Annotated in this window: 45 protein-coding genes; 17 read left to right on the top strand and 28 right to left on the bottom strand. The window is 59.7% G+C overall.

The annotated features are described in order from the left end of the window. Nucleotides 1–169: 169 nt before the first annotated feature. The 6 genes from AB8E48_RS04990 to AB8E48_RS04965 form a co-directional block, all read right to left on the bottom strand. Nucleotides 170–1,372: an LCP family protein gene (locus AB8E48_RS04990; RefSeq protein WP_368885959.1), complete on the bottom strand. Its 1,203-nt coding sequence runs from the start codon at nucleotides 1,370–1,372 to the stop codon at nucleotides 170–172. Nucleotides 1,373–1,699: 327 nt separating this feature from the next. Further along, nucleotides 1,700–1,954 carry a type B 50S ribosomal protein L31 gene (locus tag AB8E48_RS04985; RefSeq protein ID WP_005506069.1) on the bottom strand — a complete coding sequence of 85 codons (255 nt, stop codon included), beginning with the start codon at nucleotides 1,952–1,954 and terminating at the stop codon, nucleotides 1,700–1,702. A gap of 253 nt (nucleotides 1,955–2,207) precedes the next feature. Further along, nucleotides 2,208–3,086, bottom strand: a complete 879-nt coding sequence (locus tag AB8E48_RS04980; protein WP_368885958.1) for a TrmH family RNA methyltransferase — start codon at nucleotides 3,084–3,086, stop codon at nucleotides 2,208–2,210. Further along, complete coding sequence (locus tag AB8E48_RS04975) at nucleotides 3,083–3,871, bottom strand: ABC transporter ATP-binding protein (RefSeq protein WP_070666630.1); 789 nt, start codon at nucleotides 3,869–3,871, stop codon at nucleotides 3,083–3,085. Before AB8E48_RS04975 ends, AB8E48_RS04980 begins: the two co-directional genes overlap by 4 nt. Nucleotides 3,872–4,062: 191 nt before the next feature. Then, on the bottom strand, nucleotides 4,063–4,806 hold the full coding sequence (locus AB8E48_RS04970; protein ID WP_049353098.1) for an SDR family oxidoreductase: 744 nt from the start codon (nucleotides 4,804–4,806) through the stop codon (nucleotides 4,063–4,065). 72 nt (nucleotides 4,807–4,878) lie between these two features. Continuing rightward, nucleotides 4,879–5,595, bottom strand: a complete 717-nt coding sequence (locus AB8E48_RS04965) for a beta-ketoacyl-ACP reductase (RefSeq protein ID WP_005509097.1) — start codon at nucleotides 5,593–5,595, stop codon at nucleotides 4,879–4,881. A 286-nt stretch (nucleotides 5,596–5,881) separates the two neighbouring features. On the opposite strand from AB8E48_RS04965, the gene AB8E48_RS04960 reads away from it, so the two are divergent. Together AB8E48_RS04960 and AB8E48_RS04955 are read left to right on the top strand one after the other, a co-directional pair. After that, nucleotides 5,882–6,109, top strand: coding sequence for a hypothetical protein (locus AB8E48_RS04960; RefSeq protein ID WP_005506080.1), 228 nt, complete (start codon nucleotides 5,882–5,884; stop codon nucleotides 6,107–6,109). Nucleotides 6,110–6,296: 187 nt separating this feature from the next. After that, nucleotides 6,297–7,025: a metal-dependent hydrolase gene (locus AB8E48_RS04955; protein WP_368885957.1), complete on the top strand. Its 729-nt coding sequence runs from the start codon at nucleotides 6,297–6,299 to the stop codon at nucleotides 7,023–7,025. 786 nt (nucleotides 7,026–7,811) lie between these two features. On the opposite strand, the gene AB8E48_RS04950 is transcribed toward AB8E48_RS04955, so the two are convergent. Continuing rightward, the gene (locus AB8E48_RS04950) at nucleotides 7,812–9,410 is read right to left on the bottom strand and encodes an ABC-F family ATP-binding cassette domain-containing protein (RefSeq protein WP_368885956.1); all 1,599 of its coding nucleotides are present in this window, start codon (nucleotides 9,408–9,410) and stop codon (nucleotides 7,812–7,814) included. A gap of 307 nt (nucleotides 9,411–9,717) precedes the next feature. Between AB8E48_RS04950 and AB8E48_RS04945 the strand changes: the two genes are divergently transcribed. From AB8E48_RS04945 to AB8E48_RS04935, 3 genes are read left to right on the top strand one after another with little or no spacing between them, the layout of a single operon-like run. Next, a complete protein-coding gene (locus AB8E48_RS04945) occupies nucleotides 9,718–10,359 on the top strand; it encodes a biotin transporter BioY (protein ID WP_368885955.1) in 642 nt (213 codons plus the stop codon). 32 nt (nucleotides 10,360–10,391) lie between these two features. Continuing rightward, nucleotides 10,392–11,300 (top strand): energy-coupling factor ABC transporter ATP-binding protein, encoded by a 909-nt coding sequence (locus AB8E48_RS04940; RefSeq protein WP_368885954.1) that lies wholly within the window; start codon nucleotides 10,392–10,394, stop codon nucleotides 11,298–11,300. Further along, nucleotides 11,290–11,976: an energy-coupling factor transporter transmembrane protein EcfT gene (locus AB8E48_RS04935; RefSeq protein WP_368885953.1), complete on the top strand. Its 687-nt coding sequence runs from the start codon at nucleotides 11,290–11,292 to the stop codon at nucleotides 11,974–11,976. Before AB8E48_RS04940 ends, AB8E48_RS04935 begins: the two co-directional genes overlap by 11 nt. Nucleotides 11,977–12,054: 78 nt before the next feature. Here AB8E48_RS04935 and AB8E48_RS04930 read toward each other — a convergent pair whose 3' ends face one another. Then, nucleotides 12,055–12,909 carry a DUF4253 domain-containing protein gene (locus AB8E48_RS04930; protein WP_368885952.1) on the bottom strand — a complete coding sequence of 285 codons (855 nt, stop codon included), beginning with the start codon at nucleotides 12,907–12,909 and terminating at the stop codon, nucleotides 12,055–12,057. 554 nt (nucleotides 12,910–13,463) lie between these two features. On the opposite strand from AB8E48_RS04930, the gene AB8E48_RS04925 reads away from it, so the two are divergent. Beyond that, complete coding sequence (locus tag AB8E48_RS04925; RefSeq protein ID WP_313968966.1) at nucleotides 13,464–13,964, top strand: HD domain-containing protein; 501 nt, start codon at nucleotides 13,464–13,466, stop codon at nucleotides 13,962–13,964. A 79-nt stretch (nucleotides 13,965–14,043) separates the two neighbouring features. Here the strand turns inward: AB8E48_RS04925 and AB8E48_RS04920 are convergent, their stop codons facing one another. The 7 genes from AB8E48_RS04920 to AB8E48_RS04890 all read right to left on the bottom strand — a co-directional run bounded on the left by AB8E48_RS04920 (nucleotide 14,044) and on the right by AB8E48_RS04890 (nucleotide 22,511). Next, entirely contained in the window at nucleotides 14,044–16,242 is a 2,199-nt protein-coding gene (locus AB8E48_RS04920) for an Ltp family lipoprotein (protein WP_368885951.1), read from the bottom strand. 30 nt (nucleotides 16,243–16,272) lie between these two features. Next, complete coding sequence (locus tag AB8E48_RS04915; protein ID WP_368885950.1) at nucleotides 16,273–17,424, bottom strand: SIR2 family protein; 1,152 nt, start codon at nucleotides 17,422–17,424, stop codon at nucleotides 16,273–16,275. 155 nt (nucleotides 17,425–17,579) lie between these two features. After that, entirely contained in the window at nucleotides 17,580–17,909 is a 330-nt protein-coding gene (locus AB8E48_RS04910; RefSeq protein WP_060824818.1) for a metal-sulfur cluster assembly factor, read from the bottom strand. Nucleotides 17,910–17,948: 39 nt separating this feature from the next. Beyond that, nucleotides 17,949–18,707, bottom strand: coding sequence for a Fe-S cluster assembly ATPase SufC (gene sufC, locus AB8E48_RS04905; RefSeq protein WP_005509109.1), 759 nt, complete (start codon nucleotides 18,705–18,707; stop codon nucleotides 17,949–17,951). A 19-nt stretch (nucleotides 18,708–18,726) separates the two neighbouring features. Further along, nucleotides 18,727–20,001: a Fe-S cluster assembly protein SufD gene (gene sufD / locus AB8E48_RS04900; RefSeq protein WP_368885949.1), complete on the bottom strand. Its 1,275-nt coding sequence runs from the start codon at nucleotides 19,999–20,001 to the stop codon at nucleotides 18,727–18,729. After that, nucleotides 20,001–21,458, bottom strand: coding sequence for a Fe-S cluster assembly protein SufB (gene sufB / locus AB8E48_RS04895; RefSeq protein WP_070830766.1), 1,458 nt, complete (start codon nucleotides 21,456–21,458; stop codon nucleotides 20,001–20,003). The genes sufD and sufB overlap by 1 nt, the downstream gene beginning before the upstream one ends. Nucleotides 21,459–21,644: 186 nt before the next feature. Beyond that, entirely contained in the window at nucleotides 21,645–22,511 is an 867-nt protein-coding gene (locus AB8E48_RS04890) for a helix-turn-helix transcriptional regulator (protein WP_070830764.1), read from the bottom strand. Nucleotides 22,512–22,687: 176 nt separating this feature from the next. Here AB8E48_RS04890 and AB8E48_RS04885 point away from each other — a divergent pair, with 176 nt between their 5' ends. The 9 genes from AB8E48_RS04885 (at nucleotide 22,688) to AB8E48_RS04845 (ending at nucleotide 33,437) form a co-directional block, all read left to right on the top strand. Continuing rightward, the gene (locus AB8E48_RS04885; RefSeq protein ID WP_368885948.1) at nucleotides 22,688–23,821 is read left to right on the top strand and encodes an ABC transporter ATP-binding protein; all 1,134 of its coding nucleotides are present in this window, start codon (nucleotides 22,688–22,690) and stop codon (nucleotides 23,819–23,821) included. After that, a complete protein-coding gene (locus AB8E48_RS04880) occupies nucleotides 23,818–24,717 on the top strand; it encodes an ABC transporter permease (protein ID WP_368885947.1) in 900 nt (299 codons plus the stop codon). The genes AB8E48_RS04885 and AB8E48_RS04880 overlap by 4 nt, the downstream gene beginning before the upstream one ends. Before the next feature lie 697 nt (nucleotides 24,718–25,414). Beyond that, entirely contained in the window at nucleotides 25,415–27,517 is a 2,103-nt protein-coding gene (gene tkt, locus AB8E48_RS04875) for a transketolase (protein WP_368885946.1), read from the top strand. Nucleotides 27,518–27,717: 200 nt separating this feature from the next. Continuing rightward, nucleotides 27,718–28,818 carry a transaldolase gene (tal, locus tag AB8E48_RS04870; protein WP_070604268.1) on the top strand — a complete coding sequence of 367 codons (1,101 nt, stop codon included), beginning with the start codon at nucleotides 27,718–27,720 and terminating at the stop codon, nucleotides 28,816–28,818. A gap of 276 nt (nucleotides 28,819–29,094) precedes the next feature. Next, a complete protein-coding gene (gene zwf, locus AB8E48_RS04865) occupies nucleotides 29,095–30,642 on the top strand; it encodes a glucose-6-phosphate dehydrogenase (RefSeq protein ID WP_049347574.1) in 1,548 nt (515 codons plus the stop codon). After that, nucleotides 30,639–31,625 (top strand): glucose-6-phosphate dehydrogenase assembly protein OpcA, encoded by a 987-nt coding sequence (locus AB8E48_RS04860; RefSeq protein ID WP_049347008.1) that lies wholly within the window; start codon nucleotides 30,639–30,641, stop codon nucleotides 31,623–31,625. The genes zwf and AB8E48_RS04860 overlap by 4 nt, the downstream gene beginning before the upstream one ends. Continuing rightward, nucleotides 31,618–32,718, top strand: coding sequence for a 6-phosphogluconolactonase (locus AB8E48_RS04855; RefSeq protein ID WP_368885945.1), 1,101 nt, complete (start codon nucleotides 31,618–31,620; stop codon nucleotides 32,716–32,718). Before AB8E48_RS04860 ends, AB8E48_RS04855 begins: the two co-directional genes overlap by 8 nt. Before the next feature lie 130 nt (nucleotides 32,719–32,848). Further along, nucleotides 32,849–33,100 (top strand): toxin HicA, encoded by a 252-nt coding sequence (locus AB8E48_RS04850; RefSeq protein ID WP_049337750.1) that lies wholly within the window; start codon nucleotides 32,849–32,851, stop codon nucleotides 33,098–33,100. Then, the gene (locus tag AB8E48_RS04845) at nucleotides 33,093–33,437 is read left to right on the top strand and encodes a type II toxin-antitoxin system HicB family antitoxin (protein ID WP_070635253.1); all 345 of its coding nucleotides are present in this window, start codon (nucleotides 33,093–33,095) and stop codon (nucleotides 33,435–33,437) included. The genes AB8E48_RS04850 and AB8E48_RS04845 overlap by 8 nt, the downstream gene beginning before the upstream one ends. Before the next feature lie 113 nt (nucleotides 33,438–33,550). On the opposite strand, the gene AB8E48_RS04840 is transcribed toward AB8E48_RS04845, so the two are convergent. The 13 genes from AB8E48_RS04840 to leuS form a co-directional block, all read right to left on the bottom strand. Continuing rightward, on the bottom strand, nucleotides 33,551–36,184 hold the full coding sequence (locus AB8E48_RS04840; protein ID WP_368885944.1) for a hypothetical protein: 2,634 nt from the start codon (nucleotides 36,182–36,184) through the stop codon (nucleotides 33,551–33,553). A 420-nt stretch (nucleotides 36,185–36,604) separates the two neighbouring features. Beyond that, nucleotides 36,605–39,490, bottom strand: a complete 2,886-nt coding sequence (locus AB8E48_RS04835) for an endonuclease (protein ID WP_368885943.1) — start codon at nucleotides 39,488–39,490, stop codon at nucleotides 36,605–36,607. Nucleotides 39,491–39,569: 79 nt separating this feature from the next. Further along, the gene (locus tag AB8E48_RS04830; protein ID WP_368885942.1) at nucleotides 39,570–42,335 is read right to left on the bottom strand and encodes a DUF6493 family protein; all 2,766 of its coding nucleotides are present in this window, start codon (nucleotides 42,333–42,335) and stop codon (nucleotides 39,570–39,572) included. Nucleotides 42,336–42,404: 69 nt separating this feature from the next. Continuing rightward, a complete protein-coding gene (locus tag AB8E48_RS04825; RefSeq protein WP_368885941.1) occupies nucleotides 42,405–43,814 on the bottom strand; it encodes an SWIM zinc finger family protein in 1,410 nt (469 codons plus the stop codon). Nucleotides 43,815–44,015: 201 nt separating this feature from the next. After that, complete coding sequence (gene secG / locus AB8E48_RS04820) at nucleotides 44,016–44,273, bottom strand: preprotein translocase subunit SecG (protein ID WP_005506130.1); 258 nt, start codon at nucleotides 44,271–44,273, stop codon at nucleotides 44,016–44,018. A gap of 108 nt (nucleotides 44,274–44,381) precedes the next feature. Further along, nucleotides 44,382–44,846: a hypothetical protein gene (locus tag AB8E48_RS04815; RefSeq protein WP_368885940.1), complete on the bottom strand. Its 465-nt coding sequence runs from the start codon at nucleotides 44,844–44,846 to the stop codon at nucleotides 44,382–44,384. A gap of 210 nt (nucleotides 44,847–45,056) precedes the next feature. Continuing rightward, nucleotides 45,057–45,833 carry a triose-phosphate isomerase gene (gene tpiA / locus AB8E48_RS04810; RefSeq protein WP_200963071.1) on the bottom strand — a complete coding sequence of 259 codons (777 nt, stop codon included), beginning with the start codon at nucleotides 45,831–45,833 and terminating at the stop codon, nucleotides 45,057–45,059. A 258-nt stretch (nucleotides 45,834–46,091) separates the two neighbouring features. Next, nucleotides 46,092–46,880, bottom strand: coding sequence for a DUF6318 family protein (locus AB8E48_RS04805; RefSeq protein ID WP_368885939.1), 789 nt, complete (start codon nucleotides 46,878–46,880; stop codon nucleotides 46,092–46,094). A 79-nt stretch (nucleotides 46,881–46,959) separates the two neighbouring features. Beyond that, nucleotides 46,960–47,550 (bottom strand): DUF6318 family protein, encoded by a 591-nt coding sequence (locus tag AB8E48_RS04800; protein WP_368885938.1) that lies wholly within the window; start codon nucleotides 47,548–47,550, stop codon nucleotides 46,960–46,962. A gap of 420 nt (nucleotides 47,551–47,970) precedes the next feature. Further along, a complete protein-coding gene (locus AB8E48_RS04795; RefSeq protein ID WP_070830725.1) occupies nucleotides 47,971–49,194 on the bottom strand; it encodes a phosphoglycerate kinase in 1,224 nt (407 codons plus the stop codon). A gap of 345 nt (nucleotides 49,195–49,539) precedes the next feature. Then, complete coding sequence (gap, locus tag AB8E48_RS04790) at nucleotides 49,540–50,544, bottom strand: type I glyceraldehyde-3-phosphate dehydrogenase (RefSeq protein ID WP_313988055.1); 1,005 nt, start codon at nucleotides 50,542–50,544, stop codon at nucleotides 49,540–49,542. Between the two features lie 534 nt (nucleotides 50,545–51,078). Then, nucleotides 51,079–52,122, bottom strand: coding sequence for a DegV family protein (locus tag AB8E48_RS04785; protein WP_368885937.1), 1,044 nt, complete (start codon nucleotides 52,120–52,122; stop codon nucleotides 51,079–51,081). Nucleotides 52,123–52,299: 177 nt separating this feature from the next. Then, nucleotides 52,300–54,801: a leucine--tRNA ligase gene (leuS, locus tag AB8E48_RS04780; RefSeq protein ID WP_368885936.1), complete on the bottom strand. Its 2,502-nt coding sequence runs from the start codon at nucleotides 54,799–54,801 to the stop codon at nucleotides 52,300–52,302. A 217-nt stretch (nucleotides 54,802–55,018) separates the two neighbouring features. On the opposite strand from leuS, the gene AB8E48_RS04775 reads away from it, so the two are divergent. Together AB8E48_RS04775 and AB8E48_RS04770 are read left to right on the top strand one after the other, a co-directional pair. After that, a complete protein-coding gene (locus tag AB8E48_RS04775; protein WP_368885935.1) occupies nucleotides 55,019–56,089 on the top strand; it encodes an alpha/beta fold hydrolase in 1,071 nt (356 codons plus the stop codon). A gap of 9 nt (nucleotides 56,090–56,098) precedes the next feature. Next, nucleotides 56,099–57,226 carry a glycosyltransferase family 4 protein gene (locus tag AB8E48_RS04770; protein WP_368885934.1) on the top strand — a complete coding sequence of 376 codons (1,128 nt, stop codon included), beginning with the start codon at nucleotides 56,099–56,101 and terminating at the stop codon, nucleotides 57,224–57,226. Nucleotides 57,227–57,260: the final 34 nt, after the last annotated feature.

Raw genomic sequence — 57,260 nt, 5'->3', positions numbered from 1 at the left:
GTGAGGTAGCCGCCCCCTTTCGTGCGCCCCAGCAGGCTCTTATGAACGGCTCTCTACACGCTAATGAAAGGCCCCTCCGGGTGCCCGCATTCCGGGACTTTCTGGAATCGGTTAAAAACCAGCGGGGGTGAAAGCCTCATCAGCTTTCACCCCCGCAAGGAGTCAGACCTTAGTCCTGACCATAAGTTGCCATGAACTGATCCATGCTGTCATGCTGCAAAGCATAGGACAGGTTAGCGTTCGCAGCCTGGTTCACGATAACAATCGATTGGCCGTCGTAAGACCAACCCGGACCCGCGTTCGGCAGGGTGGTCATACGCATCGTGGTGTCACCACTGGTCAGCACCGGAGCCGCAATCTGAGCGATCTGCGCCGCATCCAGACCGGAGTCCACACGCATGTAACCTGCAATAGACTCAACAGCAGACTGGAACGAACCCACGTTGCTCAACGCGCCCTTCGCCTTCATCGTGTTGTACAGGCCGCGCAGGAACGCACGCTGGTTACGAACACGCTGGTAGTCACCATCAGCGAACTGGTAACGAGCACGCACGAACGCAAGTGCCGCGCCACCATCCATGTGCTGCATACCCTGCTTGAAGGACCAAATATTGATATCAAAGTTGAAGGGGACCTGAACGTCCACGCCACCAACGGAGTTCACCAGAGCCTTGAAGCCCTCGAACTCAATCTCAGCCACGTGATCAATCTTGATGCCCAGCAGGTTCTCAACGGTTGCCACCTGCAGAGAAATACCGCCATAGTTCAGCGCCGCGTTAATCTTTGCCGAACCGTAGCCGGGGATGTTCACCCAGGTATCACGCATAATCGAGACCAGGTACACGCCCTTGCCGTCAGCCGGGATGTGCATGAGCATAATGCTGTCCGCACGGGAGCCACTCACCTGAGCAGCTTCAGAACCGGAACGGGTGTCACTACCGAGCAGCAGAATGTTCTTACCGGGGCCCTTCACGACATCGTAGCTGTAACCGTCATCCAGGATGCCGTCGCCGTCCTTATCGTGCTCGCTGGCGTTTGCAGCGAGAGCCGCCGTAGCATCCGAACCGCCATCTGCGGAGCCGTTAGCGTTGGTGCCGTTCTTACCAGTATCCGAGTTAGTCACGGTCGGAGCCTTCAGCTCCGTCACGTTGAGCTTCTTAGCCTCGCCAAGCTGCTCCTTAATTTTGGCTTGATCTTCGTCCACCTTAGTGATGGAGTCAAACTTCTCGGTCTTGCTATCCCAGGTGTGGCCAGCACGCCAGATAAAGAAACCAATACCGAGGGTAATAACCAGCAGAAGAATCAGCAGGATCAGCAGAATACGCTTGACCCATTTCTTCTTCTGCGACGGTTCAGAGTGAGCGTCGCTCATTAAGTTGTCCTTTGTTTGAGGTGGTGATACGCGAGGTGCGCGGCGCATCCAGCGAAGTCTCTAGAGTGCAGAGAGCCGGAAAATAACCCGCCGATGTGGGGCGGTGCTGGAGGGCACAGAAAATGCACAGCTCGCAAAATACTTTCCCATTGTAACGCCGTCAGCGGGTCTACGCACCAGTGAACGAAAGGTTTTACATTACAACTTTCCTCACGTTCGCGCGAGCTATTCTGCGATGGTTCGCAGAACGCACAATGCCCCGCCTCCCTGAAAACCAAGGAGAACGGGGCATTGATTTCGCTAAAAAGCAAAACTGGGAAAGAAGATTTACTTCTTACCGAAGTTGCCGAAGCGTGCGTTGAAGCGCTCGACGCGACCTGCGGAGTCCATGATGCGCTGCTTACCGGTGTAGAACGGGTGCGACTCGGACGAGATTTCAACCTCGACGATCGGGTACTCGTTGCCGTCTTCCCACTTCTCGGTCTTGTCCGAGGTCATGGTGGAACGGGTCAGGAAGACCTTGCCGGATGCGAGGTCGCGGAACAGAACCAGGTTGTAGTCCGGGTGGATTTCTGCCTTCATTGATTACCTTCTTCTGCTACTGGATTTTGCCAGTAGCCCTTATATAGATGGAGTAGGTTTTTCGATGTGCAGCTATCGAGAAAATCTCAGAGCGCATCACCATTGTGCACGCATAGGGCGCGCACAACCCATTAAGGGTACCACCTTCACGGATTAAATCCCAGTACGTTCCCTCACAGGCACCAACCTAGCTGCCGCAAGAGCACCCGAAGAAGGCGCTCACGGGGGTTAAGAATCAAGCTAGGAACTCAGGTTATGAACGCGGGCGGGTCTCCCAGAACGCCACGGCACTCGCCGCCGCAACATTCAAAGAATCCACGCCGTGCGACATCGGAATCATCACCGTATCGTCACACGCAGCCAGGGTGCGGGGCGACAGTCCGTGCCCCTCCGTGCCCAGAATCAACGCCAGCTTCTCATCCTGACGAGCAGACAGCTCCTCCAGGGTCAGCGAATCCTCTTCCAGCGCGAGCGCGGCGCTCTTAAATCCCAGCTCGTGCAGGGTCTGCAGGTCGGCAGGCCACGACTCCAGACGAGCCCACGGCACCTGAAAAACGGTACCCATCGACACGCGAATCGAACGACGATACAGCGGGTCGGCGCATCGCGGGGTCACCAGCACGGCATCCACGTCCAGCGCGGCAGCCGAACGGAAAATAGCGCCCACATTCGTGTGGTCCACAATATCTTCCAAAATCGCCACGCGAGAGGCACCCTGCAACAACTGCTCCAGGGGCTGCGGCGCCGGGCGAGCCATCGCCGCCAGAGCGCCACGGTGTAGATGAAAACCGGTCACCTGTTCCAGCTGTTCCTCACTACCCACATACGCGGGAGTGTCAGGATGAGCGCGCAACACATCCGCCAAATCATCAGCCCACTTCTCGCTCATCAGGAAAGAAACGGGCTGATGGCCGGCAGCGAGCGCGCGACGAATCACCTTCGAGGACTCCGCAATGTAGATACCCCACTGCGGTTCCATGGCGCTACGGAGCTTCACATCGGTCAGCTGCGTGTAGTAGCGCAGAGCCTGCTCGGGTGCCTGCGCCAGAGCCGTGACCGACTCGATGGCGTAGACACGCTCGGCACGCTCAGCGATCTGTTCGGCGCTCAGCTGCTTCGGGGCACGACTCATGCGCGCTTGAACGCGGAGTAACGACCCGCGGGGGTCACGGTCAGAGCCAGGTCCATGTCGTAGGTTGCTGCGAGGTTCGCCTCGGTAATGGTGGACAGGATCGGGCCTGCAGCGACCACGCCGCCGTCACGGACCAGCAGGGCGTGGGTGAAGCCAGCCGGGATTTCCTCGAGGTGGTGGGTGATGAGCACGGTAGCCGGTGCGTAGGGGTCAGCAGCAAGCGCGGTCAGACGCTCGACCAGGTCCTCACGACCGGAAATGTCCATGCCTGCGCCGGGCTCGTCCAGCAGCAGCAGTTCGGGGTCGGTCATCAGTGCGCGAGCAATCAGCGCACGCTTGCGCTCGCCGTCGGAGAGGGAGCCGAAGGTGCGGTCAGCGAGGGTGTCGACGCCCCACTCAGCCAGCAGTTCGGTGGCACGCTCGTCGTCCATGACGTCGTATTCTTCCTTCCAACGACCGGACACAGCGTACGCTGCGGTCACGACAACGTCGGAAACCTTCTCGTTGGCGGGAATCTGGGTTGCCGAAGCACCGGAGGACAGACCAATGCGCGGGCGCAGGTCGAACACGTCAACAGCGCCGAGGGTCTCGTCAAGGATTTCAACCTCGCCGCTGGTCGGGTGCAGGCGAGCTGCCGCAATCGAAAGCAGAGTGGACTTACCGGCGCCGTTGGGGCCCAGAACAACCCAGCGTTCACCTTCGTTCACAGTCCAGGAAACGTCGTTGAGAATCTTGCGGCCGCCGCGAATCACGGAGACATTCTGAAGGTTGAGTACGGTGCTCATGGTTCTTCTTCCAGTGAGTTAGATGGATGGGATGCGCCCCCCTACCTCGCAACCTAGCCTGGTTGCCGGTGCAGTGAGCGCATAGTGCGCGGGTACCCCACATTGGGTTCCTCGCGCAAAGAATAAGGGGCTACAGGTGCCGCCACGGAAGGCGTGAGCGCATCCGTAACGGCACCTAAAGCAACAGAGTATTAGTCGATGAAGCCGCGTGCGCCACCGACCAGCTCAACATGGCCGGTCTCAACGTCTGCAGTGACCATCTTCGCGATTTCCTGCGCGAACTCGTTGACGGTGTAGAGCTTGCCGGCGGTCTCGCGGCGCTGCTCAATAGCGCCGGGGTGCAGGCGGTTCAGCAGGGTTGCGGTGACGGTGCCTTCAATCATGTCAGCGGACACCACGACCAGGGAGATACCCTTCTCGGAAAGTGCGGGAATCTCGGCGATCAGTGCGTCTTCGCCAGCGCGCTTGGACTCTGCGACGGGCTTGTACTCGTCCATGGTCTCAACTTCGCGGATGAAGTGTGCCTGGTGGCTGGTCACGAACACGATGCGTGCGCCCTCGGGCATCTTCTCTGCAGCCAGGCGTGCCAGGTTCAGCTGTGCGTCACGGTTCAGGCGCATTGCGTAGTCCTCACCCATGCCGGTCTCCATGCCGCCCGAAGCGTTCAGGATCAGGTAGTCCAGGGAGCCGAAGGTCTCCACTGCGGTGTTGACGAGGTTCTGCAGGTCCTCAGCCTTGGTCACGTCAGCCTGCACTGCAACTGCCTTGCCGCCAGCCTCTTCAATAGCCTTGACGATCTTGTTTGCGCGCGGTGCCTTGGAGCGGTAGTTCACCACAATGTTCGCGCCCTCAGCGGCGAGAATCTGTGCGGTGTCTGCGCCAACGCCGCGGGAGGAGCCGGTGATGATAATGGTCTTGCCGGTCAGCTGTGCCATAGTGTTATGTCCTTAGGTTTAGAAAGGGTGCGCCCATGCTCGGGCGCTTCATGCAGTCCGTACGGGGTGGGGTTAGTGACCCATACCCAGGCCGCCATCAACGGGGATGACAGCGCCAGAAATGTAGCTAGCCTCATCGGATGCGAGCCAGCGAATCACGCGAGCAACCTCTTCAGCCTCCGCGAAACGGCCAGCCGGGATGGATGCCAGGTAGTTCTTCTTGGTTTCCTCGGGCAGAACTTCAGTCATTGCGGTGTTAATGAAGCCCGGTGCCACCACGTTAGCGGTGATGTTGCGGCCGCCCAGCTCGCGGGTGATGGAGCGTGCCATACCAACCAGTGCCGCCTTAGATGCGGAGTAGTTGACCTGGCCGGGGGAACCGTACAGACCCACCACAGAGGAAACCAGGATAATGCGGCCGCGCTTGAGCTTCAGCATGCCCTTGATAGCGCGCTGAACCACGCGGAAGGAACCGGTCAGGTTGGTGTCGACAACATCGGTGAAGTCGGATTCCTTCATGCGCATCAGCAGCATGTCGCGGGTGATACCTGCGTTGGCGACCAGCACCTCCACGGGGCCGAATTCTGCTTCAATTTCCTTGAAAGCTTCGTTAATGCTGTCGGCATCGCGCACATCTGCCTTGACTGCGAAAAATTCTTCGGGGGCTTCACCGCTGCGGTAGGTGATGCAGACGTTGTGGCCTGCTGCCTGGAATTCCTTGGCAATTTCGTAGCCGATGCCTCGGTTGCCGCCGGTGACCAGCACGGTCTTGGGAGTGTTCTCGCTCATGAGCTTCCTTGATGAGTCGACCCCTCGCAATCGGAGCCGATGCAGCGGCTCCGCGGTCGGGGTGTGGACGGATGGACAGTCGAACCTTATTTTACCGCGTTTTAGGGTGATGGTGCCGCAGGCTACACTCCGCTTTTGAACACTGAACGCCTACTCCCCTTCTTTTACATGCCTCATCGGGCGCGTACACTAGCTGAAGCGGAACAGCCCGCACCCCTTTTCTGCGGGGTTACGCGGGCACGAAATAACACCGCACGTAGAGGCGCAATAGTAAGGATAAGAAGACATGGATCTGCTCGGTTCACTCTCACAGGATGCACAGCCCGAGTACGCCAAGTGCTCCCGCAAGGGCTGCCAGCAGGCGGCAGAATTTCAGCTGCTCTGGAACAACCCGAAGGTGCACACCCCCGAGCGCCGCAAGATTTGGCTGGCATGCTCCGAGCACGTGGGCTGGCTGGAGAACTACCTGCGCGAGCGCGAGTTCTGGAAGCAGACTCTGCCGTTTGAGGGATAGCGCCGGCTGAGGTGTAGGGCCAGCTGAGGTCTCTGGCTGAGGCGACGACCCAAGCACTATCGAAAGTAATTTCGATATATGCTATATTTGTTCTAATTAGTTCGAGTGAACATCCCGGCGCCCAGGCGACCACACTCGCAGGGTAATCACACTCGCTGAGCATTCGCATTCAAGGAGGCACCTCCCCATGATGGGCTATTCGCACACCGTCAGCGCCGCAGCTGGCTGGCTAGTGCTCGTCGAGACGGGAGTGGTGCAGGTTCCCGATACCCCCACCCTCATCGTGACCACCCTGGCGTGCGCCGGTGCGGGCATGCTGCCGGATATTGACCACCACAACGGCAGTATCGCCAACTCCATTCCGCCCATTTCACGCTGGGTAGCACGCATTGTCGGGGCGGTCAGCGGCGGACACCGTAAGGGAACGCACTCCATTTTGGGTCTGGTAGCTTTCTGGGCGGTTGCCTATTTCAGCGCGAATCTGAGCTACAACGGAATCCCCTGGGCTTCACTGCTTCTTGCCGCATTCTCGGGCGGCCTAGCATTGCGCATGCTCGGCGCACCGGGTGGATGGATCGGTGCCGTCGCCCTCGGGTACGCCGCCTACACGACTGATTCGCTGGCGCTACTCCCCTGGGCTATTTCGGTTGGCGCCACCATTCACCTGATTGGCGACCTGCTGACAACCCGCGGACTGCTGCCCCTCTACCCTATTGTTATCAAACCCCTGGTGGCATCTCCCCTATGGAAAAAGAGCGGCTACATGGCACTGCCGATCCTGGGTGATGCCGGCAGCGTACGCGAGAAGGCACTCGTTCTAGCACTGACCGGGTACGTCGCCTGGTACGCGGCAGCCATGATGGGCTTTACCGAATACCCCCTGCAAATGTTCGGGCTGGGTATTCACGCCGCATAACGTGCCGCATAACTAAATTCTCACCGAGGACAGCAAAGCGCCCCGTCACTTCCCTACGGAAGCGGCGGGGCGCTTTTCTAATCCTTATCCCGACCTATCGGGGTGAGAGATTAAGCGTCCTGGATGGGCCAGAAGACGTCAACCTCAACGTTCTCTTCACCAGAGGTGGGGTACTTCTCGAACTCAGTGTTGTGCATTGGTAGTTCTCCTTCGTGAGCGGGCGGGAATCTCTTCTCCCCCGCGTTAGCTCACCATCGGTAGTGAGCCCTAATGTTTCGCATTTGCGTCCTCGCAATGGCGGGAACAGTTATAAGTCTACGCCCCACACATGTTGTGTTTCTACCATTTTTCCCACAATGTATGTAGAGACACATGAAAAATTCAAAAAGCCCACACAGACCCCCCGAAATATCGCCTGAGAGCTTTTCTTTCCCTCAGAAAAACCCACAAGGCAACATTATTTCCCGTCAAATACGCCGCAAGTTTCATGTGTCAGAACCCACAAATCACATGCACGGGAACGCAATTACACCACATATGATCAGAAAACAATACAACCCCACGGGTCAGGTCACATTTTTCCGCACTATTCGCGAGAAAAATACCGACAATATCTCCGCAACACATTTTCAGAACACAAAAAACACGCCCTGGACAATACACCCCGGCCAATACGCCACAAACAATACGCCCCGGACAATAAAACAACGCGCAATACACGTAAAGAGGCCCCGGCACCACACGGTACCGGAGCCTCCCCACGCTTTGATGTTCAGCAAATATTGCTTACGCCAGCGAAATCAGATCCTGGTAATCCTTCGACCACAGGTCCTCCACCGCATCCGGTAGAAGTAGCACACGCTCGGGGTCGAGCGCCTCCACGGCACCCTCATCGTGAGAAACCATCACGATAGCGCCCTGGTACGCCTTCAAGGCGTTCAGAATCTCCTCACGCGAGGCGGGGTCCAGGTTGTTGGTCGGCTCATCGAGCAGCAGCACGTTCGCGCTCGACGCAACCAGGGTCGCCAACGACAGACGGGTCTTCTCGCCACCGGAAAGAACACCGGCAGGCTTATCCACGTCATCACCGGAAAACAGGAACGAACCCAAAATCGTGCGCACGCGGGTGTCATCCAGATCCGGCGCGGCAGACTTCATGTTCTCAAAGACAGTGCGGTCACCATCAAGAATTTCGTGTTCCTGCGCAAAATAGCCCAGCTTCGCGCCGTGACCGTACACGACCTCACCCGTATCAGGCTGAGTGGAACCAGCCAGCATGCGCAGCAGAGTGGTCTTACCGGCACCGTTCAGGCCCAGCACCACCACGCGCGAACCGCGGTCAATCGCCAAATCAACGTCCGTGAAAATCTCCAGGGAGCCATAGGACTTCGACAGACCCTGCGCAGAGAGCGGAGTCTTACCGCACGGCGCCGGATCCGGGAAGCGAATCGCCGCGACCTTATCGCTCTGACGCTCCTCCTCCAGGCCGCGCAGAAGCTTCTCAGCACGCTTAATCATCTGCTGAGCCGCAACAGCCTTGGTCGCCTTCGCGCGCATCTTATTCGCCTGCTCCATCAGAGCATTCGCCTTCTTCTGCGCGTTCGCACGCTCACGCTTGCGACGGTGCTCGTCCTGCTCACGCTGAGTCAGGTAGTTCTTCCAGCCCATGTTGTACTGGTCAATCACGCAGCGGTTCGCATCCAGGTAGAAGACGCGGTTGACGACCAGCTCCATCAGGTCAACATCGTGGCTAATGACCATCAGGCCGCCCGAGAAGTTCTTCAAGAAGTCACGCAGCCACATGATGGAGTCGGCATCCAGGTGGTTGGTCGGCTCGTCCAGCAGCATGGTGTCTGCATTGGAGAAGAGAATACGCGCCAGCTCCACGCGGCGACGCTGACCGCCCGACAGAGTGGACAGCGGTTGGGCGAGCACACGCTCCGGCAGGTCCAGGTTGGAGGTGATGACCGCCGCCTCCGACTCAGCCGCGTAGCCGCCGCCGGCAATGAACTCAGCCTCAAGACGGTCGTAGCGGCGCATACCCTTAGCGCGCACCGCCGGGTCCTCACTCGCCATATCGTCCTGCGCCTGACGCATCTTGCGCGCCACACCATCCAGGCCACGCGCCGAAAGGATGCGGTCACGCGCCAGCTGGCTCATGTCATCCACCTTCGGGTCCTGCGGAAGGTAGCCGATAGTGCCACTGCGGGTCACCGTGCCGTCAGCGGGCAGGGTCAGACCGGCAAGCACCTTAGTCATAGTGGTCTTACCAGCACCGTTGCGGCCCACCAGACCAATCTTGTCGCCCTTATCGATGCGGAAGGTGACCTCTTCCATGAGCAGGCGCGCGCCTGCACGCAATTCGAGGTTCTGTACAGCAATCATGGGTGCCTTTCCGGATGGCGGTCTGTGTGTGGGCTAGTAATGCTCGGCAGGCGGGATTCGCCGGGATAGAGGCGGCGAGCGCGCGGAACGCCTCATCAAGCAGAGCACCTCATCAATTTTAGTGCAGGTGTGCCGAGTGCGCATGTGGGGCACCTTTTGTTTTTGTGGTGTGCGGTGTACTATACATACCGGACACCATTCATAGAACATTGTTCAAAACTGGGTTGTGACAAGCAGTCAACCACCGCCACCCTCAACTCTGTAGAAAAATCTGCAGAGCAATACGTATCAAAGGAGTACCACCCCAATGACCGATTCCGTGCGCGAATCAGCCCAGGAACCCCAGGCAACTCAGGCACCGCGCCGTAACGTAGCGGCAAAGACCTCCCTCGCCACCGACCTCTCCCTCATCGCGGTCTTCGCGGGCTTCATCGCCGCGCTCGCCATTATGCCCGCCGTCAGCCTGGGCGGCGTCGCGGTCCCCTTCACCTTCCAGACCCTCGGCATTTACATAACTGCTCAGGTTCTCGGTGGCAAGCGCGCCACCGCCTCCGTGGCGCTGTACCTGCTGGTTGGTTTTGCTGGCCTGCCCATCTTCGCTAAGGGCGGCGCCGGTTTGGGTACGCTCGCCTCCCCGAGCGCCGGATACCTGCTTGGCTTCCTGCCCTTCGCCGCTATTGCCGGTACCCTCGCCTACCTGTTTACCCGCAACACCCGTTCAGTTGGTGCGACCTTCCTCATGGCTCTGCTCGCGAACTTCTGCGGTTTTGTGGTTCTGACCGCCTGCGGTATCGCCGGTATGATGGTGAACGCCCACATGACTTTTGACGCTGCGTTCAGCGCGGCAATGGTGTTTGTTCCCTGGGATTTGGTGAAGTCCACGATCGCGGTTCTGGTTGGTTTGTCGGTACGCCGCGCCTTCCCGTCCCTGGCTTCTGCCCAGCGTTAAAGGCACACGATGTGCCGCATGAGAGGATAGCTATGTTTTTTCGCCGCTCCACGCGCCAGCCTGCGCCGCAGCAGGTGCAAGGCGAGCAGGCGGTGAGCGCCTCTACCAGCATGCCCGCCCTTGAGCTTGAATCGGTGAGTGTTTTCACTGAGCTGCCCGAAGGCGGGCATCGCCGTATCCTCAAGGATGTGAGCCTGCGATTCACCGCAAAACGCACCGCGGTGCTGGGCCTGAATGGTAGCGGCAAGTCGACCCTGCTGGGGCTTTTTAACGGGCTCACGCACCCTGATGAGGGTATTGTGCGCGTGAACGGTGTAGATACCCTGGAGGCGCCGAGCCGCGGCTCGAACGGTACGGGTTCTCGCACTGGTTCGCAGGGCGCTTTTGAGGGTGTAGGCATGCTCTTCGCCCAGCCGGAGGCGCAGCTGATTATGCCCACCGTCGCCGAAGATATTGACCTGAGCCTGCGCCGTGCCGCCGCTATTGAGGGTAGTTCCCTCAGCGGTGAGCAGCGCCGCGAACGGATTCGTGAACTGCTGCGCGAGCGCGGTATCGAGCGTCTGGTGGATCAGAGCGTTTTCACCCTCTCGGGAGGCGAAAAGCAGCTGGTTGCCCTCACCAGCGTGTTGGCGGCGCGCCCGCAGATTCTTCTGCTGGATGAGCCGACCACCCTGCTGGACTTGCGGAACCGAGCGCGGCTACTCAAGCACTTGGAGTCGCTGGATCAGATGCTGGTGCTCAGCACGCACGATCTGGATTTGGCGGCGTCCTGCGATGAAGCCGTCATCATTCACGACGGTCGCCTGCTTGCCCAGGGGGATGCGGCGCAGCTGGTGCAACAGTACCGCACGTGGTGCGCCGAGGGGTTCCCGAATGAGGGCGCCACTATCGAAGATGCAGGCGAGAACGCAGACGCGGCAGGAGGCGCGCATGAGCGCTAACACACCTCGTGTGAGTCCCCGCGTGAATCCGCGCCCCGCCTCCCAGGGCTCCGATTTCAACCCCGGTACCCTGTTGGTGGGTTTCTACCAGCCGCTGGGTACGCCGGTGCATCGGGCGCCGCTGTGGCTTAAGGGCGCGCTCTTCTTTGGGCTGTTTCTGTTGCTGGCGGTGACCGGCTGGCAGGTGGCGCTGGTGGCTTTGGTCGCGTCTACGCTGTGCACCTTGTGGGCTGGTGTGCCCGCCTCCCAGCTGTGGCTGGTGGTCCGCACGCTGTCTCTGCTGTTGCTAATCATGGTCGCCTACTACCTGTTTACGGGGCAGTACGCCTCCGGTGCGGATGCTATTGCGACCATGCTGACGGCTTTCTACGCGTCCCGCGCTCTGCTGGTGAGCACTCCCCTGCCGGTTCTGATTGACGGCTTTGTGCGGCTCTGTTCGCCGCTGCGTTTTGTGGGTCTTTCACCCGAGCGGCTGGGTCTGCTGATTGCGTTGATGATCCGGTCGATTCCAGCGCTCATGGACCGCTGGGGTGCGCTACGTCGTGCGGCTGTGGCGCGTAATCTGCCTAAGCGCATGTATTGGCGGCTGCTGATCCCGTGGGTCGTGCAGGCGGTTGATTACGCGACGGCGACCGCTAAGGCGTTGCGGGCGCGGCACGTGGACGAGCTGAAATAGTGCAGGTACGCGAGAGGGGCGGGGCGAACCATGTAGGTTCACCCCGCCCCTGCTTTTAACTCACATTACTCAAGCGGTTTAGAACGGCTCGACAACTAGTGCCGCCGGGAGCTGCTCCCACCACAGGTACCAGTCGTGCTGACCGTAGAGCGCCTCCACGAGCTTGTCGAAGCCGCGGTAGACACGCACCGGCATCGCCGAGGAAACCATCGTGTGCTCGACCGCCAGGATCTCTGCGTCGCGGCGGGTCGTGACCGGCACAGGCGTGTAGAACTCGATAAAGTCCGAGGCAATAACAGCCGGGTAGGCGTCATCGCGTTCAAACCAGTAGCGGGCGATGGACAGCATCGCCTCGGGGCTGGGGCTGGAGTCCCACCCGCCAAAGGGCAGGTAGGCGAAAACCCCTGATACGTCCCGCAGCGGCAGGTCCATAATCAGCAGTTCCGCGGCACGGTCAATGTCGGTTGCTTTGACCTTCTCATTGATGATGCCAGCGGTCAGCCCGAAGGGGTACTCAGCCTTCAACGGCGTGCCGATGTCGTCTTCGCCGAGTTCGCCATTCTCCATGAGGCGGCGGTAGGTCTGCAGGTAGGCGCTCTCGTTCAGGTGCCGGAAGGCTTCGTGCGCGGCAACTTCTACACCGACTTGTTCCAGGTAACGCTGCTGGTCGGTGATGAGGTCGTGTGCGTACCGCTTGATGGTGTCGGCGGTGATGTTCTGCACGGGCGTTGAGGTGCGCAGGGAGACGTTATTCTCAATGGTCCCGAGCAGGGTCGGGTCGAGGGCAACCACGATGGGGGTTGTTCCCCGGTTCTTGCCCTCGTAAAGGTGTTCGAGGTATCGCCGGTTAAGTTCGGCTCGTGGGGCGCCGTGGCGGATTCGCTCGTGTGGGTAGGGGTACAAAGCGACGAAGCGCTCGTAGAGCTCTGCCATGGTGTTCTCCGATGTTTGGTTGCCCCCAGTTTAGCGCGTATTTTCGCGGAAAAATACGGGTTTTTGGAGGTTTTAGGAGGGCACGGAGGGCGGGTGATTTTTTCGTTTGATGAGTGTGTATCGGTGTGTGCTAAACACGCTTAAACTGCCTTTGTGTTGGGCGGTTTGTGCGGCGATTTTCGTCAGAAAAAGTTAGAAATTTTTCGCCACCATGTGAGATTTTGGGCGGGTTACGCCGGGCGGTACAAAAGGGTTCGGCGGACACTTTCGCGGAGGTGACGGGCGCCTCCAGCGGGGCTATCTTGAACCGCAGATACACGGCTGAACGGGCATCAAACCCACCATTTTTTGGGGGGGGGGGAAACACCCTGTATTATTCTTCGGCGCGTCATATTTGACGTATTAGGGGCGTTTCGGGCGAGTTCTCTAGCCGCCGCGTAGCCGCTGGCGTAGAGTGTTGGTACCAGCTACCGTTCCGTATCGGCTTTGCGCAACGTACCGGCACGGTGGCGGGTGCCGTGAACTCGCAAGAGTTTTAACCAATGGAGGTTCTCATGTCGAATAGCTACTACAAAGAGATGATTCGCCTGGCTGACAGCATTGCTGATAAGGCGCATGAGGGGCAGACTGACCGTAACGGCTGGCCCTACATCTCCCACCCCCGCCGTGTGGCTCTTGGGGCGCGTAAGCTTGCCTCTGAAATGGCTGCCGCCGTTCATCCCGATGTGTCTTTGGAAGAGCTGAAGACCGAGGCGCAGATTGTGGCGCTACTGCATGACACGGTGGAAGATACCGGCGTTTCCCTCGCATATCTGGCGCGTCATTTCTCGGCGCGTATTGTGGATGCGATTGAGGCGTTGACTCGCCGCCCGGGTGAGTCTCGTGAGTCGTATCTGAGCCGGGTGCGTGTGAATGATTTGGCTCGTCTGGTGAAGCTTGCCGATATTGCGGATAATACTGACCCGCAGCGTTTGGCGCTTCTGGAGGAACCGACTCGTACCTGCCTCATGATTAAGTATGAGCACTCGCTGAAGCTGCTGCACCTGAACGACTAGGTTCAAGGCTGACCATATAGAAGCCGCCCGGTATGGATTGTGTTCCATGCCGGGCGGCTTCTATGAATCATCTATTGAATTAGTCCAGGTGAGAGATAGCGTACTCCGCTTCTTCCTCGGTGAAACCTTCAATGGAAGAAGTCAGCTGAGAACGGATTGCTTCAGGAGACATGTTCATCGTCTTCTGGTAGCTCTTTGCGCTTTCCAGGGCATTTGCGTTCCAGTCAGCCTTCATATTGTCCACTGCGTACTGAGCAGCTTCTGAACTGACGGGATCAGGTTCACTAGTCAACCAGTTGTGCATGCCTCGTTTAGACATATTCGCCGCGTAGGAACATGCCTCAGCTTTCTCCAATGCAAACTTATATTCATCTTTTATCCATAATTGGTCAGTAAGAACTAGGTCATCGCTATGAGGCCTGGGGTCCGACTCAACCCAATCAACAACGGTGAAGACAGGCAACGAAAATGCAGCGCCCGTAACGACGCATTCACCCTTACCCAAGGTTGGGATTACGTCAAAAGATGCCCTGTCCAGCGTTGGCATTGTTCTTTCAATCATTCGCAGATCAAGCTCGTTAACAAGCCTGTGAATAAAATAGTTATGAATCTGAGAAACGATAGTTGGTGATACATCTGCTGGCCGTTGACTAGAAAGTGTCAGATAGAAGCCAAACTTTCTGCCTTCCTTGATAATTTCTTCAAATACGTCAAGTCGATAATCCCTCCAATGATCCCCCACTTCACCCGAATTAGCATTCAAAATATTATGCGCTTCATCAATGATAAGATGGGATGTTGACCCACTGACCTTTTTATCTTTTTGTTCACCATACATCATCTTTGCAAACAACATAGGTATCATACGCTTAATACTCTGATTTGCATTCAACAAATCCACAACAATGAGATTACTGAGCCCTTGCAGACCTTTTTCATCCACAGAGATAACTTTCTTTAAATCCTTTAAAGCCACACCTATTCTTTTCATGAGGGGATCAAGATGCTCTCGCTGAACTTCTCCCCAAGCAGTATTATGAATATAAGAAAATTTCAAAATATATATTAATCGATCTATTGGATTAGATTCTTTCATCCGGTTACTCAATGAACTTAAAAGATACTTATATATGGAGCCTTTTTGCTGATTGCTCACAATAGATCCGTGGTTAAAATAACAATCAGTACCCGATAATCCAACTAGAGATAGTGCATAATTTTTATCGGACACAGTTTTAGTCTGCTTAAACAACACTTCAGGACATAGGTATGGATCGTTTTCTAATCCATGGTTACATGCACACTGATTAGAATACTGGACACTTAAATCCGGGTTACAAAAGTCACAATTTGTACAATTTTTCTGATATTGCGTAAATTGTCGATAGGTATCAATCCATTCTTCCAAAGCATCACCCCGGCTACCTTCTCTTGTAACCAAAAGTCTACAAAATGTTCCAATTATAAACTTGGCATACTTTTCCCAATCACCCTTCATCTTATTATAATAACTTAAAGTATTTTTTATAAACGGTACTTGAGTTGCAGGACGGGCATCAAAAAGCATGGCAAGAATCTCTGGATCAAATATATAATCATCATTTATGGGAATCTCATCTGAGTTATTTGATCGCGTAGACAGACGGTATACATTCTTTTTTTCAGAAGGAACACCGAAGGAAGCATCATGAGAATATTCGCCATTGAAATCAATGACAATAAATTTTGATTTTTCTAGCGCTCCATCTCCATACTCTGACCTAAAGAGATTGAGATACAGGCGATGCAGGGTATTTGATTTACCACTACCAGTGTTTCCAAAAACACCAATATGTGAAGCGAAAATACGATTAATCGGGATATTAACTTCCTGATCACCTAGAAGGTCTTCACCAATACGAAGTGACGGGACGTTCTCGCCCAGGGAATACATTGCAGCATAGTCATCCTGGCTAATCCAAGATACTTTATTGCCAACCATCGGGACGTATCGCGATGTTACCTGAAAATTACCACCCTTTACAGTACCAATGCTCTTAGCCTTGATAACCCTATTAATAGAATCCTTAGAATAACGGTTATCAAACTCTTTACTGCCAATAGAATTTTGCTGGTCGATAATTTTTTCTGAAATGACCTTAGCAATAATTCTGACATTACCCTGGAGAATGGATATAAAGGAACCAACCTTAGGGCCAGGAAGAACCTGTCCCTCCCATAAAATATTGGCATCATTCACCATGTCATACATAGCCACCTCTGCAATAGCAGAATCCACAGAAATGACAATACCTATATACTTATCCATTTAATTATCTCCAGACTTCAGAATCTTCGTAACAATATCTAAAGTTAACTTGTTTTCCTTCGTATCCCAAGGTCCATTTACTGGAATATCCCGTGGCTCAATAAACCTTAGATTCTTATATTCTCTGCCCTCACACGCCAAATTTTTACGGATGTCCCTTTTAGTACTATTATTTGAGTAGCAGAATATGTACACATTCAACTCTTTGTTCCGCAGCGCTCGCTGCATCATTTTAACGATATGCTCATCCTGAAACGAAAATCCAATAACAAAGAGAACACTTTGCGGCTTATCCAGTTCCGTTTGAAAAATCCTTAACATATCATGAAAATAGTTTTCTTCAAAGGTCACTCGAGGTTCATGGCCATCAGGGTTAACAACAACAGGATTATCAACAACTTCTGTTTTAATCTCAATGTTATCACTTTCAACCTTTTCCCAGTTAACCGAACCATGAGGCTTAATAAGCGAAATGCTAGGAATTTCATCGACATAATTATTAGACGGACCTCGATAAGAAACCGTTCGGTTGAAGTTTGAGCTGTCTAGAACCCTCTTAAAATATCCTCGTGCCCCATCATTAATAACAAATGTCTCAGTTTTAGAAACCTCATCAAGGGCATTTTCAATAAAAAGATCGTAGTTGGTTGTAAAAATATTAATGTTTCGCGGATTCTGACGAGAGTTCATCCTGTTCATCAGACTAATAACTTCACGCATAAATGAGATATATATTCCAGAAACAGGGTCTATTTTCTCACGTTTTTCTGTATCTTCCCGTTCTTTTTGCTCCTGTTTCTTCTGTTCTTTCGCTGTTTGGTCCGTGTGTTCCTCTTGCTGTTCTGAGCCGCCCTGACCTTCTTTAGCATCTTCTTCATTAGTAAGGGGCTGACCAAGAATCATCTTACTCACCCTCATGACGTCTTCTATGAGTAGATCATTTCCCCTTTGTTTACATTCATCACAATATTCTTTATCTTTGCAGCAAGTTGGAGATTTTTCTTTTTTATCTTCATTTATATTTCTTTCTCTCCAAGCATCCTCCCAGTATTTACTCATCCTACCGATTGCTCCCACCGAGCAACCTGAACCGATCAGAAAATTCACATTCTTGCTGACCGCGACCTCGCAAATCTCTTCCAGAATATGCATATCCCCTCCTATGGAAATATGGTTAACAATATCCTTCTCAATATAGCTTCATCATGGTGCACGGTCAAAGCCCCTAAAGCACACAAAAATACCCGCCCGGTGCCGAAGGCATACACCTTCCGCACCGGGCGGGCACCTATCTGCGAGTCAGGAGCTTAGATGTTGAAGCCCAGCGCGCGCATCATATCGCGGCCGTCCTCAGTAATACGCTCCGGGCCCCACGGCGGCATCCAAACCCAGTTCACACGCCAAGAATCAACCAGGTTATCCAGGTTCGCCTGAACCTGTTCCTCAATAACCTCCTGCAACGGGCACGCCGCAGTGGTCAGAGTCAGGTCCAGAATGAGGGTTCCATCCTCATCCCAGCGCAGACCGTAGAGCAGACCGAGGTCAACAATATTGACGCCAAGCTCCGGGTCAATGACCTCCTTGAGGGCTTCCTCAATCTCTTCCTGAGGAACACGACCCTGCACAGTCTCAGTCATAGTCCTATCTTTCTGTCAGAATCCGGTAAGAGAAGAAGCTTACTTCTTACCCACGTAAGAAACGTAGCCCTCTTCTTCCAGGCGGTCAGCCAGCTCGGGGCCGCCCTGGTCAACCATCTTGCCGTCCACGAACACGTGCACGAACTGCGGCTTGATGTAGCGCAGGATGCGGGTGTAGTGGGTAATCAGCATGACGCCCATGTCGTTTGCCTCGTGCGCACGGTTCACACCCTCAGACACGATCTTCAGTGCGTCAACGTCCAGACCGGAGTCGGTCTCGTCCAGGATGCCGAACTTGGGCTTGAGCAGCTCCAGCTGAAGGATCTCGTGGCGCTTCTTCTCACCACCGGAGAAGCCCTCGTTCACGTTACGTGCGATGAAGTCGGGGTCAATCTCCAGGTTCTTCATGGCTTCCTTAACGTCCTTGGTCCAGGTACGCAGGGAGGGAGCCTTGCCGTCCACAGCGGTCTTAGCGGAACGCAGGAAGTTAGACATGGTCACGCCGGGAATCTCAACCGGGTACTGCATAGCCAGGAACAGGCCTGCGCGTGCACGCTCGTCCACGCTCATCTCGGTGATGTCCTCACCGTCGAGCAGGATCTGACCGGAATCAACCTGGTACTTGGGGTGGCCAGCAATGGTGGAAGCCAGAGTGGACTTACCGGAACCGTTCGGGCCCATGATGGCGTGAATCTCGCCCGAGTTGATGGTCAGGTTAACGCCCTTCAGGATGGGCTTGGTGGTTTCGTCGTCGAGGATAACCGAGACGTGAAGGTCCTTGATTTCAAGGGTAGACATTGATTTCTCCTGGTAAAGCTTAGTTGTTGCTGAGGGCGAGCTCTGCCTCAAGGGCCTCGGTGAGCTGCTCTTCAAGTTCGGGAACACGAATCTGCTGAATAATCTCGTTCAGGAAGCCGCGCACGACCAGACGGCGTGCCTCAGCCTCCGGAATACCGCGAGCCTGCAGGTACCACAGGTGCTGCTCATCGAGCTGGCCAGTGGTGGATGCGTGGCCGGCGCCCTCAATCAGGCCGGTCTCAATCTCCAGGTTCGGCACGGAGTCGGCGCGGGGGCCAACTTCCAGCAGCAGGTTACGGTTCAGCTCGTAGGTGTCGGTGCCTTCTGCATCCTTACCAATCAGAACGTCACCAACCCATACGGAGTGCGCACCCTTACCCTGCAGCGCACCCTTGTAGGTCACGCGGGACTTGCAGTTGGGTACGGAGTGGTCCACGAACAGGCGGGACTCAATGTGCTGGCCAGCGTCTACGAAGTACAGGCCGTACATTTCAGTCTCAGCGCCGGGAGCGGTGAACTTGGTGGAGGGGGTCACGCGCACCAGGTCGCCGCCGAGGGACACCACAACGTGCTTGAAGCGTGCGTTGCGGCCCAGCTTAGCGTACTGTGCGGAGGCGTGGATTGCGTCGTCAGCCCACTGCTGGACGGACACGACGTTCAGCTCAGCCTCGTCGTTCACCACGAACTCAACGTTCTGCGACAGGACGGTGGAGCCGGTGTGGCGGATAACCACGACAGCCTTCGAGAAGGGCTTAGCCTCAATCACGATGTGCTGTGCGGCTGCCTCGTTACCGGTGCCGGTGATGTCGATTTCCACGTGCTCGGACAGCTCAGCCTCGGCGGGGATGGTCACCACGGTCGCCTCGGTGAAGCTGGACCATGCGTTCGCCGCCACGCGGTCCTCGGGGATACCTGCGGAGCCGATGCGTGCATCCTCGCGGGAGACGGTCTCAACCTGAACCTGCTCGGGTGCGGTAATCTGCGGTGCCGGTGCGGTGCCGGTCAGCTTCTCCAGGTGCAGGCCGCCCAGACGCTTCAGCGGGGTGAAGCGCCAGTCCTCTTCACGACCGGTCAGGGGCGCGAAGTCCTCCACATTGAAGGAGGTCTTACGCTCTGCACGGGATGCTTCGAGTACCTTCTGGACGTTGTTCGGGTTGGAGCCCTGGTGGTGTGCCTCGGTGGCGCGCAGCAGGGTGTCATCGTGGGCGAACTCGGTGGCGAGCTTCTCGCCCTCCTGGTCCATGCCGGGGATGATCGGGGAGTGGTAACCCAGGGTTTCTTCGTTGGTCGGCATTAGCCCACAGATCCTTCCATCTGAAGTTCGATCAGGCGGTTCAGTTCGAGTGCGTACTCCATCGGCAGCTCGCGGGCGATAGGCTCAACGAAGCCGCGGACAATCATCGCCATTGCTTCTTCTTCGCTCAGGCCGCGCTGCATCAGGTAGAACAGCTGGTCCTCGGAGACTCGGGAAACGGTCGCCTCGTGACCCATGGTCACATCGTCCTCGCGGACATCCACGTAGGGGTAGGTGTCGGAGCGGGAGATGGTGTCCACCAGCAGGGCGTCACAGACCACGGAGGACTTGGAGTGCTTAGCGCCCTCACGCACCTGAACCAGGCCGCGGTATGCGCTACGGCCGCCGTTACGTGCCACGGACTTGGACACAATGGTCGAGGAGGTGTTCGGTGCAATGTGAACCATCTTCGAACCGGTGTCCTGGTGCTGACCCTCACCTGCGAATGCGATGGACAGGGTCTCACCCTTAGCGTGCTCGCCGACCATGTAAACAGCCGGGTACTTCTGGGTGACCTTCGAACCGATGTTGCCGTCCACCCATTCCATGGTGGCGCCCTCGTGCGCAACCGCACGCTTGGTCACCAGGTTGTAGACGTTGTTCGACCAGTTCTGGATGGTGGTGTAGCGAACGCGTGCGTTCTTCTTCAGCACAATCTCAACCACTGCGGAGTGCAGGGAGTCGGACTTGTAGATGGGGGCGGTGCAGCCCTCAATGTAGTGAACGTAGGAGCCCTCGTCAGCGATGATCAGGGTGCGTTCGAACTGACCCATGTTCTCGGTGTTAATACGGAAGTACGCCTGCAACGGGATTTCCACGTGAACTCCCGGGGGAACGTACACGAAGGAGCCACCGGACCACACAGCGGTGTTCAGTGCGGAGAACTTGTTGTCACCAATCGGGATGATGGAGCCGAAGTACTCCTTGAACAGTTCGGGGTATTCGCGCAGACCGGTGTCGGTGTCGACGAAGATTACGCCCTGCTTCTCCAGGTCCTCACGGATCTGGTGGTACACGACCTCAGACTCGTACTGTGCAGCCACACCCGCGACGAGGGAGTTACGCTCCGCCTCGGGAATGCCCAGGCGTTCGTAGGTGGTGCGGATGTCCTCGGGCAGTTCATCCCAAGAAGCCGCCTGGCCCTCGGTCGAACGCACGAAGTACTTGATGTTGTCGAAGTCGATTTCGGAAAGATCCGCACCCCAGGTGGGCATGGGCTTACGCTCGAAGAACTTCAGCGCCTTCAGACGCATGTCCAGCATCCACTGGGGTTCGTTCTTCTTCGCAGAGATGTCGCGCACGACGTCCTCGTCCAGGCCGCGCTTTGCTACCTGGCCTGCTGCGTCGGAGTCTGCCCAACCGTACTCGTAGTTGCCAATGCCCTCGAGTTCGGGGTTCATCTCCAGGATCTCTGAAATGACGGTGTCGTTGGCGTTCTGCCCAACTTTCTCAGTCATTACGGCCTTTCTTCGATGGTTATTACATTTCTCTCCGTCACCTGCCGGTTGCAGGCGCGGTAGTTTAGGGGCTGATGCCGCGCTCAACCACGACGCGTAGCGGTGCGTGGCGCGGGCGGGATTCAGCGTGCGGGTCGCACCCCTTTGGGGTTCATCGGGGCGTGCCGCCGGGTACTGCTGTGAGCGTTACGCGGAAGGTTTCTCTGCGGATTCCTCGGCGTTCTTCTCGCTCTCGGCGGTGACGCGGTTCAGGGGCACGTGCGTGGTACACACGTGAGCACCCGAAGCCATGGTCGAGAGCCTACGCACATCAACGCCGAGCAGGTCGGAAATAATCCCGGTTTCCTGTTCGCAGAACACCTGGAAGTCGCCAGCGAGGTCGCGTACCGGGCAGTGGCCCTGGCACAGCTGAATACTCGCAAGGAAATGCTCGGGAACAGTCCGCCCTGCAGGAGGCGCGGTGACCTGAGCAGTCGCCACGAAACCGTCCTTGCTCATGGCTTCTGCGAGCGCCTGCGCTCGGGCTGCTACGTCGTCTCCGGCGGCTTCTACGACGGGTCGGTAGCGGGCTTCCATTTCTGCGGCGCGGGCGGAGGCGAAAGCTTCGAGGGCTTCCTGGCCGACCGTGTCGCGGAGCATTTGTAGGGCGTCGCGGGCGATGATGAGGTAGTCGTTGCCGAGGCGTTCGTGGCCCTGGGGGGCAATCACGTAGCGGCGGGCGGGTCGTCCGGCTCCGGCGCCGTGCTTCTTGATGGGCGCAACCTCAATCATGTTGTTGGATTCGAGGGCGTCGAGGTGGCGGCGTACTGCTGCGGGGGTGAGGCTGAGGAGCTCACCGAGGGTTGCTGCGGATACGGGGCCATTGTTGAGAACTTCGCGGAGAACGCGGTCCCTGGTGCGTTCTTCTGCCTCGGCTTTGCGCTTGGATGTGCGTGCCGCGGAGGACTTGGTACTGGAAGCACCAGTAGAGCCCGAGGCGGCGGTTCGGGTGCCGTTTCGGGTCTGCGCCTCGTTCGTTGAGGCGCGCTGAGAGGTCTTATTCACGGAATACACAAATAAAGTATGTCCTAATTACTTTTTCTTTGGCTAGTTAGGTACCCCTACTTGATAACTTTTCAACCTGAAGGTGAACATTTGAGTCGTAACGGGTGTGCCTTAAACGTGAGTTAGGGCATAAGATGAAAGGTGCACATACGCTCATTCATCGAAAAAATCGAAAGTGACTGTCTATGGAGACCACCACCGCGGGCCAGCAGGACCACCCGGGGCGTGCATCCGCCGCACCAACGGCGCGCACTGAGCACCACACGGAGCCCAGCGCCTCCCCCACCGCACGACGACGCACCATCGCAGAAGAACCAGCGCTCAGCATTAAAGACCTCATCAAAGAGTTCAAGCCCTCACGCGCCTTCCGCACCAAATACCCCGAACGGCTCACCGCCAGCGGGCTCTACCGCGCCGTCAACAAGGTCAACCTGCGCGTCTTTCCCGGTGAAGTGGTCGTCCTGCTTGGCGCTAATGGTGCCGGCAAAACCACGACCCTCGCCTGCGCACAGGGCCTGCTCAAGCCCACCCGCGGTACCGTGCGCCTCCTCGGCGAGAACCCGCTGCAGGCGGACCCGGAGCTGCGCGCCAAGGTCGGCATTATGCTCCAGGACGGCGGTCTGCCCAACGCCATGCACCCCATCCCGCTGCTCGAGCATATTTCAACCATGTACACCGACCCGTACCCGGTCGAAGAGCTCGTGGAACGCTTAGGCATTGACACTTTTAACGGCACCACGATTCGTCGCCTCTCGGGTGGTCAGAAGCAGCGTGTCTCCCTCGCCGCCGCCCTCATTGGCCGCCCGGACGTGCTCTTCCTCGACGAACCCTCCGCGGGCCTGGACCCGCAATCCCGCAACGTCGTCTTCGACATCATTCGTGAACAACGTGAACTCGGCACCGCCATCGTGCTCACCACGCACCTGATTGATGACGCGCAGAAGCTCGCCGATTACGTCTACATCATTGAAAACGGCACCACGGTTCAGGAAGGCACCGTCTCCGAGCTCATCGCCAGCGACGGCACGAACCGCCTGCAGTACACCCTGGATGCCCCCACCCCCACCCGCGAGCAGCTGCTGCCCGCGCACCTACGTGCCGGCGTGGAGCTCATCGAGAAGGTGCCCTACACCCCGGCTCGTGACGGCGCGCCCTCTGTGCCCGGCGAGTACGAGCTGGTCGGCACGTTGCGCCCCGAGCACCTGGCTGCGTTCACCTCCGCTCTCGCTGAGCATTACCTCATGCCCATTTCTCTGACCATGGAACCGAAGACTCTTGAGGATGTCTTCCTCGACATTTCAGGACGTGATATCCGATGAGCAACACCGCACGTAGCAACAACGAGCGAGCAGAACTTCAGGCAGAAGAGAACCGGGCGGAAGAACGCCATATGGAAGAACGCGCCGCGAACGCCCGTCCCAAGGTCTCCACCATTGACGAAGACGAGGAGTACATTCCCCCGCGCGCGAACTACCCGCTCGTGCGCGTCATCGAGCAGGGCCGCTACGAGACCATGGCAATGCTCCGCAACGGCGAACAGCTAATGCTGAACATTATTTTTCCCGTCATGGCGCTTATCGCCCTGCGTTTCACCGGTCTGATTGATGAGTACGCGAACTCGGTCGGTGTATCCCGCATGGACGCGGCGGTCCCCGGCGTTCTGGCGCTCTGCGTGATTTCTACGGCGCTGTCCGGTCAGGGCATTGCCACCGGTTTTGATCGCCGCTACGGTGTGCTGCGATTCTTGGCGACCACTCCCCTGGGCCGCAACGGCCTGATCATGGGCAAATGCATTGCGGTGCTCGTGGTCGTGGCGATTCAGTTCACGCTGGTTGCGGTGCTCGGCTACGGTCTGGGGTGGCGCCCGGACGCTATCGCCGTCTCGCGCTCCATCATCACGATGATCATGGGTGCTGGCGCATTTACGGCGCTGGGCCTGCTCATTGCCGGTACGGTGCGCGCGGAGGCGACCCTCGCCATCGTGAATATTGCCTGGGTCATTCTTGCCGGTGCCGGCGGCGTGGTGTTCCCGTTGAAGTCCTTCCCCGACTGGTACGCCGGAATTGTGGCGTGGTCGCCCTCGGCGGCTCTGGGTGATGCGTTGCGCGGTAACTTCATTCAGCATCAGTGGCTTGCCGACCCGCACTGGGTCCTCATTGTGTGGACCGTGGTCATTGGGTTTGTTGCCTCACGTAAGTTCAAGTGGTCCGACTAGAGGCAGCACAAATACAGACAGTGCAAGCGCAGACAGCGCTTCTTCTAATCGCAGATTAAAAGGCGGGCGCCGGATATGTTCCGATCCATATCCGGCGCCCATTCATATAACACAAACCTTTAGCCTCAAACGCGCATAGAATATGCAGTCCGCGACTAAAAGAAAGCACCCTCCTCCAGAACCTTTTATCTCACCACCACAGTAAGATAATCAACGGTTCTTACGCGGAGGAGGGGCTTCAATCACCGAGATGCAGACCGACCCAACCACTGTTTCGGTCTGCAACCTTCCTGCTCAACCTTAACATGAGCTTCACCACTTACACAAAAATTGTTACGTTACTGAACAATATTCAGCGCATAGCTCAGAAACACAGCTCAAACGTGCACCACGAAATCCGCGGAGCCCGCGTTATAGCGTCGCTTTTTCTCCATCTCAGCACCGTATCACCCTGTGAATGTCTGCATTCACACACCGGATACTTCCGCCCAGTGAACTATCCTGTTAAAACGAAAGGGTCGAAACATCCTCCGGGCACCCCGCACACAGCACCCGTGTGCCCCGCACCTACCCTGGTACCTACCCGGTCACCTACCGGCGCGGGAATAAGCGCCCCCGAAGGCACGTTACACCCGACGGACAGCGCGCTAGCACAAGCCTGCTGGCGCATCCACTCACGTTGTGAAAGGACACCCACGTGGCAGAGAACTTCCAGTGGACAGAAACCGACCAGCGCGCCGTAGATACCGCACGTATCCTCGCCGCAGACGCCGTAGAAAAGGTCGGATCCGGCCACCCCGGCACCGCAATGAGCCTGGCGCCGGTCGCCTACCTGCTCTTCCAGAAGGTCATGAACCAGGATCCCTCCGACGACCGCTGGGAAGGCCGTGACCGCTTCATCCTCTCCCCCGGCCACACCTCCCTCACCCTGTACACTCAGCTGTTCCTCGGCGGCTACGGCCTGGAAATGAAGGACCTGGAAGCCCTGCGCACCTGGGGTGCCCTCACCCCCGGCCACCCCGAATACAAGCACACCAAGGGTGTAGAAATCACCACCGGCCCGCTCGGCCAGGGCCTGGCATCCGCCGTTGGTTTCGCCTACGCACAGCGCCGTATGCGCGGCATGTTCGACCCCGAAGCAGCGCCGGGCACCTCCCCCTTCGACCACCACGTCTACGTCATTGCCTCCGAGGGTGACGTGCAGGAAGGCGTCACCGCCGAGGCGTGCGCGCTCGCAGGTCACCAGGAGCTCGGCAACCTGATTGTCGTGTGGGACCGCAACCACATCTCCATTGAGGAAGACACCGACGTTGCCTTCACCGAGGACGTAGCAAAGCGCTACGAGTCCTACGGCTGGGATGTTCAGCGCGTGGACTGGACCCGCACCGGCGACTACGTTGAGGACGTCGCAGAACTGTACGCCGCTATTGAGCGTGCGAAGGCTGTCACCGACAAGCCCTCCTTCATCGAGCTGCGCACCATCATCGGCTACCCCGCCCCCACCAAGCAGAACACCGGCGCAGTGCACGGCTCCAAGCTCGGTGCCGAAGAGGTCGCCGCAACCAAGGAACTGCTCGGCTTCGACCCCGCCAAGAGCTTCTTCATCGAGGAGAACGTCCTGGCACACACCCGCCAGCTCGTTGAGCGCGGCGCTGCGGCACACAAGGCATGGGACGAGAAGTTCGAGGCATGGGCTAAGGCAAACCCCGAGCGCGCCGAACTGTACAAGCGCCTCGTCGCAGGCGAACTGCCCGCAGACTACAAGGCTGCCTTCCCCGTGTTCGAGGCTGGCACCTCCGTGGCAACCCGCGCGGCATCCGGCACCGTCATCAACGCTATTGCTGACACCTTCCCCGAACTGTGGGGCGGCTCCGCTGACCTCGCCGGTTCGAACCTGACCACCATCAAGGGTGCAGAGTCCTTCAACCCGGCATCGCGCAGCACCGAAGACTGGACCGCGAACCCCTACGGCCGCGTGCTGCACTTCGGTATTCGCGAGCAGGCTGCCGCAGCTATCGTGAACGGTATTGTGCTCTCCTCCCCGACCCGCGCGTTCTCGGGTACCTTCTTCGTGTTCTCCGACTACCAGCGCCCGGCTGTTCGCCTTTCCGCGCTGATGGGCGTTCCCGCGCTGTACGTGTGGACCCACGACTCCATCGGCGTGGGCGAGGACGGCCCCACCCACCAGCCCATTGAGCACCTCTCCTCCCTGCGCGCTATCCCCGGCTTCGACGTGGTTCGCCCCGCGGACGCTAACGAAACCGCTGTCGCATGGCGCACCATCTTGGAGAAGTCCGACCGCCCCGCAGGTATCGTGCTCTCCCGCCAGAACCTGCCCGTTTGGGCTCGTGAAGACGTGCACGCAGACGCTGAGGGTGAGAAGTTCGCTTCCGCTGAGGGCACCGCACGCGGCGGCTACATCATGGCTGACACCGAGGGCACCCCGGACGTCATCCTGATCGCTACCGGTTCCGAGGTTGAGCTGGCCGTTCAGGCTCGCGCAACCCTCGCAGAGCAGGGCATCGCCGCCCGCGTGGTTTCCATGCCTTCGCGTGAGTGGTTCGCCGAGCAGAGCGAAGAGTACCGCGAGTCGGTTCTGCCCTCCTCCGTGGCAGCGCGTGTCTCCGTCGAGGCTGGCCTGGCAATGAGCTGGTACGACCTGCTCGGCACCGCCGGCCGCGCCGTGTCCATCGAGCACTTCGGTGCATCCGCCGATGCGAAGACCCTGTACCGCGAATTCGGTATCACCGCGGAAGCTGTCGTGGCGGCCGCTAAGGAATCCATCGAGGCCGCTAAGTAGGCAATAACAACGCCGCGGTAACTGCCGCGCACACTGCGCCCCCTCCTGTGCGGGCTCCTCTGTACGGGCGCCTCTGTACGGGTGGGGTGCAGGCGCAACGGGTAGGCTCCGGCTGACCTCTCAGCCGGAGCCTCCCGCCGCCCAGAAGATTTCACTGATATCTCAAATTTCAATTTCGACAAAGAATCGAAGGTTTTCACATGTCTGAGTCCACTCAGAAGCTTTCCGACGCCGGTGTCTCCATCTGGCTTGACGACCTCTCCCGTGAGCGTCTGACCAGCGGCAACCTCGCCGAACTCATCAAGACCCACAACGTCGTCGGTGTGACCACCAACCCCACCATCTTCGCTGGCGCGCTCTCCAAGGGCGCCGCATACGCTGAGCAGATGCGTGAGCTTGCCGCCGCCGGCGCAAGCGTTGAAGAGGCAGTCTTCGCCGCAACCTGCGACGATGTGCGCGCAGCCTGCGACGTGTTCGCACCCGTCTACAAGGCATCCAACGGTTTTGACGGCCGCGTCTCCATCGAAGTTGACCCCCGCTTGGCACGCGACGCCGAAGGCACCGCCAAGATGGCACGTGAACTCTACGAGCGCGTGGGCCGCGAAAACGTCATGATTAAGATCCCCGCAACCCAGGAAGGCCTGCGCCCCATCGCGGAGACCCTGGCTGCTGGCATCAGCGTGAACGTGACTCTGATCTTCTCCCTGACCCGCTACCGCGAGGTCATCAACGCCTACATGCTCGGCCTGGAGCAGGCACTGGAGAACGGTAAGGACCTGTCCACCATCCACTCGGTCGCATCCTTCTTCGTCTCCCGCGTAGACACCGAAATCGATGCGCGCCTCGAAGCTGCCGGCGGCGACGCTGTGCAGCTCAAGGGCAAGGCAGGCCTGGCAAACGCACGCCTCGCCTACGAGGTGTTCGAGGAAATGTTCTCCTCCGAGCGTTGGGCACGTCTGCAGGCACACGGCGCGAACGTACAGCGCCCGCTGTGGGCATCCACCGGTGTGAAGGACCCGTCCCTGCCGGACACCCTGTACGTCACCGGCCTGGTTGCCCCCAACACCGTGAACACCATGCCCGAGGCAACCCTGAACGCTGTTGCCGACCACGGCGAGGTTACCGGCAACACCATCGTGCCGAACTACTCCGAGTCCAACAACGTTCTGGACGCTATCTCCGCTTACGTCTCCTACCCGGAGGTCGTGGAGAAGCTCGAGGTTGAGGGCCTGTCCAAGTTCGACGTCTCCTGGGAAGAGCTGCTGCAGACCGTCCGCGAGGCACTCGAGCAGGCTAAGTAGCCGCACCCCAGCAGCCGCTGAAATATAGCGCGGCACTAAACACTGTCGGTGTGCACCGCCCGATGCGCACCGCGGCACCGCATCCTAATCCGCCGGGGTTCCCGCCAGAGCTTCACCGTTCGGGGAATCTCGGTGGATTAGGGTGCCACTGAGACAATCCCGTCAAAACCGGTACAATACAGGGTACACACCTTCCAGAATGCGGCATCGCCTCCGCGCGACAAGGTACGAACCGCGCGCCGCACGAACCAACCAAGGCAATCAAAGGAATATATTGTGACTATCGGTCATGAAGCGAACCCCCTCAGGGACACTCGCGACCGCCGCATTACCCGCATTGCGGGGCCGTCCGCGCTCGTCTTCTTTGGCGTAACCGGTGACCTGGCCCGCAAGAAGCTGCTTCCGGCAGTGTATGACCTCATGAACCGCGGTTTGCTCCCCCCGAGCTTCGGCCTTGTCGGCTTCGGTCGCCGCCCCTGGAGCGATGACGATTTCCGCTCCTACGTACGCGAATCCGTTGAAGCACACGCCCGTACCCCCTTCCGCGAAGACGTATGGAACCAGTTCCAGCAGGGCATGCGATTCGTCGTAGGTGCCTTTGACGACGACGCAGCCTATGAACAGCTCAAGAGCACCCTTGCCGAACTCGACGAGCGTGGTGCTCACGGCAACCACGCCTTCTACTTGTCGATTCCCCCGAAGGCATTCGAGCAGGTCCTCACCAAGCTCGCCGAACACGACCTCGCATCCCGCGATAACGACACCGTCAACCCTGTCGACGGTTGGCGCCGCGTGGTCATTGAGAAGCCCTTCGGACACAACCTTGAAAGCGCACGCGAACTGAACTCCATCGTGGAGGCAGTCTTCCCGCCCGACGCCGTGTTCCGAATCGACCACTACCTGGGCAAGGAAACCGTGCAGAACATCCTGGCGATGCGTTTCTCCAACCAGATGTTCGAACCCCTCTGGAACTCCCACTACGTTGATCACGTCCAGATCACCATGGCTGAAGACATCGGCATCGGCTCCCGCGCAGGCTACTACGACGGCGTGGGTGCGGCCCGCGACGTCATCCAGAACCACCTGCTGCAGCTGCTCGCCCTCACCGCCATGGAAGAGCCCCTCAGCCTCGACGCAAAGCACCTGCGCGCCGAGAAAGCGAAGGTCCTCGAAGCAGTCCGCATCGACGACCTGCCGAACTCCTTCGCGCTCGGCCAGTACGCCGCAGGCTACCAGGGCGGCGAGCACGTCAACGGCTTCTTCGACGAAAACGACATCCCCGCAGACTCCCGCACCGAAACCTTCGCAGCGCTGAAGGTGTCCATCGCAAACCGCCGCTGGGAAGGCACCCCCTTCTACCTGCGCGCCGGCAAGCGCCTGGGCCGCCGAGTCACCGAAATCGCCGTGGTCTTCAAGAAGTCCTCCGACCGTCTCTTCGGCGAACGTGAAAACCCGCAGGTCGGCCAGAACGCCATCGTCATCCGCGTGCAGCCCGACGAAGGCATGACCATCCGATTCTCCGCGAAGGTGCCCGGCACACAGATGGAAATCCGCGACGTCAACATGGACTTCGGCTACGGCCACTCCTTCACCGAAGAGTCCCCCGAAGCCTACGAACGCCTCATCCTGGACGTTCTGCTCGGCGAGCCGCCGCTGTTCCCCCGCCACGAAGAAGTTGAGCTCTCCTGGAAGATCCTCGACCCCTTCGAAGAGTACTGGGAAGAAAACCGCATTAAGCCTGAACCCTACGAGTCCGGTTCGTGGGGTCCGCGTTCAGCACACGAGATGCTTGAGCGTGACAACCGCGCTTGGAGGCGCCCGTGATCTCGCACCTGCATAACACCACCGTTTCCGCCATCAACAAGGAACTGAGCCACCTGACTGCCGCCAACGGTAGCCTCAGCAGCGGACGAGTACTCACCCTCGTTGTTCTCGCGGAAAAGGGCCACTCCCGCGAAGCAATGCGCGCCGCAATTCGTGCCTCCCACGAACACCCGAGCCGCATTATTGTGCACATCTCCCACGATCCGCTCGACCCGGACCAGCTGGATGCAGAAATCCACCTCGGCGGCGACACCGGCGCATCCGAGATGATTGTTCTGCGCGGCTGGGGTAGCGCATCCCGCCCGACCGAGGCGCTGATTTCCGGTCTGCTGCTGCCGGACTCCCCCATCGTGGTCTGGTGGCCGCACTCGGTACCCGAGAACCCGGCACAGCACTCCATCGGTCGTATCGCGCAGCGCCGCATCACCGATTCGGCACGTGCAGCAGACCCGAAGGAAGCCCTCAAGCACCTCGCCGAGGTGTTCCGTGCCGGCGACACCGACCTGGCGTGGACCCGCCTCACCCTGTGGCGCACCCAGCTGGCAGCGCTCATGGAACAGATGCCCTCCTCCCCCGTGCGCCGCGTGGTCGTGTGGGGTTCGGGCAAGTCCCCGTCCGTGGTGCTGCTCGGTACGTGGCTCGGCTGGAAGCTTGAAGCGCCCGTGCACCTCGCCACCATTGGCGCGGCAAACCGCGGCCTGTACCGCGTCAGCATCGAGCGTGAAGACGGTTCCGTGACGATGTTCCGCCCCGGTATTTCCGTGGCGACCATCTCCACCCCGTACGCGCCCGATCAGCAGATTGCGCTGCCGGTGCGTACCCTCGCCGAGTGCATCTCTGAGGAGCTGCGCCGCCTCGACCCGGACGACACCTACGGTGACGTACTGAAGCAGGCACTGCGCACCGTAACCCTCGTGGACGACACCTGCCAGCCTGAAGACATGCTGGACCTCGAAGAATACCCGGAGGTTTTCGATGCCTAAGATTCAGAACATGGGCGCATCCACCCCCGTCCTGGTGGCGCACCCGACCCGCGACGCTCTCGCAGCGGACGCGGTGACCCGCATCCTCGACATCATTGAGCACGTGCTCTCTGAGCGCACGATCGCCCACATTTCGCTGACTGGCGGCACCATGGGTATCGCCACCTTGAAGGCGTGGGCTGAGAACGAGCGTGTGAAGGATATTGACTGGTCGCGCGTGCACTTCTGGTTCTCCGATGAGCGTTTTGTGCCCGAGCGTAGCCCCGAACGTAATGACGGTCAGGCTATTGAGGCGCTGCTCGCTCCCCTGCTGTCGCACGGCCTGGTTGTGGGCAATGTGCACCGCATGGGTCCGTCCGATATTTTCACCGGTCTTGAGGCTGCTGCCGAGCACTACGCTTTTGAGATGCGCGACTACGCCGGTTCTGCACCGGCTGTGAGCGTGCAGATGCCTGAGGGCGCAACCGAACTGCCGCTGGCTGGCGGTCACGGTGGTGGCACAGGTCACGAGCATGGCGGCTCCGGCGGCTGTGGTTGCGGTGGCGGCGGTTGTGGTTCGTCCGCACCGGAGCAGTCCATCGAAGAGACCACCCTGGACGAATTTGACGTTGAGGCTGCTGAGCCCGCAGGTGGTTGCGGATGCGGCGGCGGAGGCTGCGGTGGTGGCGGTGGCGGTGGCGGCCAGTGGCCCGCACCGGTCTTTGACATCACCCTGCTGGGCATGGGCCCGGACGGCCACATTGCGTCCCTGTTCCCGGGCCGTAAGCAGGTTCTGCTGGGTACCGGCCTGCCGGAGGACCCGGTTGAGGGCGGTAAGGCCGTGACTGTGATGGTTTCTGATTCGCCGAAGCCTCCGGCTGAGCGCGTGTCGGTGACCCTGCCGATCATCAATAATTCGCGTCATATTTTCTTCCTCATCACCGGTGAGGATAAGCAGGATGCGACCAGTCGCCTGCTGGCTGGCGCGAAGCTGGACGCTGAGGATCTGAACGCGGAGCTGCTGCTGGAGACCCCGGCGGTGGGTGCTCGAGGTAAGAAGCAGACCCTGATTTTTGCAACCGAGGAGTCTCTGGCTCCTGAGAACCGCCCGTAAGGTTCGGTTCTGAATCAGTTCTAACTGCATCAAGATTAAAGAGTGGAGCCCCGGATAGGTGACTATCCGGGGCTTTTCTCTATGGTTTTTGAACCAGTCCGAAATGGTACTAGAAGTGGTACCATGAAGTATGCCGAGTATTGAAGATTTAGTCGCGAAGATGGCCGCCAGCCCTCAAAACGTTACTTTCACTCAACTTCAAAAGGTATGTACTCATTTCTTTGGAGCGCCGCGTATCCGCGGATCTCACCACTACTACAGCACTCCCTGGCATGGTGACCCTATTGTCAATATTCAGCAGGGAAACTCTGGTAAAGCAAAGAAATACCAAGTCAAGCAGGTTCTAGCAGCCATTCGAAAACTGGAGAATAACGATGACTAATACTCTCCCCCGCCAAGAGCTCTACACCTACCGTGTCGAGTGGTCTGAAGACGACCAGGAATTTGTCGGAACCGTCGCCGAATTCCCCAGCCTCTCATACCTGGCACCGACCTCGACCGAAGCATTCGCAGGTATTCGAGAAGTCGTCGCCGATACCCTCGAAATTCTTGAAGAAGACGGCCGCGAGGCACCCGAACCGTTCTCCCTGCGTTCCTTCTCGGGACGATTCAACCTACGTGTTTCACCGCAATTGCATCGTCGTTTGGTTCAGCAGGCAGCGCTTTCTCACCAGAGCCTGAACCAGTACGTGAGCCAACAGCTCGAGGCAGTCGCCTAAGTAAGCCAGTACATCTTCATCATCCAATGATGATTCCAAAATGTTATGGCATGACAAAAGGGTGGAGCCCCGGATAGTTGCTATCCGGGGCTCCACCCTTTTGCTATGCCGCGCTACCGCTCAGGGACGGCAGAATCCTGAGGCTCCTCCGAGTCGTCCGTCTCGAAGCCCACGTACAGCGCCGCCAATGAGGGGACCGTCGCCTCCAGCACCTCCTGCGCCTCCTCTGCGGTCGGGACGAGCTTCGCGCCGGTCAGCTGCAGGTACTCGCGCACCATCATGGGCTGCGCCCAGTCGAAGTGCTCACGCACGGCGGTGATGTTCGCGCCGGACTGCAGCACGTTAATACCGCGGGCAAGACCAATATCCGTCACCTTCACGATGGCGTCGGTCTCATCGGGAATGTCGTACGGGTCGCGGTTCTGCAGGTCCACGATGAACGGTAGCACGCCGCGGCTCTCCGCGCGCAGGGCGAACTTGGTGTGCACCTGGCTCACCTCGTGCACCTCACCCACACCCACGGCGGGCACCACCATGAAGCCCGCCTGCAGGTCGTTCACCGCGGCCAGGGTGTGTGCCTCCCCGAAGCCGGAGTACAGCTGCACCACCGGCACGAGGTAGCACACCTCCGCCTTGAGCGCCTTGCGAGCCTCAATGTCGATGTACTCCCAGGCGCCGCCGGTACCGTCCGTAATGTCGCCGGAGTGGTGCGCGTAAATGGCGCCCTGGCTGTTTTTCACGGTCTGCGACCAGTAGCTGATCTTGTCCATGTAGTTGCCTTCGGCATCGAACATCATCAGCGACAGGTCAATGTCCACGCCCTCATCCCAGAAGCAGAAGAGGCGAATCACGCCGGTGGGCGGCAGGTGCACCGTCGAGGTATTGTAGCGGCCCATGCCGTCCAGGGAGGGGCGGGCACTGCGGGTGTTCAGCGGCATGACCATATCGCCCACCTCGTCGGGCAGGTAGATGCTGGTCTCGGCAAGGCGACCAGACAGGCCAATCTCGACCAGGCGCTCCAGCAGGTCCAGCACCGCCGGGCTGTACTCGCGCGCCGGAATCATGGTCGCGATGCCGGTCTTGGACAGGTTCATGCGCTGCGGCGCGGCAGGCTGAGCCTTCTGGGCGGACGCCGCGCGGCGCTCCTCACGCTGACTCGTAGAGGGGTCGGAACCGACCGGAATGGAAGGTAGCGGGTTCTCCGGGCCGGAATTATCCCCGAAGAACGAACCCAGCGGGTTCGGGATGCCCGCATTCTGCATGATGTTCTGAACCCTGGCGATGCCCTCCGGGTTGCGGCGCGCGTAGTCAGCGAGCTCCCGGTCCTCCTGCGCCGCGACCGGGTTGGCGGGACGTTCCTTCGGCGGGTTCGCGAGCGCGTTGCGCTGCAGGGTCACCAGGTTACGAATCTGAACCAGGATAGGCGCGGACACGCGCGGCGCCACGGCGGCGAACGCATCAAAGATGACCTGCTGGCCGGGGCTCGGGGCGGTGTCGATGCCGTAGCGCGGCGCCTCAAAAGCGGTCAGGGCGCGCACCAGCTGGCGCGCAAACACGCCCGGACGCGTGGACAGCAGACGAGCCACGTTCTGCGCATCCCGGGTAGCGTAGGCGCGGTCCACCAGCGACTCGAAGCTGTACACCTCACCGCGGTACAGGTCGTCAGCCCAACGGCTCAGCGCGGTCAGCGAGGGGTAGTCGCCGGGGTGAACCGCCTTGACGAGGCGCTTGTACATTTCGGCACCGGGTGCGCTGTCGTAGCGGGCACCGACCGGGTCAGCCTCCAGCACCCGGTTGAGCAGGTGTGCGATGCGGGTGCGTTCGCTACGGCGTAGCTTCAGGCGCGGCGCGATGCTCAGGCTCAGGTCCCCCACCGTGCCGTTGAAACGCAGACGCGAGTATGCGGCGGCGAGGGCGAGGGCCTCCTTCATGGTGCGCAAGTGCTCAGCGTCTTCGGGGTGCAGGCAGGCGGCGATAAACACGCGGTTTTCGCGGCTGGTGTTCTCCGGGCGAGCACCCGGCAGAGCGTCATGCTGGGCGAGGAAACGGCGCAACGCCACAAGGTCGCGCTGGTCGGTCTGGTTGTACGCCTGTTGCTGACCGAGCAGCTGCTGGTAGAGGGCACCCGCCATGATTAGGGCGTTCTGAACGCCGCTGACCATCTGCAGGGGTCGGCGGTTGCGTTCCATGCTCGTGAAGTTGGCGCGGCTCATTGGCTGCTGCCACTCGTAGGGCACGTAGTTCTCGGGCAGACCACCAACGATGCGCTCGGTGCCGTCCGGGTTGTAGTACGGGTTGGAGAGGTAGTGCATGATCTGCTCGGTGTAGCGCTGCTCGTCGGTGAGCGTCAGGGCGCGCAGATCAAAGTCGCGGCGGAACACGCGGCCGGGACGGTACCCGTACTCGTAGGACCAGATGGTCAAGAACAGGGCAAATTCGTTGGCGCTGACCTTCAGCGCCTGGGCGAGGGATTCCTCGCTGAGGGTCAGGCCGCAATTGCTCAGGGCGGACACTCGCCCCAGGTCGGTGTCGAATACGCCGGCCTGGTGCCGCTCATTAATGCTCGAGTAGTTCGAACGGTAGGAGGGGCCGTACAGGTCGGTGAAGACGTACACGCCGTAGCGGCGCATCAGGATGAGGCGCACGAGGGGGCTGAGGCCTTCGGGTGCTTCGCCGTGAAGGTATGCGGATTCGTTGAGGTAGGGTGATTCCTGCAGGTAGGGGGATGCGTCGTAGGGGGTAGTCACGGGTCGTCCTTTCCGTTGGTCTCACCCGACTGTCACCGTCGGTGGTGTATCTATGTTCTTATCGTAGCGGCGTGGGCGCGGGTTGTCGTTGCGTTTGGTCATCGGTGACCTGCGGGAGGTGCGTATTCGCGAGGCAACAGGCGGTTACATGTCGCGGAGCCGGGGCGGCGCTGCGGCGCTCAGCTTATGCGGGAACGGAAGTTAAAAGAAAAATGGCGGGAAGCGAAGAATCCGACAAATATAAGAAAAAGATATTTCAGAAAGTAGGACTCTTCATGATCCGCCATTACCTATAGAGTACTCTCGCCCCGCGACGGTGGTCAAGCCGTTTCGTCACCGAAGCATACTTGGGGTTTTCCACCCGCCGGTGAGGCTCTAACTAAGGGGCAAGTGGCCTCACCGGCAGGTAGGTTTTTCAGGCTAGGACTCGCCCAATAGGGCGAGCGCGGCCTCGCGGGCGGCAAGCGCCTCCTCCGTCTTGCGGGCAGGCACCGCAGCCAGGGCACGCAAGCTCTTCGCCAGCACGGTGGATCCCTTCATTTTCGGCTCCAGCTCGGCGGGAATCTCAACCGGCGTGCCGTACAGTTCGGCAAGCTCAACCGCCAGGCGCACATAGTCGCCGCCCTTCGTCAGCTCACCGACCATCGGCAACAGCAGGCGCAGAACCTGCAGCACACGCCAACCCGCCAGAACACCGATACCCGACACCTCACGCAGGGTCGCCACCAGGCGGTTCGCAAGGACCATCCCGTCCTCCAGAGCCCACTTCAGGGTCTCTGCGAAGGTTGACGCATCCAGCAGGCCCGCCTCAAAGAGCGCCGCAATGGCCTCTGCCGCCGCCAGACGGTACTCAGGATTCTTCGCGCTCGCCACGTAGCCGAGCAGGGTGCAGGTCGGGGCGCCCACCTGCACGGTGGACTCCCTCAACGCACGCATGAGTACGGGAACGGGGGTGATGGTCTTCTCCTCAACGCACTCCGAAGCGGCGAACAAGAAGTATGCAGAGAGCAGGTCCGGGTTATTCTTTAGCAGCCAGGATGCCCACTCGGTAAGCGCCGTCATGAAGTCGCCCTGCCATCCGTATGATTCAGAAGCATTCGGCAAAAAGGTGAAGGGAATGAACGCGGTGTTCAGCACCTCGTAGGCGATGGCCTCCTCGGGGCTCATGCCAGCGGTTGCGTGGCTCAGCGCCTCGCGCGCCTCATCCACGGTATCCACGATATCGCTCTCGACCTGCCACATCGGTTCATGACGAACAAAGTCGGCGGCAACAAATTTTCCGGTGGGTTCTCCCGCTTGGCTAGCTTTACGGTATTCCTCAACCTTGCTGTCATTAAGGCCGGAATAGTAGACGCTCCAGGGGATATCCAGGGCAGAAACAGTGCGATAAGTCCAGTCGCTGTAGGTAAGCTGACGGGCAGGTAGTGGTGCGCTCAGCAGACGCACCGTGCGACCTTCTGTGTGGTACTCTCCCCCGGCGGCGACGGCACGCATCTGCTCGCGGAAGATCTTGTAGAGGTCACGGTAGCCTTCTAGCGACGTGTAGCCAGGGTCCCAGAGGTGGTGCTTATTCTGGACGACCAGGCGCACCATCTCTTCTGTAGAAATGAGCTTGCTATGGTCGCTGGAGCGCCGCCATATCAGCTGGCTACGTTCAAAACGCTGCATGATCGAAGCCATTTCGGAAATTTCCTCAGACTTGTATCCCGCGGCCTCGGCGTTAGCTTCCAACACGGCGCAGAGCGCAGGCATGTACGCGACGTTGTTGTAGCTGTAATGGTCAGCAATTTTGCGCAGGGTACGAAGCTGCTGCTGTTCCGCCGGTGCCAGCTTGTCGGTCGCGGCAAAGTGGTAGAGACGCGCCATGTTCTCACCAGCAGCGCGGGGGCTCTTCTCCCCCGCCACACGGCCGGAGGTGGTGTTCGACTCCTCAGTCAGCAGAGTGCAGAACTCGTTCAAATCCGTAATGGGGGTGAACGGCTCATGGCGCGGGGTGCCGGGCAACAGCACCGGCGGCACCTCTACGGAGGCGCCCGCCGCCTCCGCCTCTTCCGGCTGGGGTAGGCGGTCTTCGGGCAGGCAGGCTTCCGCAGCGCCGCGCAACTCCAGGGGTAGCACCTCGTAGGCTTCAAGAACACGGTCAGCAACATAGTTGGCGAGCGCCACCTGCTCGGCGGTTTGCGCCTTCTTGCGCTTGGCTTTGCTCACACCGGCGTATTGGGTGGCAATGAGCTTGAGCAGGCGCAGGGCGCCGCGCTGAATCTTCTTTTCGGTGCGGTAGAGGTTCGCGCCGAGTGCGTCGATGAGCTGTTCCAGCTCAACCTGTTCGAGGGGCTGCAGGTCGGGGGTTTTCTGCAGTGCGGCGGGTGCGCAGGCTTTGAGCACGTTCTGCAGCATGGTCTGGGCGAATCCGACGGAGGCGCTGGGCTCTGCGGTGAGTACAGCCATGAGCTGCCCGAAGCGTGCCCGGTTTTCTGCGTCGGTGGGCTGCAGGTCGGTGTAGATGGAGTGGAATGCAGCCGAGTTGAAGGCGCTGAAATCGCTGGTCAGGCCGCGTAGCAGGGCGTCCAGAATCTCGTCGCGAATGTCGAAGTATTCGCCCATGAGTCGGCACAGTTCCGCGCTTTCGCCCATGTAGTTGCCATAGCCCTTGAAGAGCACCCCTTCGGTGCGGAAAACAGCCCAAAACTCCTGGTCGAGCAGGGTCATGTCGCGGGTGAAGAAGGTTTTGAGCTGGGCGTGGTTGCTGGCGCTGTCCTTCTTCACGCAGGGCAGGGCTTCGTGCAGGAAAAGGACCAGGTATTCGGGGGCATCGCAGCTCAGGTTGCGGGCGCGAAGCAGCGTGTAGCAGGTTTCCCAAATCTTCTTCGAGCGCGCCCAAGAGTTCGACAGGCCCTCAATAAAACGCAGAATCCACTCGTCGGGGCGTTCGGTGGCGCCGAGCAGGAACGCGTCAATCAGCTGCTGATCCGGGCGCCCCTCCCAGAGCAGGGTGCGCATGGCGCGGCCGGCGGAACGGTGGTATTCCCACGGGTCACCGTCGGGGGTGCGCACGAGTGCGCCGGCAACGTAGGCGGCAAGCGGGGTGCGGTTAATGTGGTCGCTACCGATAACGCTCTTAGGGGTGAGGGTTCGGGCGAGGGAGGCGCGCTCCTCCTCGGTGGCGCCGGTGATGACGGCGTGGTATTCCTGCACGTCAGTTGATTCTGCCGCAATGAGGGCTTTGAGGGCGGCGCGGCGCTCTTCGAGGGTGCGCCCGCTGGCGCTATGTTCGCCGGGGTTATGCGGCTGGGCGGTATCAGTCATTGGTACCTGCTTTCAGAGTTGATGGTGAATGGTTGTAATAGAGTTGAACGGAGGGTTTGAACGGGTGCGGGCGGGGCGGTTAGCCCTGAACCTGGTTGAGGATAGTCCGGGCATACCGTGCCTTCTGCGAAGAACCGGTCAGCGTACCCAACCAGGCACGCAGCGGCTCATCCACCAGCTGCGCACAGGTGGCAGGGTCGAGAGTCGCCAACGCCTGGCTGAAGGCGCCCAGCAGCTTACCGAGCGAGTTCGCCCCGGTATCCAGGTGCGGTATGAGGCGCGCGAAGAAGCGCACCGCCGCCCGCGCATCCAACTGCGCGAAGTCGGTCAGGGCGAGCGCCCAACGGTTCAGCATCGCCAGCGGCACAAAGTTCACGAACCCTGCGGTGGCGTCCTCAAGGCTGAGCTGATCGTCCAGCACGCGGTGCATGATTTCCACGGCGAGGGAACGAATTTCGACGCGCTGCTCTGAGAAGCCCGCAGCGAACACGAACGCGCAGGCGGGACCCCACACGCCGGGGTGCGCCGCCAACGCCAGGTAGAGTCCGCGGTCAAAGGCGCTGTGGTCCAAGATGTACCAGTTGCTACTAGCGCAGTAGAAAGCCAGCGGTTCTGCCCGCGAGGGGTAGAGCAGGGCGTACTGTCCTTCTTCGTCGTGATGGGCGGTGGCGAGTCCGCGGAAAGCGTTCAGCTCGGGGGTGGATGCGCCGTGCATCACCCCGTTCAGCTGAAGGCCCCAGCTTTTCTCCCTCTGGGCTACCGTGATGGATTCCAGGTAGGGGTTGACGCGCCCGGTGGCGAGGGTGCCGTCGAGGGCGGAGCGGAGCACGCGAATCTGGGTAGAGGCAGAGCGCGGAGCGTCCTCCTGAGCGTTCTTCACGTATTGCTCTTCGAGGCTTCCGAGCAGGGTCAGCGCCTCAGCGCGGCGGCTCTGCGCGTCCTGCCGCTGCTCGTCGGTAGCGTATGGAGGCAACACTTCCGGCACACGCACACGCAGTAGCGCCGCCGTGAAATCATGGCGCAGGATAGTGGCTCCATCAGCAAGGTTCTTGGCGTACCGGCGCACCAGGGTATCCGGATGCACCCACCCACCGAACAGTTCAGGGGTGGCGAGCGGCGTGTAGCTCTGCCTGCTCTGCAGCACACCGAGGGCATCCTTGAATCCGGTGCTGAAGAACGCGGCGTGGCGGGAGTACATGGTGTGCAGGTTCGGTACCGTGCCGGGGTCTTCCTTCGGGGTCATCTCCGATGCCTTCGGGCGCTCACGCAGCTTCCCGGCGGCGGCAAGAACCGTCAAATGCGCGCGCATGTCGAACCATGTCAAACCCCAGTGGTTCAGCTTTTTCAGGCAGAGCGGAACAAGCTGTTCGAGCAGCTTGGGGCTCTGCGCGGTGCCTTCGGTGCTGAGCAGGTAGGCGGTGAGCAGTTCCAGCTCCAGCTCGCAGCCGGCGTGCGTTTCGGGTTGGTCTGCCTCGTTGAGAGTGTCGGGGGTGGCGCAGGGCGCAACCTGGTGGTGCAGGATTGCGCGGGCGCGTTCTTGCACGTCGGATGCGGTAACGGGGCGCACGGGGGTGTCCCAGTACCGGTGGATTGCGGTGCGGGAGGCGGCGAGCGCCTCCGCGGCGGCGGCCTCAATTTCTGCGGCATCAGTGAGGGCGGTGCTTTCCTCACCGTTCCCCTGGCTCTTCTCCGGGCTGTGCCCATCTTCAAGGAGCGGCGAGCCCTGAATCTGAGCCACAACGAGCGGATCCAGCTGGGAGCGGTAGTCGCGGTAGAGTTCGCGGGCACGCTCAGCGAACACAACAGCGTCGGCGCTCGCGTCCTCAGCGGCACCAGCCTGCACCCATTCTTCAAGGTGTTTGAGGGCGGCGGCCTGCACCTGCGCGTGGGTGTGGCTGAGCGCCATGACTACCGCATCTTCGCAGGCGGCAGCGTCGAGGGTGCCCTCCCGGTAGAGCGCCTGGAGCATGGTCAGGATTTTGAGCGCGTTTGCTTTGGTTCCGGCGCATACGGCGGGTGCCGCGTAGGCGAAGGCGGTGGCATCCAGCGCCTGCGGGTTTTTGGTCCAGAGGCGGTGAATATGCTGCACGCCGAGGGTTACGCTCGGGCCGATGGGCGAGGCGAAAAGCGTCAGAAATTCGCTCTGACGTGCCGCAATTTCTTCGGCAGTGAGTTTGAGCCCGGTGACCAGGCGTGAGAACCAGCCAACCCGGTACGCCGGAAAGTCGCTCATGAGGGAGCTCAGGAGCGCGTCAATCAGGCGGTCACGGCTAATCAGCCCGGTTTCGGAGGCTTCGATGAGGGCGCACGACCAGCCGGGGTTATTCTCCTTCTGCCCGGGCTTATAGGAGTCGCGCTGGGTGAGGGATACGTCCCGGTTACCTTCGACGGCGAGCATGCCCCAGATGAGTTCTTCACGGAGCTGTTCGTCCTCGCGCAGCAGCGGGAGAATCAGCTCGCGGTCGCAGTTAATGAGGGCGGTGTAGTATTCCTCGTTGTGTTCGAGGCGCGCCCCGCCGTAGAGCTCAGCTAGGCGCATGGCAACACTTCCGGTGAACCAGCCGAACTCTGCGTAGGCTTTAACGCGGTCCTGCGTGACGGTTCCGGGCGTGTTTTTACCGAGCTGGGAGCCGAACGGGGTGCTGATAATGTCGAAGTACTGCCAGCGGCGGTAAATCTGCTCGAGGGTGCCGCCGACCGCCAGAATGTTGGCGAGGTTGCGGTTGAAGTGCATGATGTCGCTCCAGGTTTTCTGTTGCCTGCGGAGCGGGTGGATGACTTCACCGGGAAGCGGCTCGGTGATGACCCCTTCGGGGAAGGTGCGCGTTTCGGGGCGTGCGTTCATGGTGGTCTTTCGGGTGGAAGCTGAGGCGAGCTTTCGGGGACTCGTCTTTTAGTGCGGTGCGTGGTGTGTCTAGCCGGCGGCGTGTTCGCGGTAGAGAATACTGACCGCCAGCGCGTGCTTGCAGGGACCGCGCGTACCGCGGTACTTCAACCACCAGGGGCAGGAGCAGAGGTACCCCTCCACGGCGTACGGGTCGGCGGGCAGCACCACGGTGTACGTGTTCTCGCCGCTGCGCACACTGTACTCGCCGGTGCCGTGCTCCCCCGCACTGACCCGCTCAATAGCGCCGGAGTCAGCAAGCTTTTTCGCACCGACCAGGCGCGGGTGCATGGCGGTCAGCGCCTCCGGATGCACGGGCAGCGGGCGGTGGAAATACTCGCCAGCGTGCGCGTCAAAACCAACCTGACCGGAGGAAGCCAGCAGAGCGAGAGCGTCGCGGGTTGCCGCCTCGTCCAGGCCGGCGCGGGCAGACATGACGGGCACGTCAATGCGCGGCTCGAAGGAGAGCAGCACGCTGAGCATGTCAGCGTTCTGGGCGGTGCTCGGGTTAGACAGCGCCTGCAGCACGGACCCCTCACCGGAGAAGCCGCGTGACTTTTCGGGGCTCAGACCAATGCTCAGGCGCGCGCCGGGCAGGTGCGCCACCCACACGCTGGGCACGGGCGCGTTACCGGCGGTCACGGGCTCGCTGTACGCGTCCAGGCGCTGAATGTGGCGGATGAGCGGCTCGAGCACGCGCAGACGTTCGGGGCCCGCCACGCATACGGATCCGGCGGTGGCGCGGGTGGCGAGGCGCAGGGAGCGCACGGCGCGGGTCGCCCACAGGACCGCCTTAGTGCTGGAGTTGCGCGGCAGGGAGTGGATGAAGGTTCGGGCGGCGGCAGCGTCCAGGCTGTGCACGGGACTCATACGGGATGAGAGCATCTGCGTTTCTGCAAAGCCCTTGAGCCAGCGGATCGGCAGCGGCACTTTTTCTTCCATGACGGAGCCGTCAAGGGTAGTGGTGAGCAGCCCGTCGTCGCCAACGTTCAGGTGAATGGGCTCCCCCGCCCTCAGGGAGGCGAGCGCGGCGCGCAGGGGCGGGTTGACGTCTACGTTGGTGACGCCTACGGCGCTGTGGCTGGCGTCGAGTGCGCTGGAGTCAACGTCGAGGCGCGCGTACACTCCGCAGCAGGCGCTGAACGATTCGAAGCGTAGCCCTTCGGCGGTGCTGGTGACGACGGGGTCCGCGGCGCGCAGGGCCCCGGCGAGGGAGCTGGGCGGCACGTAGAAGCGGGTGCGTGCCACCCTGGCAACGACGAGTAGTGCAGTGGCGTAGACGTCTGCCCGTTCGAGGAACCCGGAGAAAAAGTACGGGTGGGAGGCGGCGCCTTCGGGGGTGCTACCGCCGCTGGTGGCGAGGCTGAGCGCGCGGGAGTCGGCGCCGTCGATGAGGGCTGACGGGGCGGTGTACGTGTAGTCGAGGGTGTAGGCGCTCATGGCTTCCTTGCCTTTCGTATGTGGTGTATACGTCCTATCATGCCGTAAAGATTCGCGCCCCGCTACCGCTTTCGTCATTGCCGTTTGGTGCATAAAAAATCCCCGGCATTCTCGGTTGAGAAGTGCCGGGGAGAAGCTCTTGTCGCTCACCCGCGATGGGGTGGCGTGCGCTCTGTCTAGAGGCTCTAACTAAGGCTCTGGCTAGACGACAATCTGGCCGTTGAAGCGCATTGCCAGGCCGTACAGGACCACTGCGATAACCCAGATAACGATCACGGTGACGGTCAGGCGAATCAGGTTCTTCGACGCCATACCCGAGGAGTTCAGAGAGTTGGTCATACCGCCGCCGAACATGTCGGAGAGGCCGCCGCCCTGACCGCGGTTGAGCAGCACAAGCATCACTGCAATCACGCTGGTGATGGCGATGATGACCATGAGTACGTTCATGATGACGTCCATGGGGACCTTCCTTCGTTGTCTTCTGGTGGGGTGCCTGGGCTGCGGGGCGCAGACAGACGGGTTTAACTATACGCTACAGCCGCCGTCCGGTCACGTTGAAGCGGCTTTTTACGCGGCGCGGTTGCTACGGCGCTGGTATTCACTGGGGGTCAGCTGCAGTGCCGCGGGGCGGTCGGTGAGCACACGCTGGGCGGTGAGTTCGTCGCCTTCGGTGTCGTAGGCGCGCACGTACCCGCCGTCGATGAGGTAGTAGGTGAACTGCTGCGCGGCTGCCCAGTAGGCGCCTCCTTCAGCGTAGAAGCCCTGGTCTACCCAGTCACGCAGGGTGAGGGTCACGGGGATTTCCGGTGAGGAGGTGCGGCTGTAGAGCTGGTCAAGGAATGCTTCGCGGCGGCTCTCGAAGTACTGGTATTCGGGCGAAGGTTCCTGGTATTCTGCGCCGCCCACGTAGCCGATGTTGCCGCCGTCGTTGCCGGGTAGGCGCGGGGCACTCACTTTGCGGTTGCGCAGGTAGGTGTAGAGGATCATGCCGACGAGGGCTGCGATGACCAGGGAAAAACCAAAGCTGAACATGCCGTTAAGTGTACGGGGCGAACCGCGGGGTCGGCGTATTCGAGGCGGGTTTTGCGGTTAGGGGCGAACGCGCCCGCCTCCTATGCCCTGCTCTTATCCCCCGTCTCTTACACCCCGCCCCCCCGCAGCGGTTAAATGGTTCAGCGCTCGGTCGGGTGGGTACCCGGCCGAGCGCCGTAACACTATGAAACGCCGTGATGCGTCGAAGCTTTATGCGTCGAAGCGTGCGATTGCTGCGAACTCTTCAGCCTGCAGGGATGCGCCGCCGACGAGCACGCCGTCCACGTCTTCCTTACCCATGATGGAGGGTGCGGAGGAGGACTTGACGGAGCCGCCGTAGAGAACGCGGACCTTCTCTGCAACGTCTGCGGAGTAGAGCTTAGCGATTTCTGCGCGGATTGCTGCGGACATTTCCTGTGCGTCGTCTGCGGTTGCGACCTTGCCGGTGCCGATTGCCCAGACGGGCTCGTATGCGATGACGAGGGTTTCTGCCTGCTCTGCGGTCAGACCTGCGATGGAGCCGCGCAGCTGCTCGAGGGTGTACTCGACGTGGGTGCCTGCTTCGCGGATTTCGAGGGGCTCACCGACGCAGAGGACGGGGGTCAGGCCGTGCTTGTATGCTGCCTGGACCTTTGCTGCGCACAGCTCGTCGCTTTCGTGGTGGTAGGTGCGGCGCTCGGAGTGGCCGACGAGCACGAAGGTTGCGCCGAGCTTGGAGAGGAATGCGCCGGAGATTTCGCCGGTGTATGCGCCGGAGTCGTGGACGGAGAGGTCCTGGCCACCGTAGAGGATGTCCAGCTTGTCGCCCTCGACGAGGGTCTGCACGGAGCGGATGTCGGTGAAGGGCGGGAAGACGGCTACTTCGGTTGCGGAGAAGTTGAAGTTTGCGTCGTCGAGGGTCCATGCGAGCTTCTGGACGAGGGTGACTGCCTCTGCGTGGTTGAGGTTCATCTTCCAGTTGCCTGCGATGAGGGGCTTACGCGACATAGTTCGCTCCTTAGCTTTCCCGCGCGGTATGCCGTGCGGGGTTGTTGTTCGGAATTTTCCTTTTCTATTTTAGAGGGTTGGCGGCATATTTTCACCGGTTCGGCGCGGTTTTATGCTGTGCCTTGACTATTCTCACCCCGCGTTCGTTGGTTTCTTTCGGCCCTTGCCGTTTTGCGGGTTCTGTAGACATTTAAACGGATGCAGGGGAAGCCTCATATCGACTTCCCCTGCGGATGCACTTCCTCGGTTTTCTGAAAGCTACAGCTGCCCGAATCCTTGCGGGTAGATCGGCTCGTAGGTGTTGCGGTTGTTGTAGCCGTCGCGGTCAACCACAATCACCCACTGCCCACGCAGATGCTCCACAGCCAACGAGAAACGCCCCAGGTACCTCAAATATTTGTGAATATCCTGCTTCTCCCCCGTCTCCTGAACATAAAACGCGAGGTTCGTAGCCTTATTCGTGTACAGGGTGCTCACCAGGATATTTCGGCTCGTATTTTTAGCCTTTTCACCCGCAACAAGATCATCAACAACGTTGGCGCTCAGCACATTCTTGTCAGCCGAAATAACCCACCCGCGCTTCTCCCTGTACAGGCGAAGAATCTCGGGGTGCAGCACCTTTTCCGGGTCCGCGACCTTAGAAAGAGGCTCCGTATCGCCCGTGTGGTAGAAGTAATTCATCGACGCAAAGAAGTACGCCAAGAACGCGTACAGGCCAGCGCGGTCGTAGTTATCCATTCCGGGCTGCTGAATAGGGTACGGCACGTTCTGCGCCGCCTGCGCCTCAGTGGCAGGGATGAAACGGCCCTTACGCTCAAACGCCGTATAGACGAGCGGCCCGGAAGAGGTCCCCAAGCTGCGGAGCTCATCGTACTTCTCCGTGGGTTCCAGGCGCACAAACTCCTGGTCACGCTTCTTATCGGTTTGGGGTTCCGAACCCGTCCCACTGAGTAGTTTGGTACCCCAGCCAAACGCTACCGCGACGAGGGCGGCACCAGCGAACACGCCAGCCCGTATAAACTTGGCGCGAGTGATCACAGACCTCATATACGCACGTTGCTCGTTATATCCAGGTCGGTTATATCCGGGTCCACCAAAGTTATTCGTCATGCTTCTCTCCCCTCCCCTAGCTCAGGCTATTTTCTGAAATGAACTGGACGGGCCTCCACTCATTCGTGAATTGTGTGCGTAGAGTCCCGTGTATTGCGCCGTCACGGATGAGACCGCGCGTATCAAAATCGGTGATGGGGTACACCTGGTTCGTGTCTTTGCGGTACACCTGAACTTCGGGCAGGATATCGAACCGCACGTTCCATTCCACAATTTTTAGCGTCTCGTCGATGAGGCGCGGCTGCCCCTCCAGCAGGTTCATGGTCAGAATCTGGGGGTTAGGGGTAATGACCCAGCCCTTACCCTCCTCGTAGAGGTCCTGAATGGCGGGGAAGAACATTTCTTCGCTGATATTGTCCATCTTCAAAACTGCCGGTTCCGAGGCGAGAATCATGTAGTTTTGGCAGGCGTAGTAGTAGCCCAGGTAGGGGCGCAGGTTCCTCGCCGCATAGTGTCTCGGCCTGTACCTCACGCCCGGGGCGGGTGCCGAGTAGGCGGGGTGGTCCCGGTTTGCGGGTGTGTAGGGCCCAATCACGCCATCGGCAACGTACGGGTATGTTCCGGTGTAGTCTTTTTCGTCAAAGAGCGCTTGAGTGTCTATGGGCATTCTTTCCCTCCCTGGATTCAATGTTCACTAGCTACCATTTTCGCGAGCTGCCGAGGTGGTTCTGGGCTATTCGCGGGTAGCTGGGCTCCACGGCTGGGCGTCTTCGCCCGCCTGTATTTGCTTGTTTGTAGAGGTGTGTGCGCTCCCCCGCAACCGTCTTGAGATTGCAGGTTTGGAATCCTCTACATTTCCAGTCTAGTAAAGCCACTCCTCAGCCTCCCCGATACAGGCGGTGAACCCAGGGAATCCACAGCATATAGCCAGGAAACAGAGTCAACACCCTGCACGTGCAAGATGGACCGGGCATGAACGGGCATGCAGAAACCCCCGCCGGAACGGTACCGAAATACCGCCCCGACAGGGGTTTCTTACGCTATATCTCTGCGCTACTGTACGTAGTCAGATGAGGCGCCGCCCAGATTAGGCGCCCAGTGCCTCCAGGCCGGGCAGGGTCTTACCCTCAATGTACTCGAGGGAAGCGCCACCACCGGTGGAGATGTGGCCGAACTGCTCATCCTTGAAGCCCAGGTTACGGACTGCAGAAGCGGAGTCGCCACCACCAATGATGGAGAATGCGTCAGAGTCGACGATAGCCTGTGCCACCGCGCGGGTACCCTCAGCGAAGGGAGCAATCTCGAACACGCCAACGGGGCCGTTCCAGAAGATGGTCTTTGCGCCCTTGATCTTCTCAGCGAAAATCTCAGCGGTCTTGGGGCCAATGTCCAGACCCTCAGCCTCTGCGCCCAGCTTGCCGCCGGTCAGGTCCTCAATCGGGCGAATCTCGGTGTTAGCGTCAGCGGAGAATGCGTCAGCCCAGACAACATCCACTGCGGTGATGATCTCGGTGCCCTTCTCGGGAGCTTCCTTCAGGTAACGCAGAACGTTGTCGACCTGGTCCTTCTCCAGCAGCGACTGGCCAACCTCGTAGCCCTGTGCGTATGCGAAGGTGTAGCCCATGCCGCCACCAATGAGGATGGTGTCAGCCTTACCGATCAGGTTGTCAATCACGGCGAGCTTGTCGGAAACCTTAGCGCCACCCATGACCACAACGAAGGGACGCTCGGGGTCGTTCAGGGTCTTAGCCAGAACGTCAACTTCCTTCTTCACCAGGTCACCCAGGTATGCGGGCAGACGCTTAGCAACGTCGTAGACGGAAGCGTGCTTGCGGTGAACCGCGCCGAATGCGTCGTTCACGTATGCGCCGTTCTCGCCGGTCAGTGCGACCAGCTCGTCAGCGAATTCGCCGCGCTCTGCGTCGTCCTTGGAGGTCTCGCGTGCGTCGTAGCGGACGTTCTCAACAACCAGAACTTCGCCGTCAGCCAGGGCTGCTGCCTTAGCCTTTGCGTCCTCGCCTACCAGGTCGGTTGCAACCTTCACGGGCACGGACGCCAGCTCAGCCAGGCGTGCAGCTGCCGGTGCGATGGAGTACTGGGGGTCAACCTTGCCCTTGGGGCGGCCCAGGTGTGCGGTCACGATAACGCGTGCGCCAGCCTTGGCAAGCTTCTCAATGACGGGCAGGGATGCGCGGACGCGGCCGTCGTCGGTGACAACGCCGTCCTTCAGGGGTACGTTCAGGTCGGAACGGACGAGAACGTGGCGGCCTGCGACGCCTTCTTCGAGCAGTTCGGACAGTGCCTTAGCCATAGGAATTCCTCCTGGATAGGTGGGTTTATATACCGTTTCCATCATACCGAACATTAGGGTGATTGACAGCCTAAAAAATAGCTTTTATATGGTGTTTTTCCGCAGAATATCGCGGATATTCGCACTCCATAAAACCTATTTTCTTACGGTATTTTTGACTCAAAAAGAGCGACGGAAAACAGTATGTTTATACGTTTTTAGGGGTTTTATTCAAGGCCCTTACACAAGAGTCTTGGTACAGCAAACCCCGACTCCCCCGCTTAATGCGGTGGTGCCGGGGTTCACTATGCGTTAGTTACGCGGGGTGACGCTTACACTCGGTGAGCGTCGTAAGCCTATTGGGGCTTAGAGGGATGCCACAACCTTGTTGGTGAACATCACGAGGCGTGCAACGTAGCCGTACTCGTTGTCGTACCAAGCGATAACCTTCACCTGGTCGCCGATGACCTTGGTCAGCGGTGCGTCGAAGACGGTGGAGATGGGCTCACCCTCGATGTCCTTGGACACGATGGGATCCTCGTTGTACTTGATGATGCCCTTCATGGGGCCCTCAGCTGCTGCCTTGACTGCTGCGTTGACTTCCTCAACGGTGACCTCGCGCTCAGCGGTGAAGGTCAGGTCGGTGATGGAGCCGGTGATGGTGGGAACGCGGACTGCGAAGCCGTCCAGCTTACCCTTCAGCTCGGGCAGAACCAGGCCAACAGCTGCTGCTGCACCGGTGGAGGTGGGGACCATGTTCACAGCTGCTGCGCGTGCACGGCGCAGGTCGCGGTGAGGAGCATCCTGCAGACGCTGGTCAGCGGTGTATGCGTGGATGGTGGTCATCAGACCCTGCTTGATGCCGAATGCATCGTTCAGAACCTTAGCCATCGGAGCGAGGCAGTTGGTGGTGCAGGATGCGTTGGAGACGATGTGGTGGTTAGCTGCATCGTACTGGTCGTCGTTCACACCCATGACGAAGGTGCCGTCAATGTTCTTACCGGGAGCGGAGAGGATAACCTTCTTAGCGCCAGCCTCGATGTGAGCCTTTGCCTTGCTGCCTTCGGTGAAGAAACCGGTGGACTCGAGGACTACGTCAACGCCCAGGTCCTTCCAGGGGAGGTTCTGGGGGTCGCGCTCAGCGAGGATCTTGATTTCCTTGCCGTCAACAACCAGTGCGCCTTCCTTGACCTCGACCTCTGCGCCGAAGCGACCCATGATGGAGTCGTACTTGAGCAGGTGTGCCAGGGTCTCAACATCGGTGAGGTCGTTGATTGCGACGATCTCGAAGCCGACGCCCTCGGTCTGAGCTGCGCGGAAGAAGGTGCGGCCGATGCGGCCGAAGCCGTTGATTGCTACGCGTACAGTCACTGGAGTATCTCCTTGTCAGTGCGTTGGTGGCGGTGTACAAATCCGCTGCCTTGTGGGCTCTGGTTTAGTCGGATTCGTCCGTGCTCTGTAGTGCCCGGTGCTTTCCGCCGTTGTTGGTAACAATCCTACCCTAGTTTGTGTGTGTTTTGGTGTGTTCTATCGAGAAATTTTTGTGAGTTATGCCATAAAAACCGGGAAAAACCCGTTGTTTTCTGTTGGTTTGCGTTGTGTTCACCCTTAGAAAATGTTGCGATACGGTCATGGCAACATAAACACACATGAAACGCACATTTGTCGAAAACCGCGCCATATCAAGGCAAAATGTGAGGGTAAAAAATACCCTTTCACTTGCGAATGGCTTTCAAAGAGGTCCCTCGAACTCACGGGCAGTGCAAATTCTCACGCGAAAACAGACGACCCCAACGTAAGACACACCACAGCCCAAAACGGGGTAAAAACACCCCCGGCGCGCAGTTTTCGTGTCGCCCGAGGCGCGGTACTGGGAGATGCAACACGAGCGCCCAGAATAAGCGGTTAGTACACCACCAGCGCCACAGCACCCAGGCCCGAATGAGCCGACAGCACCGGCGGGAGCGCGCTCACCAAAAACTCCGGTGCCGAAGAAGCGACAGAATCATGACCCAGGGAGCTCTCCCCCAGCATCTGCTGAACCTGCTCATACAGCTGCACCGCCTGCGCCGCATTACCCACATGATGCACCGCAACCACCTCACCGCACGGGGTTGCAGTAAGAGAAGAGTTAGCGGGGTCGGCGGCGGTAGAGCTTGCGGAGGCAGAGTTGAGCGCCGCCGCATGCCGATGCTCACGGCAGGTCTGCACCGTCACCTCGACCAGGCGCTCCAGGGCGCGCGCCGCAGTGCGGGGGCGCTCCACATACGCCAGCTTGCCCTCAGTAATCGTGCCAATCGGCTTGATCTGGAACATCTGACCCACCATCGCCAACGCCGGGGACACACGACCGCCGCGGCGCAACGCATCCAGGGTCGGGATATAAAAGTAGAGCGTAGACTGCTCGCAGACGGACTGAATGTAGTCCACCAGCTGCGCGGGGCTCGGATAGTCAGAGGCTAGGCTGAAATCAGAGGATGCAGAGTTCAGTACCTCCAGGGCGCGCACCACCGCGTGACCGTAGGCGCCCGCAACCGTGCGGCTATCCACCACGCTCACGCCCTCGGAACCCAGGCGACTCAGGCGGGCACCGGTGCGTGCCGCCTCCACCGTACCCGAAAGCTCACCGGACAGGTGCACAGACACCACGTGCGTAAAACCGCGCGACGCCAGCTCGTCATACACATCAGCAAACACGCCCGGCGCGGGCCCGGAAGTGCTCACCGTCTGACCCATCACGTGCGCCAGCATAATCGCCTCATCCACCTCGGCGGCGGTCAAATCCTGCAGCTGACGGTCCGGTTGACCTGGCGTGCGAATAGTCACCGGCATCGGAACCAGCACAAAATTACCGCGAGCGCTCAGGCGCTGCACCAGCTCCGGGTCGAGGGCGGCGGCACTATCGGTCACCACGGCAATGCGGTTCTCTGCGTTATTTTCTCGCTCCATATTCCGACCCTTCTTCCGGTTCGTCAGTGCATGATTCGACGACAAACCCTCTCTAGCATTCCCTGAATATTATGGCACTCATCACTACCGCAGTACAGCAAAGCCCCGCCGCACCTCCGGCACGTTCCGTAGAACGAACCGAAGCCACAGCGGGGCTTACACATGTATCTAAGAAGCTTAGATCACGATGTTCACGAGCTTAGGCGCACGCACAATCACCTTGCGGATCTCGGCGTCACCAATCGAACGCTGAACAGCGGCATCCGCCAGAGCCAGCTCCTGAAGCTCCTGCTCGGAAATATCCTTCGCAACCTCCAGGCGAGCCTTGACCTTGCCCTTAATCTGCACGATAGCGGTGACGGTGTCATCCACCAGCAGAGCCGGGTCAACCTCGGGGAAGCCCGCGGTCAGAACCGGGGTGTCGTGGCCGAGAGCGTGCCACATGTCCTCAGCGGTGTACGGTGCGTACAGAGACAGCAGAATCGCGATGGTCTCAGCAGCCTTGCGGACAGCCGGGTCAGCCGCGCCAGCACCGGAGTCAATAGCCTTACGGGTAGCGTTCACAAGCTCCATGGTCTTAGCAACAACCACGTTGAACTTGCCGTTATCCAGCAGGCCCTGAACCTCATGCACGGTGCGAGCAATCAGCTTCTGCAGCTCCAGGTCACCGGTGGTTGCGTCAACGCCGGGTTCGCTGGTGATGTCCTGAGCCACACGCCATGCGCGTGCCAGGAACTTCTGCGAACCAGCCGGGGAAACGTCCGCCCAGTCCACGTCATCCTCGGGCGGGGACGCGAAAATCATGGTGGTGCGGATAGCGTCCACACCGAACTTGTCGAGCTGCTCGCCCAGGTTCACGCCGTTACCCAGCGACTTGGACATCGCCTTACCGCCGTTGAGCACCTGACCCTGGTTCATGAGCGCCTTGAACGGCTCATCGTGCTTGATCAGGCCCAGGTCGCGAACAACCTTGGTGAAGAAGCGTGCGTACAGCAGGTGCAAAATAGCGTGCTCCACACCGCCAACGTACATGTCGACGGCACCCCACTCGCTCATAGCCTGCGGGTCGAAAGGAGCCTTATCGTAGTTCGGGGAAACGTAACGCAGGAAGTACCAGGAGGAATCCACGAAGGTGTCCATGGTGTCCGAGTCACGGCGAGCCTGCTTGCCACACTCGGGGCAAGGCACAATCGCCCAGTCATCGGCAGCGGCAAGAGGCGACTGACCCTTAGGAGCCAGCTGCTCACCGCGCAGGTTATCGGGCAGCAGCACCGGCAGCTGATCCTCAGGAACCAGAACCTCGCCACAATCCTCACAGTGAATCACGGGGATGGGGGTACCCCAGAAACGCTGACGGGACAGCAGCCAGTCACGCAGACGGTAAATGACCTTACCCTCACCGGTGCCGGCAGCCTCAACCAGCTCAATAGCCTTAGCGAGCGCCTCAGCCTTCGGCAGGCCGGTCAGCTCACCGGAGTTGATGAGCACGCCGTCACCAGATGCGGCAACACCGCTGGTAGCCGGGTCCTCAGCGCCCTCAACGTCCAGGACCTTCACGATGGGCAGGTCGAACTTCAGGGCGAACTCAAGGTCGCGCTGGTCGTGCGCGGGCACAGCCATAATCGCGCCGGTACCGTAGTCGGCGAGCACGTAGTCAGAAGCCCAGACGGGCAGCTTCGCGCCGGTCAGCGGGTTGACTGCGTAGCGGCCGGTGAACACGCCGGTCTTCTCGCGGTCGGAAGACTGGCGGTCAATATCGCTCAGTGCCTTAATGTCTTCGCGGTACTGCTCCAGGGCAGCCTTGTGCTCGGGTGCCACAATCTGCTCGGCGAACGCCGCATCCGCAGCAACCACGATGAAGGTCGCACCGTACAGGGTGTCCGGGCGGGTGGTGAACACGGTGAAGGACTCAGCGGACTGATCCTCGGTCGCCTCAATCTCGAAGCGAACCTCAGCACCCTCGGAGCGGCCAATCCAGTTGCGCTGCATGAGCAGCACACGGTCGGGCCACTTGCCCTCCAGCTGCTCCATATCGTCCAGCAGCTGCTGTGCGTAGTCAGTGATCTTGAAGTACCACTGGTTCAGCGACTTCTTAGTCACGGTAGTACCGCAACGCTCACACGCACCGTTCACAACCTGCTCGTTCGCAAGCACGGTCTGGTCCTTGGGGCACCAGTTGACCATGGAGTCCTTACGGTACGCCAGGCCCTTCTTGTAGAACTGCTCGAACAGCCACTGAGTCCACTTGTAGTACTCCGGGTCCGAAGTGTGCAGGCGGCGGCTCCAGTCAGCGGCAATAGCGTAACGCTTGAAGGACTCAGCCTGAGTCTCAATGTTCTTGTACGTCCACTCCTTGGGGTGAGTGTCGTTCTTAATGGCTGCGTTCTCAGCGGGCAGGCCGAAGGAGTCCCAGCCAATCGGGTGCAGAACATCGTAGCCGCACTGCTTGAAGTAGCGGGCGTTCATGTCACCAATAGCGAATGCCTCCGCGTGACCCATGTGAAGGTCACCGGAGGGGTACGGGAACATATCCAGCACATACTTGCGGCCCTTGGGGGCGTCACCGGTGGGCTGGAAAACCTTCGTTTCGTCCCAGTAGGGGCGCCACTTGGCTTCCATAGCGCGGAAGTCGTACGCATTTTCGTTGCGTTCGGTCTCTACCTGAGCAGACACAGCCATTCCTTAAATAAAGACAGATTGATAAAAACTTAACCCTCCAAGTGTAACGCGAAACCCGCACCGCGCCAGAGTTGAGGCCGCCCCGACTACCAAATGGACGGCACCACCCACCCAGCCACCGATGCGGGAGGCGGGTTTCAGAGCCCTTTCAGGCTTCTCCCCTAGAATTAAGAACGGGACTTTGCCGTCCCCAGTACCCAACCTGCGAAAGGTACCCATGACCTCCACCGTTACCCCGGACTCCCCCAACACCTCAATTCTTGAGGGTGTACCCGGACCGCTCATTCCCGGCACCCGCCACGATGCCCTCATCGGTGACGGCGCGCAGGCGGTCATGACCCGCTACTGGCAGTACGGCAAAGGCATGAACGACGGTGTCTTTCCCGAAGGCTCCTACCCCGTACTGCTCGTGCATGGTTTCCGCGGCGACCACCATGGCCTCGAAATCATCGCGAACTACCTGCTGAAGCTTATTCCGAACGTCAGCATCATCAGCCCCGACCTGCCCGGCTTCGGCCGCTCCGCAGACCTGCCCGAAGGCACTCAGGGCAAAAACACTCGGGATAAAAATGCTCAGGGCGAAGACAACATCAACGCGTACGTGGCGTGGCTGAACGACTTCGTGGAACACATCAACCCCGCCCGCGAGGATGCACAGCGTCTGCCGCTGCACGTGGTTGGCCACTCTTTCGGCTCCATCGTCACCAGCGCCTTCGCCGCCGCACGTCCGAACTCGCTCGCACTGCTCTCGCTTATCAACCCCATCAGCGAACCCGCGCTCGAAGGCAGCCAGCGCGTCGCCTCGCGCCTCGCCTCCCTCTACTACCGCGCCGGCGCGGCACTACCCGAAAAAATCGGCTACCCGCTCCTGCGCTCGCAGTTGATTACCCGCGCCTCCAGCGAAGTCATGATGCGCACCAAAGACAAGGCAATGCGCCGCTTCATCAACGGCCAGCACGCCGCCTACTTCGGCTCCTTCGGCTCCCGCCGCGGAGTGCTCAGCGCCTACGAAGCGTCCATTACGCACACCGCCGCCGAATACGCCGCCGCCATCCGGGTGCCGGTGCAGATGCTCGTCGCCGAAGACGACGACCTGGGCACCCCCGAAACCGCCCGCGCCATGTATGCGACGCTCACCTCCCGCGACTTGCCCGCTTCTTCGACCGGCGCCCGCGAGCGCCTGGAGATGATCCCCGAAGTCGGGCACCTCATCCACTACGAAACCCCTCGCCGCGCCGCGGAACTCATCGCCGATTTCGCCGCCGGCCACTCAGGGAACGAGAAGTAAGGAACCAACATGAAACTCATGGTTGACGCCCGATACACCCGTATCGGCTTCCACGACGGCATCAGCCGCTACACCGCCTCCCTGCTGGGCGCGCTCAAAACCCTCATCGACACCGGTGACGAAGCCGCCACCGACCTCGACCTGACCATGATCATTAGCGACGAACGTCAGCTGGACATGCTGCCCGACCTGCCGCACGTGAAGATCTGCTCGCCCACCGGCCCGCTCGAACCGACCGCCTCGCTGCAGCTGAATAAGTATGCTCCGGACGTGGTGTTCTCCCCCATGCAGACCATCGGCTCCACCGGACGCAAGTTCAAGCTGATTCTCACCCTGCACGACCTGATCTACTACTCGCACCCGACCCCGCCCGGGTTCCTGCCCGCACCGGTGCGCGTGGGCTGGCGACTCTTCCACAAGACCTACACCCCGCAACGTTTCCTGCTCAACCACGGCGACGCGGTGGTGACGGTTTCTGAGTCGACTGCCTCGCTGATTCGTGAGCACGAGCTGACCACCAAGCCGCTGTTCGTGGTGCCCAATGCCCCGCAGCCCGGCAGCGTCGTCTCCCGCCAGACTGCGCTGGAACGCGCCACCACCCGCGAAGAGCAGCCCGTCAAGCACCTGGTGTACATGGGTTCGTTCATGCCGTACAAGAACGTGGAAACTCTGCTGCTGGCGATGCGTTCCCTGCCGGATTACCGCCTGCACCTGCTGTCGAAGATGCCGCCCCAACGCCTGGTGCAGCTCACCGACGAACGCCTCATCGGTGAGAACGTGGAGGTGCACAACGGCGTGAGCGACGAGGAATACCAGCAGCTGCTCCGCCAGGCGCACGCCCTGGTCACTGCCTCCCGCGAGGAGGGTTACGGCCTGCCCGTGGTTGAGGCTCAGGCTGCCGGTTGCCCCGCGGTGATTAGTGACATCCCGATTTTCCGTGAGATCGCGCCGCACGCCGTGTTCGCGCCGGTTGACGGTGCCCCGGAGGCGCACGCCGCCGACTGGGTGAAGGCTATCCGCGCGCTGGAGGACACCGCCGTTCGCGAGCGCGTCATCATTGACGGTCTGTCGGATGTGCGCCGCTACTCGTGGCGCGACTCAGCGTTCAAGCTACTGGAGGTCGTGCGCGGGCTCTAAAGCGTGCGCGGCTTATACGACGCGGCGCTAAATT

It is taken from the genome of Rothia mucilaginosa (assembly GCF_964211445.1).
GTDB classification, from domain to species: Bacteria; Actinomycetota; Actinomycetes; order Actinomycetales; family Micrococcaceae; genus Rothia; species Rothia mucilaginosa_E.
The sequence above is the reverse complement of the archived record's forward strand: the minus strand, read 5'-3'. Positions and strand labels throughout refer to the sequence as shown.

Coding starts and splice junctions, on each gene's coding strand:
- AB8E48_RS04990 (WP_368885959.1), bottom strand. CDS start 1,372: ATGAGCGACGCTCACTCTGAACCGTCGCAGAAGAAGAAATGGGTCAAG.
- AB8E48_RS04985 (WP_005506069.1), bottom strand. CDS start 1,954: ATGAAGGCAGAAATCCACCCGGACTACAACCTGGTTCTGTTCCGCGAC.
- AB8E48_RS04980 (WP_368885958.1), bottom strand. CDS start 3,086: ATGAGTCGTGCCCCGAAGCAGCTGAGCGCCGAACAGATCGCTGAGCGT.
- AB8E48_RS04975 (WP_070666630.1), bottom strand. CDS start 3,871: ATGAGCACCGTACTCAACCTTCAGAATGTCTCCGTGATTCGCGGCGGC.
- AB8E48_RS04970 (WP_049353098.1), bottom strand. CDS start 4,806: ATGGCACAGCTGACCGGCAAGACCATTATCATCACCGGCTCCTCCCGC.
- AB8E48_RS04965 (WP_005509097.1), bottom strand. CDS start 5,595: ATGAGCGAGAACACTCCCAAGACCGTGCTGGTCACCGGCGGCAACCGA.
- AB8E48_RS04960 (WP_005506080.1), top strand. CDS start 5,882: ATGGATCTGCTCGGTTCACTCTCACAGGATGCACAGCCCGAGTACGCC.
- AB8E48_RS04955 (WP_368885957.1), top strand. CDS start 6,297: ATGATGGGCTATTCGCACACCGTCAGCGCCGCAGCTGGCTGGCTAGTG.
- AB8E48_RS04950 (WP_368885956.1), bottom strand. CDS start 9,410: ATGATTGCTGTACAGAACCTCGAATTGCGTGCAGGCGCGCGCCTGCTC.
- AB8E48_RS04945 (WP_368885955.1), top strand. CDS start 9,718: ATGACCGATTCCGTGCGCGAATCAGCCCAGGAACCCCAGGCAACTCAG.
- AB8E48_RS04940 (WP_368885954.1), top strand. CDS start 10,392: ATGTTTTTTCGCCGCTCCACGCGCCAGCCTGCGCCGCAGCAGGTGCAA.
- AB8E48_RS04935 (WP_368885953.1), top strand. CDS start 11,290: ATGAGCGCTAACACACCTCGTGTGAGTCCCCGCGTGAATCCGCGCCCC.
- AB8E48_RS04930 (WP_368885952.1), bottom strand. CDS start 12,909: ATGGCAGAGCTCTACGAGCGCTTCGTCGCTTTGTACCCCTACCCACAC.
- AB8E48_RS04925 (WP_313968966.1), top strand. CDS start 13,464: ATGTCGAATAGCTACTACAAAGAGATGATTCGCCTGGCTGACAGCATT.
- AB8E48_RS04915 (WP_368885950.1), bottom strand. CDS start 17,424: ATGCATATTCTGGAAGAGATTTGCGAGGTCGCGGTCAGCAAGAATGTG.
- AB8E48_RS04910 (WP_060824818.1), bottom strand. CDS start 17,909: ATGACTGAGACTGTGCAGGGTCGTGTTCCTCAGGAAGAGATTGAGGAA.
- sufC (WP_005509109.1), bottom strand. CDS start 18,707: ATGTCTACCCTTGAAATCAAGGACCTTCACGTCTCGGTTATCCTCGAC.
- sufD (WP_368885949.1), bottom strand. CDS start 20,001: ATGCCGACCAACGAAGAAACCCTGGGTTACCACTCCCCGATCATCCCC.
- sufB (WP_070830766.1), bottom strand. CDS start 21,458: ATGACTGAGAAAGTTGGGCAGAACGCCAACGACACCGTCATTTCAGAG.
- AB8E48_RS04885 (WP_368885948.1), top strand. CDS start 22,688: ATGGAGACCACCACCGCGGGCCAGCAGGACCACCCGGGGCGTGCATCC.
- AB8E48_RS04880 (WP_368885947.1), top strand. CDS start 23,818: ATGAGCAACACCGCACGTAGCAACAACGAGCGAGCAGAACTTCAGGCA.
- tal (WP_070604268.1), top strand. CDS start 27,718: ATGTCTGAGTCCACTCAGAAGCTTTCCGACGCCGGTGTCTCCATCTGG.
- AB8E48_RS04855 (WP_368885945.1), top strand. CDS start 31,618: ATGCCTAAGATTCAGAACATGGGCGCATCCACCCCCGTCCTGGTGGCG.
- AB8E48_RS04850 (WP_049337750.1), top strand. CDS start 32,849: ATGCCGAGTATTGAAGATTTAGTCGCGAAGATGGCCGCCAGCCCTCAA.
- AB8E48_RS04845 (WP_070635253.1), top strand. CDS start 33,093: ATGACTAATACTCTCCCCCGCCAAGAGCTCTACACCTACCGTGTCGAG.
- AB8E48_RS04835 (WP_368885943.1), bottom strand. CDS start 39,490: ATGACTGATACCGCCCAGCCGCATAACCCCGGCGAACATAGCGCCAGC.
- AB8E48_RS04830 (WP_368885942.1), bottom strand. CDS start 42,335: ATGAACGCACGCCCCGAAACGCGCACCTTCCCCGAAGGGGTCATCACC.
- AB8E48_RS04825 (WP_368885941.1), bottom strand. CDS start 43,814: ATGAGCGCCTACACCCTCGACTACACGTACACCGCCCCGTCAGCCCTC.
- secG (WP_005506130.1), bottom strand. CDS start 44,273: ATGGACGTCATCATGAACGTACTCATGGTCATCATCGCCATCACCAGC.
- AB8E48_RS04815 (WP_368885940.1), bottom strand. CDS start 44,846: ATGTTCAGCTTTGGTTTTTCCCTGGTCATCGCAGCCCTCGTCGGCATG.
- tpiA (WP_200963071.1), bottom strand. CDS start 45,833: ATGTCGCGTAAGCCCCTCATCGCAGGCAACTGGAAGATGAACCTCAAC.
- AB8E48_RS04805 (WP_368885939.1), bottom strand. CDS start 46,880: ATGAGGTCTGTGATCACTCGCGCCAAGTTTATACGGGCTGGCGTGTTC.
- AB8E48_RS04800 (WP_368885938.1), bottom strand. CDS start 47,550: ATGCCCATAGACACTCAAGCGCTCTTTGACGAAAAAGACTACACCGGA.
- AB8E48_RS04795 (WP_070830725.1), bottom strand. CDS start 49,194: ATGGCTAAGGCACTGTCCGAACTGCTCGAAGAAGGCGTCGCAGGCCGC.
- AB8E48_RS04785 (WP_368885937.1), bottom strand. CDS start 52,122: ATGGAGCGAGAAAATAACGCAGAGAACCGCATTGCCGTGGTGACCGAT.
- leuS (WP_368885936.1), bottom strand. CDS start 54,801: ATGGCTGTGTCTGCTCAGGTAGAGACCGAACGCAACGAAAATGCGTAC.
- AB8E48_RS04775 (WP_368885935.1), top strand. CDS start 55,019: ATGACCTCCACCGTTACCCCGGACTCCCCCAACACCTCAATTCTTGAG.
- AB8E48_RS04770 (WP_368885934.1), top strand. CDS start 56,099: ATGAAACTCATGGTTGACGCCCGATACACCCGTATCGGCTTCCACGAC.